The 56,602-nt window shown below is 63.5% G+C and carries 53 protein-coding genes (2 of these 53 cut by a window edge); 19 read left to right on the forward strand and 34 right to left on the reverse strand.

Annotated features, from left to right (window positions below):
* From LJX93_RS23500 to LJX93_RS23550, 11 genes are all read right to left on the reverse strand, one after another.
* Positions 1-2,675: the 5' portion of a type IV secretion protein DotO gene (locus LJX93_RS23500; RefSeq protein ID WP_095063837.1), read on the reverse strand. 388 nt of this gene lie to the left of the window's left edge; the window shows 2,675 of its 3,063 coding nt (coding positions 1-2,675); the start codon lies at positions 2,673-2,675; its stop codon lies beyond the left edge, outside the window.
* A gap of 63 nt (positions 2,676-2,738) precedes the next feature.
* Positions 2,739-3,485, reverse strand: a complete 747-nt coding sequence (locus LJX93_RS23505; protein WP_095063838.1) for an HNH endonuclease — start codon at positions 3,483-3,485, stop codon at positions 2,739-2,741.
* Positions 3,486-3,558: 73 nt separating this feature from the next.
* A complete protein-coding gene (locus tag LJX93_RS23510) occupies positions 3,559-3,939 on the reverse strand; it encodes a hypothetical protein (RefSeq protein WP_095063839.1) in 381 nt (126 codons plus the stop codon).
* A gap of 37 nt (positions 3,940-3,976) precedes the next feature.
* Positions 3,977-4,561 carry a type IV secretion protein DotIE gene (locus LJX93_RS23515; RefSeq protein WP_095063840.1) on the reverse strand — a complete coding sequence of 195 codons (585 nt, stop codon included), beginning with the start codon at positions 4,559-4,561 and terminating at the stop codon, positions 3,977-3,979.
* A 14-nt stretch (positions 4,562-4,575) separates the two neighbouring features.
* Complete coding sequence (locus LJX93_RS23520; protein WP_095063841.1) at positions 4,576-5,196, reverse strand: type IV secretion protein DotF; 621 nt, start codon at positions 5,194-5,196, stop codon at positions 4,576-4,578.
* Positions 5,197-5,206: 10 nt separating this feature from the next.
* The gene (locus LJX93_RS23525; RefSeq protein ID WP_095063842.1) at positions 5,207-6,649 is read right to left on the reverse strand and encodes a DotG/IcmE/VirB10 family protein; all 1,443 of its coding nucleotides are present in this window, start codon (positions 6,647-6,649) and stop codon (positions 5,207-5,209) included.
* Positions 6,646-7,665, reverse strand: a complete 1,020-nt coding sequence (locus tag LJX93_RS23530) for a DotH/IcmK family type IV secretion protein (protein ID WP_095063843.1) — start codon at positions 7,663-7,665, stop codon at positions 6,646-6,648. The genes LJX93_RS23525 and LJX93_RS23530 overlap by 4 nt, the downstream gene beginning before the upstream one ends.
* Positions 7,666-7,667: 2 nt before the next feature.
* Positions 7,668-8,432: a DotI/IcmL family type IV secretion protein gene (locus LJX93_RS23535; RefSeq protein WP_095063844.1), complete on the reverse strand. Its 765-nt coding sequence runs from the start codon at positions 8,430-8,432 to the stop codon at positions 7,668-7,670.
* Entirely contained in the window at positions 8,422-8,688 is a 267-nt protein-coding gene (locus tag LJX93_RS23540) for a hypothetical protein (protein WP_095063969.1), read from the reverse strand. Before LJX93_RS23540 ends, LJX93_RS23535 begins: the two co-directional genes overlap by 11 nt.
* A gap of 866 nt (positions 8,689-9,554) precedes the next feature.
* Positions 9,555-11,948 (reverse strand): TonB-dependent siderophore receptor, encoded by a 2,394-nt coding sequence (locus LJX93_RS23545; RefSeq protein WP_033701660.1) that lies wholly within the window; start codon positions 11,946-11,948, stop codon positions 9,555-9,557.
* 117 nt (positions 11,949-12,065) lie between these two features.
* Positions 12,066-13,613, reverse strand: a complete 1,548-nt coding sequence (locus tag LJX93_RS23550; protein WP_227696472.1) for an MFS transporter — start codon at positions 13,611-13,613, stop codon at positions 12,066-12,068.
* A gap of 176 nt (positions 13,614-13,789) precedes the next feature.
* On the opposite strand from LJX93_RS23550, the gene LJX93_RS23555 reads away from it, so the two are divergent.
* A complete protein-coding gene (locus LJX93_RS23555) occupies positions 13,790-14,653 on the forward strand; it encodes a LysR family transcriptional regulator (RefSeq protein ID WP_227696473.1) in 864 nt (287 codons plus the stop codon).
* 130 nt (positions 14,654-14,783) lie between these two features.
* On the opposite strand, the gene gabP is transcribed toward LJX93_RS23555, so the two are convergent.
* The 3 genes from gabP to LJX93_RS23570 form a co-directional block, all read right to left on the reverse strand.
* Entirely contained in the window at positions 14,784-16,175 is a 1,392-nt protein-coding gene (gabP, locus tag LJX93_RS23560; protein WP_033701666.1) for a GABA permease, read from the reverse strand.
* A gap of 379 nt (positions 16,176-16,554) precedes the next feature.
* Complete coding sequence (gene gudD / locus LJX93_RS23565) at positions 16,555-17,910, reverse strand: glucarate dehydratase (RefSeq protein WP_033701667.1); 1,356 nt, start codon at positions 17,908-17,910, stop codon at positions 16,555-16,557.
* Positions 17,911-17,929: 19 nt separating this feature from the next.
* Positions 17,930-19,282 carry an MFS transporter gene (locus tag LJX93_RS23570; RefSeq protein WP_033701668.1) on the reverse strand — a complete coding sequence of 451 codons (1,353 nt, stop codon included), beginning with the start codon at positions 19,280-19,282 and terminating at the stop codon, positions 17,930-17,932.
* Positions 19,283-19,538: 256 nt separating this feature from the next.
* Here LJX93_RS23570 and LJX93_RS23575 point away from each other — a divergent pair, with 256 nt between their 5' ends.
* Entirely contained in the window at positions 19,539-20,240 is a 702-nt protein-coding gene (locus tag LJX93_RS23575; RefSeq protein ID WP_033702574.1) for a FadR/GntR family transcriptional regulator, read from the forward strand.
* Positions 20,241-20,398: 158 nt separating this feature from the next.
* On the opposite strand, the gene LJX93_RS23580 is transcribed toward LJX93_RS23575, so the two are convergent.
* The 7 genes from LJX93_RS23580 to LJX93_RS23610 form a co-directional block, all read right to left on the reverse strand.
* Positions 20,399-21,160 carry an ABC transporter ATP-binding protein gene (locus tag LJX93_RS23580; protein ID WP_033701670.1) on the reverse strand — a complete coding sequence of 254 codons (762 nt, stop codon included), beginning with the start codon at positions 21,158-21,160 and terminating at the stop codon, positions 20,399-20,401.
* Positions 21,157-22,218: a FecCD family ABC transporter permease gene (locus tag LJX93_RS23585; protein WP_033701672.1), complete on the reverse strand. Its 1,062-nt coding sequence runs from the start codon at positions 22,216-22,218 to the stop codon at positions 21,157-21,159. Before LJX93_RS23585 ends, LJX93_RS23580 begins: the two co-directional genes overlap by 4 nt.
* Positions 22,215-23,318 (reverse strand): ABC transporter substrate-binding protein, encoded by a 1,104-nt coding sequence (locus LJX93_RS23590; protein WP_414004130.1) that lies wholly within the window; start codon positions 23,316-23,318, stop codon positions 22,215-22,217. The genes LJX93_RS23585 and LJX93_RS23590 overlap by 4 nt, the downstream gene beginning before the upstream one ends.
* A 132-nt stretch (positions 23,319-23,450) precedes the next feature.
* The gene (locus LJX93_RS23595; RefSeq protein ID WP_033701674.1) at positions 23,451-24,461 is read right to left on the reverse strand and encodes a zinc-dependent alcohol dehydrogenase family protein; all 1,011 of its coding nucleotides are present in this window, start codon (positions 24,459-24,461) and stop codon (positions 23,451-23,453) included.
* Positions 24,462-24,532: 71 nt separating this feature from the next.
* On the reverse strand, positions 24,533-25,123 hold the full coding sequence (locus LJX93_RS23600; RefSeq protein WP_095063849.1) for an HAD family hydrolase: 591 nt from the start codon (positions 25,121-25,123) through the stop codon (positions 24,533-24,535).
* Positions 25,120-25,989, reverse strand: a complete 870-nt coding sequence (tesB, locus tag LJX93_RS23605) for an acyl-CoA thioesterase II (protein ID WP_033701677.1) — start codon at positions 25,987-25,989, stop codon at positions 25,120-25,122. The genes LJX93_RS23600 and tesB overlap by 4 nt, the downstream gene beginning before the upstream one ends.
* A 95-nt stretch (positions 25,990-26,084) precedes the next feature.
* Complete coding sequence (locus tag LJX93_RS23610; RefSeq protein ID WP_033701678.1) at positions 26,085-26,654, reverse strand: GNAT family N-acetyltransferase; 570 nt, start codon at positions 26,652-26,654, stop codon at positions 26,085-26,087.
* Between the two features lie 180 nt (positions 26,655-26,834).
* Between LJX93_RS23610 and LJX93_RS23615 the strand changes: the two genes are divergently transcribed.
* Both LJX93_RS23615 and LJX93_RS23620 read left to right on the forward strand, forming a co-directional pair.
* Positions 26,835-27,749, forward strand: a complete 915-nt coding sequence (locus LJX93_RS23615; protein WP_227696474.1) for a histone deacetylase — start codon at positions 26,835-26,837, stop codon at positions 27,747-27,749.
* Positions 27,750-27,898: 149 nt separating this feature from the next.
* Positions 27,899-29,146 (forward strand): TIGR03862 family flavoprotein, encoded by a 1,248-nt coding sequence (locus LJX93_RS23620; RefSeq protein WP_156311393.1) that lies wholly within the window; start codon positions 27,899-27,901, stop codon positions 29,144-29,146.
* A 73-nt stretch (positions 29,147-29,219) separates the two neighbouring features.
* On the opposite strand, the gene LJX93_RS23625 is transcribed toward LJX93_RS23620, so the two are convergent.
* The 4 genes from LJX93_RS23625 to LJX93_RS23640 form a co-directional block, all read right to left on the reverse strand.
* Complete coding sequence (locus LJX93_RS23625) at positions 29,220-30,551, reverse strand: DEAD/DEAH box helicase (RefSeq protein ID WP_033701681.1); 1,332 nt, start codon at positions 30,549-30,551, stop codon at positions 29,220-29,222.
* Positions 30,552-30,606: 55 nt separating this feature from the next.
* Entirely contained in the window at positions 30,607-31,527 is a 921-nt protein-coding gene (yedA, locus tag LJX93_RS23630; RefSeq protein ID WP_156311377.1) for a drug/metabolite exporter YedA, read from the reverse strand.
* A gap of 391 nt (positions 31,528-31,918) precedes the next feature.
* On the reverse strand, positions 31,919-32,413 hold the full coding sequence (locus tag LJX93_RS23635) for an NYN domain-containing protein (protein ID WP_156311438.1): 495 nt from the start codon (positions 32,411-32,413) through the stop codon (positions 31,919-31,921).
* Between the two features lie 57 nt (positions 32,414-32,470).
* Positions 32,471-33,232: a DUF2076 domain-containing protein gene (locus LJX93_RS23640; protein ID WP_033701683.1), complete on the reverse strand. Its 762-nt coding sequence runs from the start codon at positions 33,230-33,232 to the stop codon at positions 32,471-32,473.
* Between the two features lie 167 nt (positions 33,233-33,399).
* On the opposite strand from LJX93_RS23640, the gene LJX93_RS23645 reads away from it, so the two are divergent.
* Both LJX93_RS23645 and LJX93_RS23650 read left to right on the forward strand, forming a co-directional pair.
* Positions 33,400-34,056, forward strand: coding sequence for a YciC family protein (locus LJX93_RS23645; RefSeq protein ID WP_047582415.1), 657 nt, complete (start codon positions 33,400-33,402; stop codon positions 34,054-34,056).
* Between the two features lie 107 nt (positions 34,057-34,163).
* Positions 34,164-34,748: a hypothetical protein gene (locus LJX93_RS23650; protein WP_227696475.1), complete on the forward strand. Its 585-nt coding sequence runs from the start codon at positions 34,164-34,166 to the stop codon at positions 34,746-34,748.
* A 6-nt stretch (positions 34,749-34,754) separates the two neighbouring features.
* On the opposite strand, the gene hrpB is transcribed toward LJX93_RS23650, so the two are convergent.
* Positions 34,755-37,280 carry an ATP-dependent helicase HrpB gene (gene hrpB, locus LJX93_RS23655; RefSeq protein WP_227696476.1) on the reverse strand — a complete coding sequence of 842 codons (2,526 nt, stop codon included), beginning with the start codon at positions 37,278-37,280 and terminating at the stop codon, positions 34,755-34,757.
* A 117-nt stretch (positions 37,281-37,397) separates the two neighbouring features.
* On the opposite strand from hrpB, the gene LJX93_RS23660 reads away from it, so the two are divergent.
* Complete coding sequence (locus LJX93_RS23660; RefSeq protein ID WP_047582423.1) at positions 37,398-37,817, forward strand: hypothetical protein; 420 nt, start codon at positions 37,398-37,400, stop codon at positions 37,815-37,817.
* A 25-nt stretch (positions 37,818-37,842) separates the two neighbouring features.
* Positions 37,843-38,712, forward strand: coding sequence for a cation diffusion facilitator family transporter (locus tag LJX93_RS23665; RefSeq protein WP_227696477.1), 870 nt, complete (start codon positions 37,843-37,845; stop codon positions 38,710-38,712).
* Between the two features lie 11 nt (positions 38,713-38,723).
* Here the strand turns inward: LJX93_RS23665 and LJX93_RS23670 are convergent, their stop codons facing one another.
* On the reverse strand, positions 38,724-39,551 hold the full coding sequence (locus LJX93_RS23670) for a DUF6515 family protein (RefSeq protein WP_047582409.1): 828 nt from the start codon (positions 39,549-39,551) through the stop codon (positions 38,724-38,726).
* Between the two features lie 397 nt (positions 39,552-39,948).
* Here LJX93_RS23670 and LJX93_RS23675 point away from each other — a divergent pair, with 397 nt between their 5' ends.
* Positions 39,949-40,425: an Lrp/AsnC family transcriptional regulator gene (locus tag LJX93_RS23675; protein WP_003249795.1), complete on the forward strand. Its 477-nt coding sequence runs from the start codon at positions 39,949-39,951 to the stop codon at positions 40,423-40,425.
* 53 nt (positions 40,426-40,478) lie between these two features.
* Entirely contained in the window at positions 40,479-40,682 is a 204-nt protein-coding gene (locus LJX93_RS23680) for a DUF2788 domain-containing protein (RefSeq protein WP_033701689.1), read from the forward strand.
* A gap of 54 nt (positions 40,683-40,736) precedes the next feature.
* On the opposite strand, the gene LJX93_RS23685 is transcribed toward LJX93_RS23680, so the two are convergent.
* The 4 genes from LJX93_RS23685 to LJX93_RS23700 form a co-directional block, all read right to left on the reverse strand.
* The gene (locus LJX93_RS23685) at positions 40,737-41,372 is read right to left on the reverse strand and encodes a pseudouridine synthase (RefSeq protein WP_095063855.1); all 636 of its coding nucleotides are present in this window, start codon (positions 41,370-41,372) and stop codon (positions 40,737-40,739) included.
* Positions 41,373-41,378: 6 nt separating this feature from the next.
* Positions 41,379-42,842 (reverse strand): AMP nucleosidase, encoded by a 1,464-nt coding sequence (gene amn / locus LJX93_RS23690; protein ID WP_033701693.1) that lies wholly within the window; start codon positions 42,840-42,842, stop codon positions 41,379-41,381.
* 71 nt (positions 42,843-42,913) lie between these two features.
* Positions 42,914-44,566 (reverse strand): acyl-CoA dehydrogenase family protein, encoded by a 1,653-nt coding sequence (locus LJX93_RS23695; RefSeq protein ID WP_186652652.1) that lies wholly within the window; start codon positions 44,564-44,566, stop codon positions 42,914-42,916.
* A 126-nt stretch (positions 44,567-44,692) separates the two neighbouring features.
* Positions 44,693-46,684 (reverse strand): sensor histidine kinase, encoded by a 1,992-nt coding sequence (locus LJX93_RS23700; RefSeq protein WP_047582396.1) that lies wholly within the window; start codon positions 46,682-46,684, stop codon positions 44,693-44,695.
* 265 nt (positions 46,685-46,949) lie between these two features.
* Between LJX93_RS23700 and LJX93_RS23705 the strand changes: the two genes are divergently transcribed.
* The 4 genes from LJX93_RS23705 to LJX93_RS23720 all read left to right on the forward strand — a co-directional run bounded on the left by LJX93_RS23705 (position 46,950) and on the right by LJX93_RS23720 (position 50,409).
* Positions 46,950-47,747 (forward strand): hydroxymethylpyrimidine/phosphomethylpyrimidine kinase, encoded by a 798-nt coding sequence (locus LJX93_RS23705; protein WP_033701697.1) that lies wholly within the window; start codon positions 46,950-46,952, stop codon positions 47,745-47,747.
* Positions 47,748-47,761: 14 nt separating this feature from the next.
* The gene (gene thiE, locus LJX93_RS23710) at positions 47,762-48,385 is read left to right on the forward strand and encodes a thiamine phosphate synthase (RefSeq protein ID WP_033701698.1); all 624 of its coding nucleotides are present in this window, start codon (positions 47,762-47,764) and stop codon (positions 48,383-48,385) included.
* A gap of 17 nt (positions 48,386-48,402) precedes the next feature.
* Positions 48,403-49,686: a glutamate-1-semialdehyde 2,1-aminomutase gene (gene hemL / locus LJX93_RS23715; protein ID WP_227696478.1), complete on the forward strand. Its 1,284-nt coding sequence runs from the start codon at positions 48,403-48,405 to the stop codon at positions 49,684-49,686.
* 177 nt (positions 49,687-49,863) lie between these two features.
* On the forward strand, positions 49,864-50,409 hold the full coding sequence (locus LJX93_RS23720) for a tetratricopeptide repeat protein (RefSeq protein WP_033701700.1): 546 nt from the start codon (positions 49,864-49,866) through the stop codon (positions 50,407-50,409).
* Positions 50,410-50,415: 6 nt separating this feature from the next.
* On the opposite strand, the gene LJX93_RS23725 is transcribed toward LJX93_RS23720, so the two are convergent.
* Positions 50,416-50,742 (reverse strand): DUF1820 family protein, encoded by a 327-nt coding sequence (locus LJX93_RS23725; protein ID WP_033702578.1) that lies wholly within the window; start codon positions 50,740-50,742, stop codon positions 50,416-50,418.
* A gap of 186 nt (positions 50,743-50,928) precedes the next feature.
* Between LJX93_RS23725 and LJX93_RS23730 the strand changes: the two genes are divergently transcribed.
* From LJX93_RS23730 to lnt, 4 genes are read left to right on the forward strand one after another with little or no spacing between them, the layout of a single operon-like run.
* On the forward strand, positions 50,929-51,927 hold the full coding sequence (locus LJX93_RS23730; RefSeq protein ID WP_033701701.1) for a PhoH family protein: 999 nt from the start codon (positions 50,929-50,931) through the stop codon (positions 51,925-51,927).
* Positions 51,920-52,393, forward strand: a complete 474-nt coding sequence (ybeY, locus tag LJX93_RS23735; protein ID WP_047582393.1) for an rRNA maturation RNase YbeY — start codon at positions 51,920-51,922, stop codon at positions 52,391-52,393. The genes LJX93_RS23730 and ybeY overlap by 8 nt, the downstream gene beginning before the upstream one ends.
* Before the next feature lie 26 nt (positions 52,394-52,419).
* Positions 52,420-53,259: an HlyC/CorC family transporter gene (locus LJX93_RS23740; RefSeq protein ID WP_033701704.1), complete on the forward strand. Its 840-nt coding sequence runs from the start codon at positions 52,420-52,422 to the stop codon at positions 53,257-53,259.
* 8 nt (positions 53,260-53,267) lie between these two features.
* Complete coding sequence (gene lnt, locus LJX93_RS23745; RefSeq protein WP_033701705.1) at positions 53,268-54,785, forward strand: apolipoprotein N-acyltransferase; 1,518 nt, start codon at positions 53,268-53,270, stop codon at positions 54,783-54,785.
* Between the two features lie 180 nt (positions 54,786-54,965).
* On the opposite strand, the gene LJX93_RS23750 is transcribed toward lnt, so the two are convergent.
* Both LJX93_RS23750 and LJX93_RS23755 read right to left on the reverse strand, forming a co-directional pair.
* A complete protein-coding gene (locus LJX93_RS23750) occupies positions 54,966-55,727 on the reverse strand; it encodes a YdcF family protein (protein WP_033701706.1) in 762 nt (253 codons plus the stop codon).
* A gap of 132 nt (positions 55,728-55,859) precedes the next feature.
* Positions 55,860-56,174 (reverse strand): hypothetical protein, encoded by a 315-nt coding sequence (locus LJX93_RS23755; protein WP_047582388.1) that lies wholly within the window; start codon positions 56,172-56,174, stop codon positions 55,860-55,862.
* Between the two features lie 227 nt (positions 56,175-56,401).
* On the opposite strand from LJX93_RS23755, the gene leuS reads away from it, so the two are divergent.
* Positions 56,402-56,602: the beginning of a leucine--tRNA ligase gene (leuS, locus tag LJX93_RS23760; RefSeq protein WP_033701708.1), read on the forward strand. Its footprint extends 2,406 nt past the window's final position; only the first 201 of its 2,607 coding nucleotides appear in the window; the start codon lies at positions 56,402-56,404; its stop codon lies off the right edge, out of view.

The raw sequence follows: 56,602 nt of genomic DNA on the forward strand, positions 1-56,602 counted from the left end.
TCGGTATCGGAAAGGCCAATGTTCTTGCGGAGCCAGTCGCGGGTTTCCTTGGTGCCCGAGTCGAGGATGAACGTGGCCGTGGCGATCTTGGTGAGCGGGCCGAAGTCCTCCATCAACTGGGAAGCCAGGATGATTTCCATGTTCCACTTTCGCGCCTCACGGCCGTCGGTCTGCATCTGTTCCTGAAGCCCGGAGTGGCCGCCCGTCTTGTGGAATTCGTCCATGCACATGACCTTGTATTCGTCTACCAGGTCGGCGACCAGACGCTCGTAGAACGGCAGGTACTTCTCGGTGAAGAAGGGGAAGTCCTCTTTCGAGAAGGCCACCTTTTTCATGAAGCACTGGCGAGCGATCATGTACATCAGTGCAGTCTGCTTCTTGGCCGAAGCAGAGCCCTGCAGCGCCACGTCCTGCAGGTCGAGGGCAACGATGCGGGCACTGCCCACGTCGAAGCGGGTGTGGTCGGAGAACACCGGGAAGTCGCCGACCGATTCGCGAATGCCAAGGATGAAGGCATCGACCAGGCTGCGCCCCACCTCACCAGAGCCTTCGTATTCGGCGCGAACCTCTTCGGTCGATGCCACCGCTACCAGATCATTGAGGGTCGGCACCGCATAGCGCTGGGTCACCTCGGCTTCGTACACCATGCCGGCGTCGAACATCGCATCGACCAGTTCCCAGTAGGTGGTGGCAGGAAGAATGCGGAAGCCCAGCTGCGCCACCGCCGTGTCCACCACGTCGTTGTGCCCGGGCTTGTAGGTCTCCGGGCTGGCCCGCTCGATCTTGTCGTCCTTGCGTCGGTAGGCCAGGTCGACCATGCGCCCCACAAAGTTGCTCATCCCTTCGTAAGGCTTTTCGCGCTCGGGCGGCGTCACCAGGATGGTCAGGAAGTTCTTGTTGAACTCACGGTCCTTTGGCAGTGGATAACGCTGGCCCAGCGGCGTATCAAGCGGGTTGATGCAGTCTTTTCTGGCGTTCTGCAAACGTTTGTACACCACCAGGTGATGAAGCCTGGGTGGCAGGTTGTCGCGAACAAGATCGCAGAAGCCGGACGAGGAAATCCCGATATCGGTAATGCCGATGTAGGGCAGGCCCGTCAGGCCCGGCATCAGGCAGGACTCGAAATGGTTGTTGTTCATCAACACCGATTTGCCCGAACCCGGCTTGCCGGCGATCAAGGTGATCCATGTGGTCTGCTGGGACGAGAAGCGCTGATACTTGAGGATCTTGCCATCCAGGCTACGGTAGATGGTCGACCCCTCCTGGAACGGCGACGCGGGCCGGGTCAGCGGCAGCATGGCCACCGCATCGCCCAGCGGCGCGGCCGCAGGGTCGCCGAGGTGCTTGGTGGTCAAGGCCAGGCAGTTGGACTGGAACGCCTGCATCGGGTTGCCGGTACGCTCGATGAATACCGGTTGCCCCCATGCCTCCAGGGTGCGCCACAGCTTCGATTTGCGCAGCGCAAGTTCCTTCACGCCTTTCTCGTCGGGGCTGGACCAGGTCATCGCGGCAATTTGCAGCTTTACCATGCACTCGCCGTCGCGCACACGCTCGCGCAGTTCTTTGGTGGCCAGGTTGATGTTGCGGTTCTGTTCGGAGGTGACCGAAAGCAGTTGGGCAAACAGGCTTTTCCAGGCCAGCACACTCATGCCATCGGAAGACAGCATGATCGACATGGAGTACGGCAAGGCCCTGGATACGCCGTTTTCCTGGGTTTCTGCACGGTTGAGGCTGTTGAACAGGGTATTGAAGTACTGCGGCTCTGCCGGCGGAATCGACATCAGCAAAGGCGCATACACCCGCGAGCCGACCCTAACGCTGGTGGGGTCTGGCAGCAGGCTTGTGCGCTGGCCACTGCCAATTTCGCCAGAGGTGACCATGATCTGACTGGGCAGCGTGGGGTACATGAACTCCGACTTGTCATTGCTGCGGTTGTTGGCCTTCCAGCGCATCGGGATTGCGCTGCCAGGAATGTAAGGCTTCCAGCTACGCGGAGTAATGTCGGGGTTCACCTTGGCACGGATTGCGCGAATCGCTTCGCTGACGTCGAGCACATCGGCCGAGCAGCCGAACTCGGGGGACGTCAGGTCTTCGGTAATCTTGGCGACGAAGGAAAGGTGGCGATCCTTGAGGTAGGAGATGGGGCGCAGCAGGTTCTGCGCCTCGGCGGTAGCGGGCCAGTCCGAGGCTTTTCTGAACTCGTTGGTGGCTTCGCGGGCCATCGTCTTTTCAGTCTGGTCAAGCAGCGCGGGCCGCGACCAGAACACCAGGTAGCATTCTTCGTCATACACATACTGCGCGTACTTTTTTACCCCTTCATTGATCAGGTGGCGTACGTTCAGGTTCAGCCGCTCGGCGGTAGCCGCCTGCTGCAAGGCGTTCTGCTCCAGCGGCGCGGTGGCATCCAGGTCACGGCTGAAGACAATCTGCAGGTGATGGCCGCGCACCTTGAAGTACACGGCAAGCGATGCTTCCAGCAAGCTCACGAGCCGTTCGAACTGTTCGCGACCCAGCACGCTCTTGGTGCCGTTGAAGCGCACGATGGAAGCCAGCGAACCGTCGTTGGCGACGATGGACTGCCCACCATCGACCGTCTCCAGATCGCAGTAGTCCTGCACGTCTGCTTTGAGCTGGCTCAGAACCGTCAGGATCACCGCCTCGAGTTTGTTAAACATGTCCTTGTTCTCCCTTGATAACGTTCTCAACGGCGAGGCTGATCAGCTCTGCGTTCGGGTGCATTAAGCAAAATGCTTGAATAGTTGGCCGGTCAATGCAGACCAACTGTCGGGCAAAAACAGCGCGCGGTTATGCGTTGCGTAGTATTCAAGTTGCCCGTCCTTGAATGCGCGTTTGGTGGGAAACAGGCGCAGCGGGGCCAGCCACTCACCACGCCTGGCGTATTCCTCATCACTGACCAGGTGCTTGCTGGCGAGTGTTTCTGCCACGCCAAGCACGGTGATCAGTTCACCGCCATACACTTCCTTGAGGGTGTCGCTGCCACGAAACTTGAACGCCGCCAGCAGGCTGGCCAGTTTCTCGTTGACGGCCACATCGCCCAGCAATTCGTTCACGTAAATACAACGGGCAATAAGGTTGATTTCGGTCTGCGTCAACTCCTGAACGGCCACGAAAAAGCCCGTGTTGTTCATGGCACACGCGCCCAGGTGATGCACCTGACGGCACAAGTTGCACGCAGTGACGAGATTCTCTTTGCTGCAATTTTCGGCATTGCCATCCAGCGCGTGAAGTTCCTGAAACTTGGCAGACTTGAAACCACAGAAGCGGCAGGTGTAATTGTCGCGCTGCCACACGGCCGTGCGAAGTTTGGCGTTCGCTTCACTCAGCAACGTGCGTTGGTCATCGTCGGAGCGCCAAAGCGGTCGACGCACACCAAATACCGGCTGGTTGGCAGTACGGCTGAGATAGCCACTTGCCAGGGTGGGGACATTGACGGCCTTGTTCTCAGGAGAGGGTTGTTCGCTCACGTCTGAAATCCCCGAAACGGTTATTGAGAATGCGGGGCATTGCGCCCCGCGCTACGGTAGGCGGCGCGCAGCCTTAGCCGACGGTGGTGTTGCGCATGATCCACATCACGGTACCGACACCCGCCATCAAGCCGCCGATGAACAGGCCGACGATGGCGGACAGTGGCTTTTCACGCTCGTCCTTGGAAGCTTTCCACAGGGTGTAAAGCGACATGGCCACGACCACGAAGCCACCAATCGACACCAGGGAGATCAGCAGCGTGGCACCGCCCTGGGCGGTGTCGTCGATGTTGGTCATGACATCGCTGGCCGTCTTGCCGCCAGAGGTATCCTGGGTCAGGTCGGTCTTGGTGATGGCGAATGCCGATGGCGCGGTCAGGGCGCCGACAGCAGCGGTAATTGCGCGAACTTTGGCCGAATCGTAAGCAGCTTTAAGGGTTTTGAGTGCTTTCATGAGTGACGCTCCTTGGGTTTCATAGTGCGTGAAGCCGTTACGACCACGGCGTGAAAAGTCCAACCAGATTGAATCCGATTGTGTTGTTGAGTACATCGCTGAACCATTTGAAGTTCCACGCCAAGATACCGCCAATAATCCACCCACTGGCAGTACCCAAGCCGGCTTGCGTTTGATTATTGTAATAACCGTTAACCGTCAACCAGCCTTTCACCATGGCAATGAAACCGACCACTTGCATGATGCCCAACAGGGCCAGCGTTGCCAGTTGTGCTTGCGCTTGCAACGTGCTCCCGGAAGAGGAATAAGACAGCATGCGCGAGTTGGCATAATCGCCTGTCAACGTGCGCGACATGATACCCATCCACTCCAGTGTGCCGATGGCCAGTAAAATCGAGCCAATGACCAATTGCACACACGCTGAACCGACGGAAAACCGCTGGCGCCCGGCAACATACTTCAATGCGTTGTCGTGGGTAACGCCCCAAATTTCCACCAACGCGGCAGAGGTCAGGTAAAGCCCGATAAGCGCGGCAATACCCTGGCACATCATGATCGCCGTCGGTATGACTTTACCGATGTTGACCATCACATCTACGAGATCGGCATATCCGGCTGCCATGTGTATTTCCCTATTTAAAGCGCGGGCGCGGTGACCACGATGCCACTGTTGCCATCCACCGCGAGTACATTCAGTTCACGCTGTACAGGCGGCAATCTTTCGCCGGCTTTTACGCTGTCTTCACGCTCGCCGCTCTTGACCCAGGCGCGGTGCCCGACAATCGCCTGCACCTTGTAGCCACTGGACTGCGGGATTGCATGGCCGCCTTTGGCAAGCCCTTGTGCCGGGGTGGCTACCGGGGCCTTGCGCGGCGGCTTGACGATGTCTACCCGCTGACGGCTCGCCTCGAAATAGTCCATGCGCTGGTTCAGCCCAGAGAGGGTGCTATCCAGCTGCTTGATCTGATTGAGCAGCAGCTGAGTATTGTGCTGGGATTCCTGACGCACGATCTTCAGCTGTTTCTCACTGTTCTGCTGGGCCTCGAGGGCGGCTTGCGCCTGCTCCTTGGACTTGGCCAACTCAATGCTCAGCACATCCATCCGCGGCTGTTGCGCAGCCTGCGCCTGGGCTGGCGTCATGCGCTTGGCTTTGGCGGGCGACGACGACACCTTCATCACCATCACGGCGATGAGGATGAGGGCCACGAAGCTGCCGGCAAAAACGCCTAAAAGTTTTCCGAACGACCAGTTCTTCATGTCGAACTCCTTATCGAGATTGATCGTGAACGTCTTGCAGGAAGAACAGGCCAAAGCCCTTGTTCGCAGGCGTCGCGTAAGTAGCAGGCCGGTTGAACCCACGGCGCACTTCCGAGGCGATGGAGGTACCCAGTTCGCCAACCGACATACCGATGACCTGCTTGGAGGAAGGCTCGGTGGTGGTCTGGGCCACTACGCCGCTCGGGCTGATGACCGTGGTGCCCGCCGTCTGCTGGTAGGCCCGGCCGTAACCGGACAGCAGCGAGGCAGCGCCCAGTGCGAAGTAGCGCTCCATGGTGTGGTGGTCCTTCGTCTCGGCAATGCCTTGCTTGGCATCGTCTTCGCGAAGCGCCACTGCACTGATACGCATGGTGGGGCGTGTGTCGTTTACCGGCGGCGCAAGAATGGTGAACTTGACGCGGATGTTGTCCGGCGCCTGCTCGATCTTGCCGATCAGTTTGGAGCCGTTCCACTTGCCGCCACGAATGGTTGCCAGGACATCGCCGCCGTCATCGGTGTTGACCTCGGCATCGAGCGTGGCATACATGATCGTGCCGGTCTTGATCAGCAATTCGCGGTCGGTATCGCCCACGGCCTCGATGGCGCTGGGGTCTTTCTTGTCCTTGGCGGTACGCGCCATAGCGCCCCCGTCGTCGGCCACAGCGCGCTCGGCCGGGTAGTAGCTGACCGTGCTGAAGCTGCTTTTTTCAGCAAACCCTTTGGCGCTTTCCGACTCGCCCATGAGCTGCTTGATCGACTTGAGCGTTTCGCTTTTCAGCTCGCTGACGTAGGCATCGCGCTCTTGGCGGGCCTTTTTCAGCTCTTCCTCCAGGCGCCGACGCTCCTGCTCCTCTACCTGGGCGTTGCCCGCACCACCTTGCTGGCGAGCCGCCAGCGCAGCGTTCGCCGCCTCTTCGCGGGGCGGTTGGCCGGCCCCGACATAGATCGGCGGCGGAGCACTGGTATCGTTGTAGGGTTGCCCAGGTACATTGAACTGCACCGCCTGATCGCGGGCGTAGTCCTTGCTGGTGGAGGCCACGATGTTGGGGTCGAAGCCCGGCTGATACGACATGCCGCGCTCGGCGGCCTGCTGAGCTTCCAGTGAGCTTCGCTGGTTGCGACGTTCGGCTTCGGCAGCCGAAATCGGATCGACCGACACTTCGGGCTGTGGCGCACGAGGCACATCGACCTTGGCTGTCTGGCCGACCGGCTCGTCCTTGGCGGTCATGCCGTTGTAGGCCAGCGCCCCCAACGCAACCACCACTATGCCGGCAGCAATCAGCGAGACCTTGCCAACACCCGAGCCGAACACGGCTTGCAGATTGCGCTGCATCTCGTTCGACTTGCGCGCCTTTTCCGACTTCCCGGCAGAGGCTTCGTCGCGATCGGCCACCAGGTGATCGTGCTCTTCATCAAAGCCTGCGTCACTGGGCGGTGTATTGTTCTCACTCATTGCAGATTCCCTTGCTCGATGAAGACGGTAACGGCTTGCCCACCGGTCGTGAACGTGACGCTGTTCTGCAAGCCGGCGTAGCGATACACGGCCACCCCAGTCGTGCTGCGCGCAGCGTTGGTGTACGCCGGGTACTGAGCGTCAGCCTTCGCTTTCACATACATGTTCTGGCGATAGCTCCAGGCCTCCACGCCATCCAACCCGGTCACCCTCAGGCGCAGCGCTTCCTTCGGCGGCACGCCATCGAGGAAGTAGGTCAGCGCATTGTCGATGCTTGGCATGTTCTGCAGGGCAACCGAGGCCGCAGCGTCAGGGTTGCGCCCTGGCACCTTGGCATCCACCCGCATGTCCACTTCCTCCTGGCCTGCGGCCAGAATCAGAATGATCGGGGTGGACAGGCCACGCAGGGTGACGGTCACGTTGCCGTAGGCAGCAGCAGTGGCTGGGTCCAGGGTCAGGATGTTGGTAGGCGTGACGCCGCCGCCCTGCCCCTGACCGCCTTGCGCACCGCGCTCGCGCCCATCGCTGAACAACTCACGGTTGATCGAGACGTTCTGGATCATCCACGGTTGCCCGGCATAGTCAGAGAACACGATCGATGATTGCTGGCCTTTGCTCAGGCGGACGATGGGCGGCGACACGCCCGGATCCAGGTTCAGTGCCAGGGTGCGAGTCACAGGCTTGGCCGGGCTGACGTAGGGCGTGGCTTTCTGTTTTTCACGATCGAGCCAGAGCTTTTTGACCAGCTCCAGTTGCGCAGGGGTCAGTTGCGAGTCCTGCACATCCTGAATGGTTTCGTTGACGACATCTTCCGGACGTGGGTAGACCACTTGAGCAGCGCTGGCTACTTGCCGACCGAGGCCGTTCATGGGCGGCAGGGGTGGCGCTTCATTGGCCTGCGCGGCATCGACTTGCCCGGCGCCATCGGCGGTAACGGGCGCGATTTGCGGCTCGTTGGCAAACGCAGGCATGACAATAGCGCTCGCAATCAACGATGCGATCAGATGCTTCTTCATGGTCACTTCCTTGAGATATACGGCGACAGCTGAACAGAATCGACGGCGATCCCTTTGGTGTTAGTGGCCGAAGCCGGAATCTGAACGATGGTGACAGCCGCCAGGAAGTCCTGGCGCGAGCGCGCCTGCTGGTCACCACCGACATAGAATTCGATGGCGACAGGCACCTGTACCAGCCAGTAGTTCTGACCTGTTGCGAGCACACCGCTTTCTTCGACCTGGGCAACTTGAGTCGCCATGGCACGCAATATCATCCGGCCCTTGAGCACGCGCTCCAGGTTCCCCGAGTCGTCCAGCGTCTTCAGGAAGGCCTTGCGCCCGTCATCCGTGTACCAGCGGGCACCGGCGGCATTGAGGTTGGAGCGGTAATTCACATAGTCGTAGGAATACGAATTGACGACGGCGTCTTTGGCGTACTCGGCCAAGGTCGCAGGGGTGACCCGTGGGTTGCTTTCAGTCGAGACTTCACAGATGGCGTGGTTATCCGTGGTCGGGATCCAGCGGTACTTCGGGTACCAGAAAACGACGGCGCCGATGGTCAAGCCGAATACGCATGTGAGTGCCAACAGTTGGCCCCAGACGCGCTTGTTACGGCGCTTGAGGTCGAGGCACTCCAGCTGCAGACGCTTGACTTCCCGGACGGTAGCCGCTGCCTCCCCGGGCGTTTCGTCCAGCGCCAGCTCCAGCAGCTTCTCTTCATCGGTGCCCCGACGAGCTTCCGGCCCATCGCCACTCGGGGTTCCGTGCTGGGTTTCCTTACTCGACATTCCGGATTTCCCCTGTCGTTCCGTCGTAAATGCAAATCGAGTCGGTTCCGTCATAGAACACGACGTTTTCAAAATTCGTTTGTGTCACGAGCCAGATGGCGGCGACCGCTACACAGGGGAGCAAGGCCATGCAGGCCCACTCACCGACATCTAGCAGCACGCAGAGCATTCGGTTGTAGCGGCGCAGCGCGCGTACATCCACGTCTTCGCTGGACCTGCTGCCCCATGATGTTGTCGTTGACTCGAGTTCATCCATATCTCGCTCCGTGAGCAGCATTTTCAGCCAAAACTTAGAAAGGTGCAACACCGAAATTTTGACAGATAGGGACAATCCTTGCAATCCGCGACGTATTTTTGCACGCCTCTGTTACCCCTTCATAAACCCTCATGCCATTTCTGGACCACCCGTCATGACGCCTTGACCATGGGAAAGACAGGGTTATTCATAGCTGCGCACTGCCGCTAAAAGGCAATAAATACCTGATTTCAAAGGGTTTTATTCATCGGCAAGACCATAAGGTGCCGCACCCCTTAGGCGAGGGGGCGCACCATCAGAACACCACTTTGAAAAATGCGTGGCAGGACTAATCTTTCGATCTATACAGCCTAGTCATTCATGAGCGTTCAGAATGCCGGGCAGGCGACCGAGCAGCGCTGGCGCAAGGGCCAGGCCGACAGGATGGCGGGCAGGGTGAACAGCAGATTTCGCAACATATCCTCCATGACAGGCCTGGATCGTGGTCCAGACCTCTCCATAAACCCTGTACGGACACAGGGTATTTCGCGTTTAGAGTGTGATCGTTCAAGGCTTGAAGTTCGCCCTCGACCCGGTCTGTCCATCCTGCTTTCAAGCGCGCCTGGGGCCGCTACGATGGACCCTGCCGAGGGTCGGACGGCGATTTTCCACTATCCATTCACCTTTATGCGATAGGGGCCTTTTGCCATCAACTTGCTTGATTGACCCCTAGCCACCGCGAACGTTGCGTCGCAGCCCAAATTTTCTGGCTTAAATTGTTGAACGAGCGGGTAAAAATAATTGCATTACGCCACCTCTGGGCAGCCTGGCTAGCGCATCAGGCCGCTTGCTGGCCCGCCGCGAGGCGGGCCTCACAAAAGCCCGCCTTACCAGTTGTAACTCAACTTGGCCGTGAACTCGCGCCCCGGGTTGTAGTAGTTCGCCGTGCCGGAACCCACCACATGCTGCTCATCAAACAGGTTGCTGACATTCAGGGCAAGGTCGGTGCCCTTGGCAATCCGGTAGTTCAAAGCCGCATCAAACAACGTGGTCCCATCGCTCTTCTTGGTATTGGCAGCATCCATGTAATACGCGCCAACATACCGCGCGCCCAGGCCGACGCTCACGTCCGTGTCAGGAATGCTGTAGTAGCTCCACAACGACGCCGAATGCTTCGGCGCGGTGGTAAATTCCTTACCCTTGAGCGACGAGCCGTCATACAACGCCCCGCGCAGCACTTCGGACTCCATATACGAATAAGCCCCGATCACGCTGATGTTCTGCGTCACTTGCGCCTTGGCTTCCAGATCAAGGCCGCGCACGCGGGACTCACCCACCGTCTGCTGCTCGATGATGCCGCTCGGTAGCACCACGGCGATGGTGACGTTTTCCTGGGTCAGGTCATAAATGGCAGCTGAGAACAACGCGTCCATGCCCATGGGCGAATACTTGATACCCACTTCGTACTGCCGGCCGGTCTGCGGGGTGACGCCGACCTGGGGCGGCGAGACCGATTCGACCATGCTCACATAGGTCGAAACCTCATCGTTGACGATGTAGGTCAGCGCACCGCGGTAAGAGGTTTCGGAGAAGTTGTCGCTTTCACTCCCCACCGCGCCGATGTACTCCTTGCTGGACAGCTCCATGGAGTCATTACGCACGCCCGCAGTGGCGATGACGCGGTCGTAGAACGACAGGTTCTGCTGCAGGAACACCGCCTTGGTCGTGGCGTCATTCTTTTTGCGGGTATAGGGCGTGATGCCGCCTGGCACACCGGTGAATACCGGGTTGGCGATGTCGATCGAAGGCGCCAGGCCATAGACGGAGCTTTGCTTGGTGGTCGAGTCCAGATATTCCACACCCACCAGGGTGCTGCTGTCGACGTGCTCGAACTGGGCATCGTACTGCAGCATCAGGTTGCCGTTGAGCTGGTCGGCGTCGCTGTCGGTACCAAACACGTAGCGTGGAATGGTGGTGCCAACGCGCGTCGGGCTATCGCTGAGGTAGGCGTAGCCAAAGTCATCGCTCAACTCGCTGTAACGCAGGTTGCTGCGCAGCACGAAGCCGTTGTCGAAGTCGTGGGTGATGTTGCCGCTGAGGCTGGTGCGCTCGACGTTGTGGAAGTTGTAGCTGGGCTCACCGTAAAAATCGCTGCGGTCGTATTCCTTGTCCAGCGGGTAACCACCGCTGTTCGGCGAACTGTCGGTCTTCAGGTAATCCAGAATCACGGTGGCCGAGGTGTAGTCGGTGGGCGCCCAGGTCAGGCCACCCATCACGAAGCGGTTGTCGTCCTGGGAATGGTCGTACTCGCGGTCGCTGTTCTGCATCTTGGCGGTGAAGCGGCCGGCCAGGGTTTTTTCGTCGTTCAGGGCATCGCCTACGTCGATGCCTGTTTCGGCATGGTCATAGGAGCCGTAGGTCACATAGCCTTGGCCAAACTGCTCGAAGCGCGGCTGTTTGGTCACGAAGTTTACCGAGCCGCCTGGGTCTGCCGGGCCAAACAGGGTGGAGTTGGCGCCGCGCAGAATCTCGATGCGCTCGTAGGCGAACGGGTCTTCACGCACGCCGCGCATCGAGCTCAAGGTCAGGCCATCGCGGTAGGTCGTGGCCTGGAAGCCGCGGATCTGGAAGTAGTCGTTGCGGTCGTCCGAGCCATAAAAGTCGCTGATGACGCCGGGGGTGTAGAGCAGCGCCTCTTCCGTGGTGCTGACACTGCGCTGCTCCATTTCCTTGCGGGTAACCACAGACACGGACGCAGGTGTGTTGAGGATGCTGGTGGCGACCTTGCCTCCCACCCAAAGCTCCTTGGCAACCACCGAGTCGGTGTCGTCGTCAGCACTGGCCTTGACCTTGGCATTGATGATGACCGGCGCAAGGCGATAGTCCTCGGTCGCACCCAGTTCGAGCGGGCCGGCAGGCTTTACTTGCGGGATCACCAGGTAGGCGTTCGGGCCTTGCTGCTGCGCCTGTAGCTCGGTGCCCTGCAACAACGACGACAGGGCTGCCGGTGTTTCAAGCGGGCCTTGTACGCCTTGGGACGTGCGGTCGGCGATGCTCTGCGCATCGTAGGAAAGGCTGACACCTGCCTGCCGCGCAAAGCGGTCAAGCGCCGGCGCCAGCGGGCCGGCAGGGATGCTCCACTGCTGCAGCTGGCTGTTGTGATCAGCGGGCGACGGTTGCGCAAGCGACGGCAATGCATAGCTGCTGACAACCAACCCCAGGAAGGCGCCGTGCAAGGCTCGATTCAAGGGGTGGCGCTGGGGAACCGGGGTCGAACTCATTTTCTCGCTCCGTGGAGTGCTGGCGGACTGGCCTGTATTCCGGCCTTCCCTACAAGCCGAACGAGAATGAGAAAACACCTCATTTATTTTCACAACATTGTGCAAAAGCCGCCGGCCCTATAACTGCCCGTCCGCCACCAGCGCATCCTGCAGGGAGGGCAGTGGCCGGCTCAGCAACGTGCCGACCAATACCGCGAACAGCAGCGCCGCCACACCTGCGGCCTGCAACACTGCCTCGAACCCACCCATGAACGCCTGGCGGGCCAAGGGGGCCACTGCCTCCCGCAAGCCGGGCTCAAGCACGGCCAACGCCGCCTGCAGGTCGCCCGCCGCAACCCGCGTGGCCATCGCGGCAACCTGGCCCAGATGCGCGGGCGCCACGGCGGCCATCGAGTCGTAGAGCAATTGCCCGCTACGGGTAGCCAGTACACCCCCAAGCACACCGATGGCCAGCACAATCGCGCCGAACCGCGTGGTGGTACTCAACCCCGAGGCCATGCCGGTGCGCTCACGCGGCACGCAGGCCATGATGTTCTTCTGCGTATCGCCATTGAGCAGGCCTGCGCCCGCGCCCAGCACCAGGCTGGCCAGGGCAAAGGCGGTGTAGCCGCCGTAGCCTGCGGCCCAAGCACACAGCAGGTTGCCCACCCCCACCAGCACCAGGCCAAGGGTAAACACCTGCGCCGGGCTCAAGTGCGCAGCCAGGCGCATGCCCAGCCGCGGGGTCAGCAACATGGCCACGGCAAATGGCAGCATGCCCGCACCGGCAGCCAGGGCCGACAGTTGCAGGCCGTTCTGCAGGTACAGCGGCAACAGGGTCATCATGACCTGGGCGCAGGCGGCGTAGGCGAACATGCCCAGCAAGGCACCGACGAAGCGCCCGCTGCGCATCAGCCGCAAGTCGATCATCGGCCGCGCCTGGCTGCGCTCGACCATGATGAACAGGCCGAACAGGAACGCGCTGATCAGCATCCGCCCCAGGGTCTGGGCGCTGCCCCAGCCGACCTGGTTGGCGTCGATCATTGCCCAGATCAGGTAACCCAGGCTGCCGGCGAACGTCAGGCTACCCCACGGGTCGAGGCGCGCTGCGGCGCTGTCGCGCGAGGGCTCGACGCTGCGCAGCACCATCACTGCCAGCACTACCACCAGCGGCAGGTTGATGTAGAAGATCCAGCGCCAGCCCAGGGTGCTGGCAATCACCCCGCCGAGCAGGGGTGCGAAGGTGATGGTGGCGCCCATGCAGGCGCCCCAGAAGGCCCAGGCGCTCAGGCGTTGCTGGGGTTCATGGAAGCGATGGCCGATGGCCGCGAGGGCCGCTGTCAGCAGCATGGCCGCGCCGATGCCCTTGGCGGCCCTGGCCAGGTCAAGGAACATCAGGGTGGGGGCGGCGCCACAGGCCAGCGACGCGGCGCCAAACACGGCCAGGCCGATAAGCAGCATGCGCCGCCGACCGAAGCGGTCGGCCAGGCTGCCTGCTGGCAGCAGGCACGCGGCGAAGGCCAGCAGATACGCGCTGACCACCCATTCGATGTCGGCAAACGAGCCGGACAAGTCACGGGCGATACTGGGCAGGCTGACGGCAACGATGTTGGTGTCGAGGATGATCAGCGCACAGACCAGCGAGGCGGTGAGCAAGGTGAAGCGCGGGGAAGCGGTGATGGGCATGGCAAGGCTCCAGAAGCGGGCTGGTTGTCATGGGGCCCCTTGCTGTGTCACCGGCAACTGCCGATACCTTTGCCGCCACGCCACCAGCCTTGTAGTGTTGTCTTCACCTTAACGCCGTCAGCCCCGAGGCTTGTTAGCCCCCAAGGCCCGCGTCATTAGCTTGCAGGTAACACCGCATGGAAATCCGCCATTTCCGCTACTTCCTCTGCGTCGCCCAACACGGCCATTTCACCCGGGCTGCGGAACAGCTGGGCATCGCTCCGCCCACCCTCAGCCGGCAGATCCAGGACATGGAACGCGAGCTGGGAGTACGCCTGTTCGAACGCAGCCAGCGCGAGGTCAACCTCACCGCCGCCGGCCAAGCCTTGCTGATCGAAGCCGAACAGACCGTACGCCAGTTCGACGCGGCGCAACTGGGTGCGCAGCGTGCGGGCCGAGGCGAGAGTGGCAGCATCGAATTGGGCTATGTGGCCTCTGCTGCCTATTCGGGCATGCTGCAGCGGCAAGTGATCGGCTTCAGCGAAAGCTACCCCGGCGTGCGCCTGAACATCCGCGAACTGCCCATGGCCGAGCTGCCCGACAGGGTCAGCGACGGCCTGCTCGACCTCGCCTACGTGCGCTCGCCCATGGAACTGCCTGACACGCTGCAAGCCATCGGCCTGCACCAGGAAGGTTTTGTCCTCGCCCTGCCCGCCAGCTCACGGATCAACGAGCTGCCACAGATCCCGGCGGCACGCCTGGCCGGTGAAACCTTCATTCTTCCCGAGCAGATTTCCGGCACGCTGGAAGTGGCGGCACAAGGGGGGTTTGTCCCGCGACTGGGCCCGCAACCCGGTAGCCTGGTGGCGGTGATCACGTTGGTGTCGTTGGGCCAGGGCATTGCCGTGGTGCCGGAGTCGGTGGTGCAGCGCATCAGCTTGGCGCAGGTGAATTACCGACGCATTGCCGATTGCCAGGCCAGTTCGTGGCTGAGCCTGATTCATCGGCGTTTCGAGAAGGCGCCGGCGGTGGTCAGGTATATCGAAAAGGTGCGCCGCTGATTGGCTGTTTGAAGGGTGGTGGGGCGTCAGTGTTCGCCTCGGCATTTTCAGCGCCTGTGAGATCGAGCGCCGCCCGCGCGGCGCTCGATCTATGCACCACTACAAAACCCCAGCCAGGCATTCGTCCCCGTCACCCCACCGACCGCGCCGCCACCACCTGCGCATGCCCCCGCGAAGTGACGATCCCCAAGAAGGAAATCACAATCGCCAAGCCCAGTGTCGAGCTCACTTCCACCCGGTGCTCAGGCGTGTACATCATCACCGCCAGCGCCGCCGCGATGAAGATGATCACGGCCCAGGTCAACCACGGGAACAGCCACATGCGGAACTTCAGCTCGGTGTTCTCGCGCTCCAGCCGGCGGCGCATGCGCAACTGGGAGATGGCGATGACCAGGTACACCAGCAAGGCGATGGCGCCGGAGCTGGCCAGCAGGAACTCGAACACGCCCTTGGGCGCGAAGTAATTGAGCACAGCAATGGCCGCGCCGATCAAGGTACTGCCGAACACCGCAGAGCGCGGCACGCCGACTTTCGAAGTTTTGTTCAGGAAGGCCGGTGCATCACCGCGCTTGGCCAGCGAATACATCATCCGCGAAGCAATGTAGATCGACGAGTTCATGCAGCTGGTCACCGCCACCAGCACCACCAGGTCGACCATGAAGGCCGCGTTGGGGATGTTCATGATCTCCAGCGCACGCTGGTAGGAGCCCACCACCGCCAGCTGTGGATCGTTCCACGGCACCACCGAGATGATCACGAAGATCGACAGGATGTAGAAGGTACTGATCCGCCAGATCACCGAACGCGTGGCCTTGGCGATGTTGCGTGAAGGGTCGCTGGACTCGGAGGCGGCGATGGTCACAGCCTCGGTACCAATGAAGCTGAACATCACGGTAATGAAGGCGCCGATGACCGCCGACCAGCCGTTGGGCGCGAAACCACCGTGCTCGGCGATCAACCCGCTCAACCCGCTGACTTCACGGTTTGGCAACCAGCCCATCAGCGCCGCGAAGCCCAGGCCGATGAAGCCAAGGATCGCCGTGACCTTGAGAATGGCGAACCAGAATTCGAACTCACCGTACTTGGCCACGCTGAACAAATTGGTGCCCGCCAGCAGCAGCACCGAGGCCAGGGCGAAGATCCAGCTGTCCACCTGCGGGAACCAGGCGTTCAGCACATGCCCCGCCGCCAGTGCCTCGATGGGGATCACCAACACCCAGAACCACCAGTACAACCAGCCGATGGTGTAGCCAGCCCAGCGGCCGATGGCCTGGTCAGCGTAGGTGGAGAACGATCCGGTGTCAGGGTGCGCTACGGCCATCTCGCCGAGCATGCGCATGACCAGTACCACCAAGGTACCGGCCACGAAGTAAGAAATTATGGTGGCTGGCCCGGCCGCAGCGATCGCGTGCCCGGAGCCTACGAAAAGTCCCGCACCGATGATGCCCGCGATGGACAACATCGTTACATGACGTGGCTTGAAACCTTGTGCAAGGTTGCCATCAGATCCCACGGTGTTCATTGATCTTGTTCTCTTTTTGCTGACACAAGGAAGGACGGGGGCAGGCGTAGGCGAACAATATCTCCTTGAGAGGCCATCGAAATGACACGTCGCTCACGCGCTGTTGTTGACCTTTTGCACGCTTTCTGAGCAACACATCAGTGGAATTCGGGGTTCATTTAAGCCCCGTAAGGCGTAGGAAAATTACACGAGAACGTCCCGCAGGTGTGCGATCACGACAACGCTTTTCCATTCCCGTCAGATGTCGCGATTGGCATGTCCAAACGCGCCATCCGGCCGTCTGGAGCTATCGTTTTTCATTTGGGTGTGTATCGGCCATGCATGAAAAAACCCGCTCCCAAGCGGGAGCGGGTTTATCGGGGTAACGAACCGCCGTGACTCAGCGCACCAGGCAAGGCCGCTTGTTGTCGAAGCGCCAGCCCGGTATCAGAAACTGCATCGCCACGCTGTCATCGCGCGCGCCGAGCCCCATGTTGCAGTAGCACTCATGCGCCTTGGCCAACTGGTCCTCATCGATCTCCACCCCTAGCCCCGGCCGCGCAGGCACGCGCACCTGGCCATCGACGATGCGCAGCGGCTCACGCGTCAGGCGTTGGCCGTCCTGCCAGATCCAGTGGGTATCGATGGCGGTGATCTCGCCCGGCGCCGCTGCGGCCACCTGAGTGAACATGGCCAGGGAGATATCGAAATGGTTGTTGGAGTGCGAGCCCCAGGTCAGCCCCCAGTCATGGCACATCTGCGCCACCCGTACCGAGCCCTGCAAGGTCCAGAAGTGCGGGTCGGCCAGGGGGATGTCCACAGATTGCAACTGGATCGCATGGCCCATCTGCCGCCAGTCGGTGGCGATCATGTTGGTGGCGGTGGGCAACCCAGTGGCGCGGCGGAACTCGGCCATCACCTCACGGCCCGAGTAACCGTTCTCGGCACCGCAAGGGTCTTCGGCATAGGCCAGCACGTCGTGCTTGTCACGGCACAGGGCGATGGCCTCTTTGAGTGACCAGGCGCCGTTCGGGTCGAGGGTGATGCGTGCATCGGGGAAGCGCTCGGCCAGGGCGGTCACCGCCTCCATTTCTTCCTCGCCGCGCAGTACGCCACCTTTGAGCTTGAAGTCGCTGAAGCCATAGCGCTGGCGGGCGGCTTCGGCCAGGCGCACGACGGCTTCGGGCGTCAGCGCCGGCTCATGGCGCAGGCGGAACCAGTCATTGTCAGCATCGGCCTCGGCGCGGTAGGCCAGGTCGGTCTGCTGGCGGTCGCCGATGTAGAACAAGTAACCCAGCATCTTCACCGCTTCACGTTGCTGCCCTTCACCCAGCAGTGCGGCCATGGGCACGTGCAAGTGCTGGCCGAGCAAGTCGAGCAAGGCCGACTCGACGGCGGTGACCGCATGCACGGCGATGCGCAGGTCGAAGGTCTGTAACCCGCGGCCGCCGGCATCGCGGTTGGCGAACGCCTGGCGCATGGCATTGAGCACGCGCTGGTAATGGCCAATGGGCTGACCGACTACCAGGTTGCGGGCGTCTTCCAGGGTCTGGCGGATCATCTCGCCACCCGGCACTTCGCCCAGGCCGGTGTTGCCCGCGCTGTCGCGCAGCACCACCACGTTGCGGGTGAAGTACGGGCCATGGGCGCCACTGAGGTTGAGCAGCATGCTGTCGTGGCCGGCCACTGGGATCACGCGCAGGTCGGTGACCACGGGGGTGGCGGAGTGCACGGCGGGTGTCGTCTGCATGTTCATGGTTTTTATCTCGCAGTCATCAGTGGGTCTGGCCCAGGGCCGAAGGTGCCTTGAGCTCATCGGAAGGGGCGCCCTTGGGGCGGGTGCGGACGAAGAACACGGCGATCGCCGCCAGCACCGACGTCACCGCCAAGGCGTACAGGCCGCCCTGGATCGAGCCGGTCTGTTGTTCGAGCAGGCCGAAGGTGGTGGGCGCGACGAAGCCGCCGAGGTTGCCGACCGAGTTGATCAGCGCGATCACGGCCGCCGCGATGCGCGCGTCCAGGTAGCCCTGGGGGATCGGCCAGAACAGTGACGAGGCCGACTTGAACCCGATGGCGGCAAAACAGATGGCGACGAAGGCGAACACTGGGCCACCGGTGGTGGACATGAACATGCCGATGGCGGCGATCACCAACGCGGCGGCCACCCAGGCCTGCTGGAACTTCCAGCGGCTGGAACCGGAAGCGAAGGCGTACATGGCCAGAATCGAGATCAGCCAGGGGATCGAGTTGAAAAAGCCGACTTGCAGGTCGCTGAGGTCGCCCATGCGCTTGATGATGCTCGGCAACCAGAAGGTCGCGGCATAGATGGTCAACTGGATGCAGAAGTAGATCAGGCAGAACAGCACGATCTGGCGATCCTTGAGCAGGCTCCAGGCAGAAAGCTTGACCGCGCCGACCGCCTCACGCTGACGTTGCTCGCTGTCGATGGCCTGCACCAGCGCCGCCTGCTCGGCCTGGCTCAACCACTTGGCATCCTGCGGCTTGGAGTCGAGCCAGAAGAACACGAAGAAGCACAGCGTCACCGACGCCATGCCTTCGATGAACAGCATCCACTGCCAGCCGTGCAAGCCCAGCCCCTGAATCTGCATCAACGCGCCGGCCAGCGGGCCGGAGATCAGCGAGGCCAGCGCCGAACCGCTGAGGAAGATGGCAATCGCCTTGCCGCGCTCGGCGCCTGGCAACCAGCGGGTGAAGTAGTAGATCACCCCGGGGAAGAACCCGGCCTCGGCAACGCCTAGCAGAAACCGCAGCACATAGAACTGGGTTTCGGTCTGGACGAAGGCCATGGCCGTGGCCACCAGCCCCCAAGTGAACATGATGCGGGTCAGCCACAGCCGAGCGCCGACACGCTGCAGCAGCATGTTGGAGGGCACTTCGAACAGTGCATAGCCGATGAAGAACAGCCCGGCGCCAAACCCATAGGCCGCCGCACTGATGCCCAGGTCGCTTTCAAGGTGGGGGCGGACGAAGCCGATGTTGACGCGGTCGAGGTAGTTGACGATGAACATGATGACGAACAGCGGCAGCACATGGCGTTTGACCTTGGCCACGGCGCTGGCCAGTGTGTCGCCGCCATTGCAGGCAGGCGGAGCGAGGGTGTCGTTCACTTTGCGGGTCTCCCACTAGTTGTTTTTATGCGGGTTGTCTGACATGACAGTGGGGAGAGCATAGGCTTCGCGAAGTTGTACGACAAGATCGATAAAGTCGCCAAAAAGGCAAAATACAAGCTGCCATAATGAGAAAATGCTGCGATCTTTCAAAAACAACTGCGCACAGCGCTGGCTTCAGTAGACTAAAAACCAGCAGAAATTAATTTTATGAATTAACTTGTCGTACAAGCCAACCGATAACACCGAGCCCACCATGGACACAGCACCCACCCGTGTTCGCGGCCACAGCCGCGCCCACGACCTGGTTTCCAGCCTGACCCAGCAGATTTTGCTGGGTACGTTCAAACCCGGCGACAAGTTGCCCTCGGAAAACACCCTGGTGCGCGAGCATGGGGTCAGCCGCACTGTGGTGCGCGAAGCCTTGTCGAAGTTGCAGGCCTCAGGGCTGGTGGAGCCCCGCCACGGTATCGGTACATTCGTGATCGAGCGCCAGCCCCAGGCAGGCCTGCGCGTTGGCGCAGAAAACGCCGCCAGCGTGCGCGACCTGCTGGAGCTGCGCATCGGCCTCGAAGGCCAGGCCGCCGCCCTCGCCGCGGTGCGCCGCAACGACGGGCACGTGGCACGCATGCGCCAGGCGCTGGACGACTATCAAGACCTGGCGGCCGCCGGCGACAGTTGCATCGAGGCTGACCGGCGCTTCCACCTGTTGATCGCCGAGGCCACCGGTAACCTGTATTTCAGCGAAATGATGGTGCAGCTTGGCAGCGGCCTGATCCCACGTAACCGCATGGCCCTGGCCGAACGTGCCGGGGCCAGGTTGGCCCGGCATGCGTACCTGGCCAACCTGGAGCATGAGGCGATTCTCAATGCCATCCGCCGCCAGGACCCAGATGCAGCGCGGGCGGCGATGTGCCTGCACCTGTCCAACAGCCGCGACAGATTGCTGCCCGAATGACCTTGTGGAAACCACCTTGCGGGCCTTTGTAGGAGCGGCCTTGCGTCGCGAAAGGGGTGCGCAGCGCCCCCGGCAATCTCTGCTGTGACATAGAACCTGGGGCTGCTGCGCACCCCTTTCGCGACGCAAGGCCGCTCCTACAAACCGCAGGCCGGGCGTCAGGCCAGCGCCCGATCCACCAACACCTGCAAGCGCCCCTGCGAGCACTGCTCGACCCGCGCCTCGACCCCATACACCTCGGCCAGCATCGCCGGTTTCAGCACATCCGCAGGCGCCCCACAGGCGACCACCCTGCCCTCGCGCAACACCACCAGGCAATCGGCCTGGCTGGCCGCCAGGTTGATGTCATGCAGCACCGCCACCGCCAGCAGCCGATGCGCCACTACCCGCTCACGCACCGCGCCCATCACCCGCAACTGGTAGTGCAGGTCCAGCGCACTGGTCGGCTCATCCAGCAGCAGTACCTGCGGATTGCGCGCCAGCAACTGCGCCAGCGCCACCAACTGCCGCTGGCCACCCGACAGGCTGTCGAGCGAGCGCTCGGCCAGGCCCTCGATGCCCAACTGCCGCAACGCCTCAAAGGCATGGCTGAGGAGGTCGTCACTGCCGCCGACACGCAACGCCGCAACGATGCTTTCCAGCACGCCCAAGGCAAGCCCCGGCGGCAGCTGTTGCGGCATGTAGGCCAGACGCCGGGCGCGCTCGGCAAAGCCCAGCCGCGTCACATCCTGGCCATCCAGGCGCAGTGTGCCCTGCATTCGCTCCAGCCCGGCCAAGGCCCGCAGCAGTGTGGACTTGCCCGCGCCGTTGGGGCCGACCAGCGCCACCAGGCTACCCGCCGGCAACGCAGGCAGCGTCACCCCATGCAGAATCTGCCGTGCGCCGTAGGCAACGCAAAGATGATCGATCGACAGGCTCACAGGCTTCTCCCCCGTCGAAACACCAGCACCACGAACACCGGCACACCCACCAAGGCCGTGACGATGCCCACCGGCACGATCACGCCAGGGAGCAGCAACTTGCTGGCGAGCGACGACAACGACAGCATCAGTGCGCCCACCAGCGCACTGGCCGGAAACAGAAACCGCTGGTCCTCACCCACCAGCAAACGCGCGATGTGCGGCCCGACCAGGCCGACGAAGCCAATGGTGCCGACAAACGCCACCGCAGTGGCCGACAACAGGCTGATGCGCAGCAACGAGGCCAGGCGCAGGCGCCGGGTGTCCACACCAAAGCTGCGCGCGCGGTCCTCGCCCATACGCAGCAAGGTCATCGCTGGCGCGGCGCGCAGCGAAAACGGCAGCAGCACCGCCAGCACCAGAGCCAGCAGGCCAAGCTTGTGCCAGTCGGCCCGCGCCAGGCTGCCCAAGGTCCAGAACACCAGTTGCTGCAGCACGTCTTCGGTGGCCAGCAATTGCAGCAGCGACACCAGCGCGTTGCAACTGAACACCAAGGCGATGCCAAACAGCACCAGGCTCTGCACACCGGCACCGCGCAGGCGCGACATCATCTGCAGCAGCACCACCGACAGGCAGGCGAAGGCAAACGCCATCACTGTCACCTGGGCGCTCGGCGCCAGCCAGGCAACCCCGAGCGGGTAGGCAATCGCCAGCGAAGCGCCCAGCGCAGCAGACGACGACACCCCCAGTGTGAAGGGGCTGGCCAGCGGGTTGTCGAGGATCGCCTGCATCTCGGCACCGGCCAGCGACAGCGCCGCCCCCACCAGTACCGCCATCAACGCGTACGGCAGGCGCACGTTCCAGATGATCACCCGCTCGGTGGCACTGAGCGTGGTCGGCTCGAAAATGCCCTGCAGCAAACGCCCCAGGCTCATGCCCGAGGCGCCACTGGCCAGGTCGCCCAGCACCGTCACCAGCAGCAACAGCGCCAGCCCCGCTACCAGCAACCCGCGCCGCCACAGCAGCCGGCGATAGTGCCAGGCGGCCAGTGCGGCGCCATCCTGAGCCAGTGCAGTCACTTGGCGTCGACCCAGTACTGGCCGTCCAGGCCGACCTTGAGCAGTTGGTTGATCTCGGCCAGGGTCGCCTGCGGGTCGAGGCCCTCGAAGCGCTCGGGGTGTACCCAGCGGGCCATGGCTTCGATGGCGAGGATGTTGAACGGCGAATTGTAGAAGTCATGCCACAGGCCATGCGCCTGGCCCGCCTGGATTGGCCGCAGTGGCGCGAATTCCGGCCGTGCGGTGATCTTGGCCAGGCTCTGGCGCGCGGTATCGAGCGACGCCCCAGCCCCCAGCAGCACGCCGGGTGCGCGGTTGCCGGTGGCGATATACACATCAGGGTCGGCCTGCAGCACGTATTCGACGCTCACATCGCCGAGCGCGCCCGGCACCACATCGGCACCAATATTATGCCCGCCCACGGCCTCGACCACGCTGCCCAGGCCGCTCTTGCCGGTGGTGTGCCCAGGCGCCTGCCAGACCCCGGCCAACAGTTCGAGGAAGACCTTGGGCCGCGCGTTGTCCGGCAGGCCGGCCACGCCCTCGGTCACCCGCTTCAGGTGGCGGTCATACAGGCTGAGGTATTGCTGGGCCCTGGCCTCGCGACCGAGCAGCGTGCCCAGCGCTTGCATGCTGACCCGGGTATTGCGGATGGGGTGTACACGAAAGTCGATGAACAGCACCGGTACGCCGGCTTTGGCCAGCAGGTCTGCCACCGGGCTGTGCTGGGTCGGGCCCTCGCCGGCAATGCTGAAGATCGCCAGGTCGGGCTTGAGCGCGAGAATCTGTTCAGCGCTGACGCTTTGCTCGGTGGCCTGGCCGATCAGCGGCAACTGGGTGATATGCGGGTACTTTTGCGCATACACCGCATAGGTGTGGGGGTCGAGCAGGCGCATGTCGTTCTGCCAACCCACCACGCGTTGGAAGGGGTTGTCGCGGTCGAGCAGTGCCAGGGCGAAGAACAACCGGCCCTCGCCGAGCACGATGCGCTGGGGCGCATGGTCGAGCTCGACCTTGCGCCCCAGCACATCGGTGGCTTGCACGGCACTGGCGGTCTGGATGAACGCCATCGACAACAGAAAAGGCAGCAAGCGCTGCCAGAGGCGGGGAAGTACGCACATGGGGGGCATCCTCTTCAAGAGAATCAGTCGCATCAGAAGCGGGGCATTCTAGCCAGCCGCCTGGTGCTACCCATGTGCGGGAATGTATCGGGTTGTAGGTCGCTCGTTACAAACGCCTTGTCGGCGCAGCAACTACCAGGTCAGGCAGATCTTGCCGAAATGCTTGTTGCTCTCCTGGTAGCGGAAGGCATCGACGATCTGCTCCAGCTCGAAGTGTTTGTCCACCACCGGCCGCAAGCCATTGGCATCGATCGCCCGCACCATTGCCTGCTGCTGAGCCCGGCTGCCGACCAGCACGCCCTGCAAGCGGATCTGCCGCACCAGCGCCTGCACCAGCGGCAACTGCCCTGCCACCCCGGTAAGGATACCGATCAACGACACATGCCCGCCGATACGCGCGGCAATCATCGATTGCTCCAGGGTCGCCGGGCCGCCGACTTCGATCACATGGTCGACACCGCGATTGCCGGTAAGCTCACGCACCTTCTCGCCCCAGGCCGGGGTGCTCTTGTAGTTGATCAGGTGGTCGGCGCCCAGGGCCTTGAGGCGCTCGAGCTTGGCATCGCTGGACGACGTGGCGATCACCGTCGCACCCGCCAGCTTGGCGAACTGCAAGGCGAATATCGACACCCCGCCCGTGCCCTGCACCAGCACGGTATCGCCGGGCTTGAGGTGGTCGTCGCTCATCAAGGCACGCCAGGCGGTAAGGCCTGCGGTGGTCAGCGTGGCCGCTTCGGCGTGGCTGTAACCCTTGGGCGCCAGGGTGAAGGACGTGGCACGCGCGGTGACCTGCGCACGGGCGTAGCCATCCAGGCCATCACCGGGCACCCGGGCAAACCCTTCGACATTGGCCTGGCCGTCGAGCCAGTCGGGGAAGAAGGTGCTGACAACATTGTCACCCACCTGGAATTCGCTGACGCCGGCCCCCACCGCCGTCACTTCACCGGCACCGTCGGCCATGGGGATGCGCCGCTCGCTCGGCCCCCACATGCCGCTGACCACGGCGAAGTCGTGGTAGTTGAGGGAACTGGCGTGCAAACGCACGGTGATTTCGCCGGCCTGTGGCGCAAGCGCCTCGCAGGTGCCGACCTGGACGTTGGCGTAGCCGCCGCCAGGTTGGACGTAGATGGCCTTGCTGCTCATGGCTGGGTCTCCATCAAGGGAAAAATTTCGGTTCAGCATAGCCCGCGCAGGCAGCTTGCCAACACCAACGATCAGCCGAGCATCACCCGCAACGCCCGGCAATCCGCCGCATGCCAATCGGTCAATTGCGGCCACGGGTTGTCCGGCAGGTTGACCAGTATGGTCCGTGCCCCGGCCGCGCGCCCGCAATCCAGGTCGAAGCGGTAGTCACCGACCATTACCAGCTCGCGGGGCGCCACGCCCCATGCCCCGGCAATTTTCAAAAGGCCGTCCGGGCTAGGCTTGGGCGCGGCCTCGTCACGGCCAAGAATATGCTCCACCGCGAAGCAGTCAGCCAGGCCGATGGCCTCTAGTGTGACATGCGCAAGCTCGCGGGCATTGCGGGTCAGGATCGCCAGCCGACAGCCGCGCTCGGCCAGCTCGCGCACCAGCTCCACCGCGCCCGTCGCTGCCGTCGAGGCCAGCGCCAGGTCGCGTTCATGCTCCAGCAGCCAGGCGTGCTTGGCCGCCGCTTGCGCCGCCGGCAACGCCGCCAGGTGGGTCAGGATGTCGTGCTCGGACGGGATCTCCAGCGCTTCGCGGATTGCCGCAAAATCGTGCACCGCCACGGTCAGGGTGCCGTCCATGTCGAACACCCAGTTACGCACTTCGCTCAGGTTCATGCCCAGTCCTTGCGATGACGAATGAGGCCTTCCTGGCACGACGATGCCACCAGCTGCCCGGCCTGGTTGAAGATACTGCCCCGGCAGAAGCCGCGGGCATTGCCGGCCCAAGGGCTGTCGGTGGCGTACAGCAACCACTCGTCTGCACGCAGGTTGCCATGGAACCACAGCGAATGATCGAGGCTGGCGATCTGCATGTCGCGCTGCCACACCGATTTGCCATGGGGCAGCAGCGCGGTGGTCAGCAGGCCGAAGTCAGAGGCATAGGCCAGCAGGTACTTGTGCAGCGCTGGCACGTCCGGCAGGTTGCCGTCGGCACGGAACCAGGCGTACTTCACCGGGTCACCCGGCTTGGGGTTGAACGGGTCGCGCTCTGTGACCGGGCGGATTTCGATCGGCTTGGCGCACAACACCTTGTCGCGGATGCGTTCGGGCAGGTGCTCGGCCATGGCACTGGCCAGTTCGACTTCGCTGGGCAGGTTTTCCGGGCCGACCACATCCGGCATCTGCGCCTGGTGCTCAAAGCCCTCTTCGTCGTACTGGAACGACGCGCTGCAGGTGAAGATGGTGTGGCCCTTCTGAATCGCGGTCACCCGCCGGGTGCTGAAGCTGCCACCGTCACGTACCCGGTCTACCGAATAGACCACCGGCAAGCTGGCATCGCCAGGGCGCAGGAAGTAGCCATGCAACGAATGCACGTGGCGCGCGTCCTCGACCGTCTGGCTGGCCGCCGACAATGACTGGCCCAGCACCTGCCCGCCGTACAGCTGGCGGAAGCCCAGGTCCTGGCTGCGTCCACGGAACAGGTTCTCCTCGATGGACTCGAGGCTCAACAGGTCGACCAGGTCGTCCAACACATGACTCATCGGGGGTTCTCCTAGCAAGGCATCACGGCTCTACAGCACTTTCATGAAGGCAAATGATACAGGGTTTGTCATTCGCACCGCGCATGGCCATCCATTCAGCCACGCAGGGTCTGCTCCCAGTGTGCACGGTCGATGCGGTACAGCACATGCGGGCGCAACGGGTGGCCGGCCGGCAGGCGCGGGTGTTCGAAACTGCCGCTCGGGTCTTGCAGCATGCCAACGGCCTGCATGACCTTTTGCGAGGGCAAGTTGCTCTCGCTAGTGAACGACACCACCTCATCCAGGCGCAATTGGGCGAAGGCACAACGCAGGCACGTCCAGGCGGCCTCGCTGGCAAAGCCCAGGCCCCAGTGGCGCCGCGCCAGGCGCCAGCCGATTTCCACTGCAGGCGCAAAGTCGGCATCGAAGCTGACGTGCAACAGCCCGGTCATGCCGATGAACGCGCCGCTGTCCTTGCGCTCCAGCGCCCACAGGCCGAACCCGTACTCATTGAAGTGGCCACGGATACGCCCGATCAGCGCAGCCGCCTCCAGGCGCGTCAGCGGCGCCGGGAAGTAGCGCATCACCTGAGGGTCGGCGCACAGCGCAGCGAACTCGCGCAGGTCGTCGTCATGCCATTGGCGCAGCACCAGCCGTGCGCTTTCCAGTTGGGGGATGGGGGTCATGGGGTGTGCTCCGGTTTTGCTGTCTTGCAGTTTACAGCGTAGGCGCGGGCGAAGGTTTAACCCAGTGAGATCGAGCGCCGCCCGCGCGGCGCTTCGCGGGGCAAGCCCGCTCCCACGGGCAATAGCACCAACCGCCCAAGAACTGGCAAGATCAACACTGGCCCCGATTGCGAACTCACCATGCCGTTGCCGCTGATCTACCACGATGACTACAGCCCGGCGTTCCCCGCCGACCACCGCTTCCCGATGGACAAGTTTCGCCTGCTGCGCGACCACCTGGTCGACAGCGGCCTGATCCGCGACCAGGACCTGTTGCGCCCGCAGATCTGCCCCAACGACATCCTGGCCCTGGCCCACGACCGCGGTTACATCGAGCGCTACATGAACGGCGACCTGTCCCGCGAGGACCAGCGCCGCCTCGGCCTGCCCTGGAGCGAGGCGCTGGCCCGGCGCACCGTGCGCGCCGTGGGCGGCTCGCTGCTGTGCGCCGAATTGGCCCTAGAGCACGGCATCGCCTGCCACCTGGCCGGCGGCACCCACCACGCCCATTACGATCACCCCGCCGGCTTCTGCATCTTCAACGACCTGGCCGTGATCAGCCGCTACCTGCTGGAGGCCGGGCGGGTGCACCGGGTGCTGATCTTCGACTGCGACGTGCACCAGGGCGACGGCACCGCGCGCATCCTCCAGGACACACCCGACGCGATCACCGTGTCCCTGCACTGTGAACAGAACTTCCCGGCCCGCAAGGCGCAGAGCGACTGGGACATCCCCCTGCCCCGCGGCATGGGCGACGCCGCCTACCTCAAGGTCGTGGACGATGCCCTCAACTACCTGCTGCCGCTGTACCAACCTGACCTGGTGCTGTACGACGCCGGCGTGGATGTGCACAAGGACGACGCCCTGGGCTACCTGCAACTGACCGACGAAGGCCTGGCGGCCCGCGACGAAAGGGTCATGCGCCATTGCCTGGGCCGCGATATCCCGGTGGTGGGGATGATCGGCGGTGGCTACAGCAAGGACCGCGCAGCCTTGGCGCGGCGCCATGGCATCCTCCATCACAGCGCGGCGAAGGTCATCAGTTGTTCACAATGACTGTGGAACCGCCTGTGGATAAGCTGCGCGAAAGCTGCTGCAGCCCTTTGCCTGCGTGCCCTGCAAAGATCTGATCATTTTTTGACCAGTGCTTCCGCAGGGCCGGCTGCGCTAGAATGCGCACTCTTTTCCACAGCCTGCCGCCGCCCATGCCCGATCTACGCCCTTCATCCCCTCCCCTTGTCGCCGTCATCGGTGGCGGCCCCGCCGGCCTGATGGCCGCCGAAGCGCTGGCCCAGGCGGGCTTGGCGGTCGAGGTGTTCGATGCCATGCCCTCGGTAGGCCGCAAGTTCCTGCTGGCCGGTGTCGGCGGCATGAACATCACCCATTCCGAGCCCTACCCCGCTTTCGTCGCGCGCTACGCCGAACGCCAGGGCGAGATCGACGCCCTGCTGCGCAGCTTCGATGCCCAAGCCCTGCGCCAGTGGATTCACGGCCTGGGTATCGAAACCTTCGTCGGCACCTCGGGCAGGGTATTCCCTCGCGACATGAAAGCCGCCCCGCTGCTGCGCGCCTGGCTCAAGCGCCTGCGCGACAGCGGCGTAGTTATCCACACCCGCCATCGCTGGCTGGGCTGGCATGACGATGGCAGCCTGCGGATCGCTTATCCACAGGGTGAACGACGGGTGAAAGCGGCAGCCGTGGTGCTTGCGCTGGGTGGGGGCAGTTGGGCGCGCCTGGGTTCAGACGGTGCGTGGCAACCACTGCTGGCTGAGCGGGCTGTGGATATCTCGCCCTTGCAGCCGAGCAACTGTGGGTTTGAAGTCGAAGGCTGGAGCACCTTGCTCAAGGACAAGTTTGCCGGCGCACCGCTGAAGAACATTGCCCTCAGCGTGCCGGGCAGCCTGCCGCGCAAGGGCGAGTTCATTCTCACTGCGCAAGGGGTCGAAGGCAGCCTGGTGTACGCCTGGTCGGCGCTAGTGCGCGAGGCCATCAACCGCGAGGGCCGCGGGGTGCTGCTGCTGGATCTGTTGCCAGACCGGCCTGTGGATAAAATTGCTGAAGCGTTGGCCAGGCCGCGTGGTTCACGCTCGATGGCCAAGCACCTGCACAGCCAGCTGGGTATCGACGGGGTCAAGGCAGGCTTGTTGCGGGAGTTGACGGACCAGGCGACCTTCGCCGATCCGCAAGCGCTGGCTTGGGCGATCAAGGCGTTGCCGATTACCTTGGTGCGCGCCAGGCCGCTGGATGAAGCGATCAGCAGTGCCGGTGGGGTGCGCTTCGAGGGGCTGGATGCGGGGTTGATGGTCAAGGCGCTGCCGGGGGTGTTCTGTGCCGGCGAGATGCTGGACTGGGAGGCGCCGACGGGGGGTTATCTGCTGACGGCGTGCTTTGCCAGTGGGTTGCGGGCCGGGCGGGCAGCTGCGGATTGGGTGGCGGGCTTGTTCCACGAATAGAGGCACGCAGTGCCTGGCACCGGCTTCGCCGGTGTTCGCGGGGCAAGCCCGCGCCCACAGAGCCGCCGCTAGCTCAAGGCTTACGCTTACGCGGTCCGCCATTGAAGCTAGGCACCTTACGCACCGCTTTAACAGCTGGCGCCGGGCTAGCCGCCTCGGCACTGTCCATCCAGCGCCCCAGGCCACGCTTGGCGCTGTTCTCTTTCGGCTTCTTGGCCTTCTTCGGCTTCTTGATCACCTGCCCACTGGCATCGGTCATCGGCACCCGGTGTTCAGGGATGAAGTCCGGCTCTTCGTGCCGCGGCAAAGTCTGGCGAATCAGCGTTTCGATCGACGCCAGCATCTGCACTTCGTCGGCACACACCAGCGAAATCGCCTCACCTTTGTTGCCAGCACGCCCCGTGCGGCCGATACGGTGCACGTAATCCTCGGCGACAATCGGCAGGTCGAGGTTGACCACCAGCGGCAGATCGTCGATGTCCAGCCCGCGTGCGGCCACATCGGTTGCCACCAATACCTGGATCTCACGCGCCTTGAAGGTATCCAGGGCACGCTGGCGCGTCGCTTGCGGGCGGTCGCCATGGATGCCATCGGCGTTGATACCTTCGCTGAGCAAGCGCTCTACCAACTGGTCGACACCGTTGCGGGTCTTGGCGAACACCAGCACCTGGCTCCAGCGCTGCTTGCGCAGCAAGTGGCAGAACAGGTCGGCCTTGCGCTTCTTGTCCACAGGCACCAGCCACTGCTTGACGGTGGAGGCGGCGGCGTTGCGCGGGCTGACTTCGATGCTCAGCGGGTCGTTCAGGGCCAGGCCGGCGAGCACCCGGATCTGGTCCGAGAAGGTCGCGGAAAACAGCAACGTCTGGCGCTTGCGCGGCAGCGCGGCGTACACCGACTGCAGCTCTTCGGCAAAGCCCAGGTCGAGCATGCGGTCGGCTTCGTCAAGCACCAGGGTCTGCACCTGGTTGAACTTCACGGCGTTCTGGCGGAACAGGTCGAGCAAGCGACCTGGGGTTGCCACCAGCAGGTCGACGCCACGGCGCAGGCGCATCATCTGCGGGTTGATACTGACGCCGCCGTACACCGCATAGGTGCTCAGCGGCAGGTTCTCGGCATATTCGCGCACGTTGTTGTGCACCTGCTCGGCCAGCTCGCGGGTGGGTACCAGCACCAGCGCGCGGATCGAGTTGCTGGCAACCTTCTCACCTTCCAGCGCCAGGCGCTGCAGCACCGGCAGGGCGAAGCCTGCGGTCTTGCCGGTGCCGGTCTGGGCTGCGGCCATCAGGTCGCGGCCGGCCAGCACGGCAGGGATGGCCTGGGCCTGGACCGGGGTCGGGGTGGTGTAGTCCAGCTGCTGCAGGGTACGCAGCAAGGGTTCGATCAGGCCGAGTTTGGCGAAATTCATGGCAATACCGTCAGGGGGTTCAGCGAAGGCGGCAAGTTTACCGCAACACCCCCGCTTACTTGCAGATTTCGCCCTTCAGCGGTTGCGCAGGTTGTGGTGCCTTGCGCCACTGCGGCAGGCCAATCAGCACCACTGCGCCAATGATGACTGCCATGGCCACGCATTCTTCGGCGCCGATCTGCTCACCGGCGAAGACGATACCCAACAGCACCGCCACCGCCGGGTTGACGTAGGCATAGCTGGTCGCGGCTGCCGGGCGTACATGCTTGAGCAAGTACATGTAGGCACTGAACGCGAGGATCGAGCCGAAGAACACCAGGTAGGCCAGCGCGCCCCAACCGGCGGCGGTCGGCATCTGGGTCATGCGCTCGCCCGACACCACGCTGCCCAGCAGCAACACTGCCCCGCCCACCAGCATTTCGGCGGCACTGGCCATCGGCCCCTGGGGCAACGGCAAGCTCTTGCTCCACACCGAACCGAATGCCCACGACGCCGCCGCAAACAGAATCAGTGCTGCGCCAACCGGGCTTGCCTGCAAGTTCGAGCCGAGGTTGAGCAGGCCGATACCGACCAGCCCAAGGCCGATGCCCGCCCACTCGAGCCGCGAATTACGGTGACCGAACAGCAAGCCGAACACCAGGGTGAACAGTGGCACCGTCGCCACCGCCAGCGCCGCCACGCCTGAGGCGACACCGGCGTGCTCGGCCACGGTCACACCGCCATTGCCGCAGCTGAGCAGCAGAAAGCCGATTGCCCCCGCCGCCCGCCATTGCGGCCAGGTCGGCGCCGGCACACCCCGCCAGCGCAGGAAGCCGTACAGCAAGCCCCCGGCGATCAGAAAGCGCACCCCCGCCATGAGCATCGGTGGCCAGGACTCGACGCCAATGCGAATGAACAGATAGGTGGACCCCCAGACCAGATACAGGGCCATAAAGGCGCCGATAAGCAGCAGCGGGAAGCGACGGGAGGCAGGCATGGCAAGGTTACTCAAAATCCGTTTACGGGTGGCTTAGTTTAGAAAGGCCACCGAGCATTAATAAGTTACAAAACCAGAATAAATGAGCGGCACACTTGGTGGGGGGAGCGAGTTTGACGGTAGGTTTTCAGCGCCTGTGAGATCGAGCGCCGCCCGCGCGGCGCTTCGCGGGGCAAGCCCGCTCCCACATCTATTTCGGGCCAGTGATGCCTGATGCATTGGCGCGCGCCCTTTTAGTGCCCGCCTCAATATCGAGTCGACAAACAAGGCGGTCGCGCGCTGGTACTGGTTTTCATTGGCCCGAAATAGATGTAGGAGCGGGCTTGCCCCGCGAAGCGCCGCGCGGGCGGCGCTCGATCTTATGGGCGCTGAAGATGTAATGGCGAACCCCTCAATGACGCAACAACAACCGCCCCTCAATAGGCACATACCGGCTCGCAGCGCGGATCAGTGACATCGCAGTAAGCCCGGGCACGCCATACACCACCGCTTCAGCACCGTGACGCTGGATGACCCGCTCCAGCAACAGGTCGAAGTCACCATCACCCGAGGCCAGCACCACCTGGTCCACGCGGCTGGCCGCATCGATCACATCCAGGGTGATGCCCACATCCCAGTCACCTTTGGCCGAGCCATCGCTGCGCTGGATGAACGGTTTCAGGCGTACCTCGAAACCCAGGTTGCGCAAAATTTGCTGAAACTGCTGCTGCTTGCTGTCACCGCGGTCGATGGCATAGGCCACGGCCTCGACGATCTGCCCTTCACGGCTGACCTCGGCCCACAGCGCGGCGTAGTTGAAATGACAACCGTGCGCCTGGCGCACGGTGTAGTAGAGGTTCTGCACGTCGGCGAACAACGCGATCTTTTTCACCTGGAACCCCTTCATCTGATGGAATTCGGGGCTGCCCTGCAGCCCCAAAATGCCAGCAGTATGCCAGACCCGTCAGACGTAGGAATCGTCGTCGGAGAAGAAGCCCCCATCATCACTGCCATAATCGGTATCGGCGTAACCGCCCTGGTCATTGCCCCAGCCGCCGTTGTCGGCCACTTGCTGCTGCCCGCCCTGGTCATTCCAGCCACCGCTGTCGCTGGCAGGGGTCGGTTCTTCCTTGATCACCTCGGCCACTTCCTCAGGCTGCGAGTTGTGGTTGAACAGGCTGCTGATACCTTGCGCCAGCAATACCCCGCCTGCCACACCGGCAGCAGTCTGCATCGCGCCACCCAGGAAGCTGCTGGCGCCACCCCGCGCCGGGGCTGCGCCGAAGCCTTGCTGCTGTTGCTGCGCAGGCTGCTGGTTAAAGCCCGGCGCAGACGGTTCACGCCAGCCACCGCCGGCAGAAACAGGCGCCGAAGGCCGCTGCGGTTGCACCGCCGGTGGCGCACTGCGCCCGCCCGAACCAAAGATGCTCGACAGAAAACCACCGCCGCTGTTGCTCGGGGCGTTGCTACCCGCACGGCTGGCTTCGGCTTGGGCGCGGGCCTGCTTGAGCTCCGCTTCAAGTTGCTTGTTCTGCTCGTCCAGGCGCTTGAGCGCAGCTTCCTGAACCAGGATCGCCTGGGCCATGTAATACGGCGCCGCCGGCTGCTGACGCAGGTGTTCCTCGATGCACGCCTGGGCCTGGGCATCGCGGGGCTGGCTTGGGTCTTCAGCTTGCTTGATGCGGCCGAACAGGCTATCGATCAGGGTTTGTTCTTCAGTGTTCATGAGGCGACCTCGTGGGGAAGCGGGACAACGGACAGCGTCAAAGATGGGGGGTGCAGGCATGGGATTCAATCACCACGGCGGTGAAACTTTTTTCAGCAAGTGACAGCTGCGCGCCCGCTTTGGGCTAAAGTTAGGCCCCTGCTTTTACTGCCATGCGATGTTGACCGATGAATCCGCTGAGCGTTCTGCGCGACTCCCTGTACTTCTTCCGCCGCCACCTGCCAAACATTCTCCAGCTGTGCCTGCCGCTGGTGGTGCTTGAAGCCTTGCTCACCCAGCTGCTGTACCGGCAGTTGGGCGACCAGGCGTCGCCGGCTTACGGCATGCTGGTCAGCCTGCTGTTCTACCCGTTGTACAGCGCGGCGCTGATCCTTTATCTCGACACCCGCAGCAACGGCCAGGACATCGCCAAGCGCGACCTGTTCGCCCGCGCCCTGCAACTGTGGCCGCAACTGGCCCTGCTGATTCTGATCAGCTCACTGCTGATCATGGCGGGCCTGGCGCTGTTCATCTTCCCGGGCGTGTGGATCATGATCAACCTGGTGTTCGCCGAATACCTGCTGGTGCTGCGTGGCCTGCCGGTGGTGCAGGCGATGCGCGAAAGCGCGCGGATGACCACCGGCCACTTCATGCGCATCATGATCTGCGTGCTGGGCGTGCTGGCGCCGATCTGGCTGATCGACGGGCTGTTGCTGATGGCCTTCCCGGAGCCAGCCCCCGGCATGGAACTGGCCATGGACAGCCTGAGCGGCTTCTTGCAGCTGTTCAGTACTGTGGTGCTGTACCGCCTGTTCACGTTGCTGGAGGCGGATAGCGGCGCCTGACGCCCGTGACCTTGCACAAGGCGTGCGCCGTGGAAGACCTGCACGCTGCCAGCATGGTCCCGTATCAGTGAACGTGGCGGCTCGCGACCTTAAGACACGGAGCCGCCATGATCACTTCCACAGCCGATTGCCGTTGGGCAGCAAGCGATAGCCATTGGGCAGAAAGTGCCGAGATATTCCTCGGCACTCTGCAGGCCCTCGATCCGGCAACCACTCTCGAAAGCCTTCCGCGCGAGATGCCCAAATCCGTCTACCTCAGCCTGTTCAAAGACGCTGATCAGCAGGTGATCAGCGGCCAAAGTGATTGGCTGATTGCAGGCCATCAGAAGCCTGCCAGCGTGTTTCGTTTTCTGTTTCACTCGAAAGAACCCGATCGCCTGCATTTCATGATCACCGGCAGCGGAGCGGACCACGAGAAGAAGATGGGGGTCAGCCGCAACGGCTACCTTGGGCTATACCAGTACGCCAGCGTGTCCGCCCCCTTCAAGTTCGAACCCCTGTACTGGAGCGACGACAGCTTGATATGCCGTTGGCGTGATCATCAAGGGCATACGGTGCGGCTCGACCACGACCAGACCGTGGCCGATCCTTTCTTTTCTTACCTGCGAGTCTTGGAGGGCAAAGAAACCATCTTCCTCCTCACGCGGGTTTGCAACGGACGCCCTGTGCAGGCACCGAGTAATTCCGCCTGAAACCCATCAGGTACCCCGAGGCTTGGCCCGCGCCGTGGCTTCGGCCACCAGCGGGTCATCCGGCCAGTAGTGCTTGGGGTAGCGGCCCTTGAGGTCCTTCTTCACCTCGGCATAGGTCGTGCGCCAGAAGTTGGCCAGGTCCTGGGTCACCTGCACCGGCCGGCGTGCCGGTGACAGCAGGTGCAGCTTGACCTGCTGACGCCCCTGGGCAATGCGTGGGGTATCTGCCAGGCCGAACAGCTCCTGCAAACGCACGGCGAGAATGGGCGGGTATTCACTGTAGTCCAGGCGGATGTTCGAGCCAGACGGCACGGCCAGATGCGCCGGCGCCCACTCATCCAGACGCTGCGGCAACGGCCATGGCAGCAGGTTGCGCAGGATCGACGACAGGTCCAGCGCGGCAAAATGGCTCAAGCGCGAGACCTTGCCCAGGTAGGGTTGCAGCCAATCTTCCAGGCTGGCCAGCAGCGCTTCGTCGCCCAGATCAGGCCACTCGCTCTGCCCGTTCTTCTCCAGGTCCAGCTGGCGCAGCAAGGCCACCCGCGCCTGCCACTGGCGCAACTCTGGCGTCCAGGTCAGCAGGTTCAGGCCTTTGCGCCGTACCAGGCCGAGCAGCGCCTTGGCGCGGGCTTCATCGTCCAGGCCAGGCAACGGTTCGCGGCTGAGCACCAGCTCGCCGACCTTGGTCTGGCGTTCGGCACGCAGCACCTGTTCGCGCTCGTCCCAGTCGAGCAGGTCGACACGCTCGACCTGCTCGGCCAGCACACCGTCGAGCAGCGCCGGGTCGAACTCGGCGGCCAGGTAGATGCGTTCCTCACGCTGGCCCTGACGGCTGCCCAGGTCGGCAATCACCAGCCACGGGCACTTCATCAAGGCATCGACCTCGGCGAACAATGCCGCGCGGCCATTGGCCAGGCGGTACTCGGCGCCGCCTTCGCGTCGCTGCTGGGCGACCCGGTCGGGGTAGGCCAGCGCCAGCAACGCGCCCAACCAGCGTGGATGGTCGGGGTCGGCGACGCCCGCACCCACCTTGCCGCGCAGCAGCCCACGGTACTGGCGGGCCAGCTGCCGCGCACGCTGCACACCGCTCTGCCCGCCTCGGGATGCTTTGCTTTCACCACTGACCAGCGCCAGCCGGCTGTGCAGGTCGGCGCCGCCGCCACGCTGGATATCACGCTCGCCCAGCAAGGCCGCAACATCACAGGCCATGGTGGCCAGCCCCAGGTCCTGGCCGCGCAGCAGCAAGTGAGCGATGCGCGGATGGGCCGGCAGTTCGGCCATCGCCTGGCCGTGCTCGCTCAAGTTGTCGCGGCTGCCGGCCTTGAACGCGTTGAGCCGTGCCAGCAGGTCCTGGGCCTGGGAGAACGCCGCCGCTGGTGGCTGGTCCAGCCAGCGCAACTGATCGGGGGTGACGCCCCAGCGGGCCAGTTGCAAGGCCAGCCCCGCAAGGTCGGCCTGGAGTATTTCTGCGCTGCCATGGGCGGCCAGCTGGTCATGCTGGGCCTCGGACCACAGCCGGAAGCACACCCCCGGTTCCAGGCGCCCGGCACGGCCGGCGCGCTGGGTGGCACTGGCGCGGGAGATGCGCTGGGTATCGAGCCGCGTCATGCCGCTGCCGGGGTCGAAGCGCGGCACTCGCGCCAGGCCTGCGTCCACCACCACGCGCACGCCGTCGATGGTCAGGCTGGTTTCCGCGATGTTGGTGGCCAACACCACCTTGCGCATACCGCTGGGCGCGGGGTCGATGGCCGCGCGCTGCGCGTTCAGGTCGAGTTCGCCATGCAGCGGGCACAGCAGGATACCCGGGCGGTCAGCCAATGCTTCCTGAAGGTGCTGATGCACCCGGCGAATCTCCGCCTGGCCAGGCAGAAACACCAGTACGCTGCCTGGCTGCTCCGCCAGGGCCTGCAGGACACACTCGACGACCCGTGGCTCGACGAATTCACCAGGCTGGTAGGGCCGCCCCCAGCGGATATCCACCGGGTGCATGCGCCCTTCACTGCTGACCACCGGCGCGTCGTCGAGTAGCCGCGACAGGCGCTCGCCTTCCAGGGTCGCCGACATCAGCAAGATCTTCAGCGGCTCGTCACGCAGCAACTCGCGGCCATTGAGGCTCAGCGCCAGCGCCAGGTCGGCGTCCAGGCTGCGTTCGTGAAATTCATCGAAGATCAGCAACCCCACGCCCTCCAGCCCTGGGTCGGCCTGCAGCCGGCGGGTGAGGATACCCTCGGTGACCACTTCAATACGGGTCCTGGGCCCGACCTTGCTGTCCAGGCGGATGCGGTAGCCGACGGTTTCCCCGACCTTTTCCCCCAGCTCGCTGGCCAGCCTTTCGGCGGCCGCGCGGGCCGCCAGGCGGCGCGGTTCGAGCATCACGATGGTCTGCCCGGCCAGCCACGGCGCGTCCAGCAACGCCAGGGGCACGCGGGTGGTCTTGCCAGCGCCGGGCGGCGCTTCGAGCACGGCTTCGTCGCGGTTTTCCAATGCCTGGCGCAAGGCGGGCAACACGGTATCGATCGGTAATGAAATCATGGTGGTCCTCGAACAGTCGGGCGAGTATAACGGCGAACCCAGCCTGCTCTATCATGGTCTTAGCTTCAGGTGCTGGCGCTTCGCTTGCCCCTGCTGAATACCTTTTCGGAGATTTACATGCGTATCCCATCCCGTGTCATCGGCGGCGCCCTCATCGTCACCTTGCTGACCCAGCTGACGGCCTGCGGCACGCTGTTCTACCCAGACCGTCGCGGGCAGATCGACGGCAAGATCGACCCCGTGGTAGCCGCCATGGACGCCATCGGCATCCTGTTCTACGTGATCCCCGGGCTGATCGCCTTCGGCATCGACTTCGCCACCGGCGCCATCTACTACCCCGGCGGGCGCACCGCCCAGGTCGCCCCGGAAAAACTGCGCGAAGCGGTAAGCCCCGATGGCAAGGTCGACAACCTCAAGCTGCAGGCCATCCTCGAAAGCGAGCTGGGCCAGCGCCTGCCGCTGAACGACCCGCGCCTGATCCAGCAGCGTGGCAGCGTCGAGCAACTGGCGGCCTACCAGCGGGTACCGGCTGCCTGAACCACACAAGGACATCGCCCACAGCATGATCACCCCGGCTGAACACCAGCGCCTGCTGCGCCTGGCCACCCGCGCCTCACTGGCGGTGGCCAGCATCCTGGTGCTGAGCAAGGCACTGGCCTGGTGGCTGAGCGGCTCGGTCAGCTTGCTGGCCGGGCTGACCGATTCGGCACTGGACGCCGTGGCCTCGTTTCTCAACCTGCTCGCCGTGCATTACGCCTTGCGCCCGGCCGATGACGACCACCGGTTCGGCCACGGTAAGGCCGAGGCCCTGGCCGGCATGGCGCAGGCGCTGTTTATCGGGGTCAGCGCGGTGTTGATCGGGGTGCAGGCGGTCGAACGCCTGCAAACGCCACAACCGTTGGGCGACACCACGGGCGGCATCGCGGTGATGCTGCTTTCGCTGGTGCTGACCATTGCCCTACTGGCGTTGCAGCACAAGGTCATTCGCCTGACCGGCTCTACGGCGGTGCGCGCCGACTCACTGCACTACCGCTCCGACCTGCTGCTCAATGGCAGCATCTTGCTTGCCCTGTTGCTGACGCAGTTTGGCTGGTCGCAACTGGACGCCCTGTTCGGGCTGGGCATTGCCTTCTACATTCTCTGGAGCGCCCTGCAAATCGCGCGGGAAAGCACCGCCATCCTGATGGACAAGGCGCTGCCCGGCGAGGTTGGCGAGCAGATGGCCGCCCTGGTGCTGGCCATCCCCGGGGTGAAAGGGGTGCATGACCTGCGCACGCGGGTATCGGGCAACCAGTGGTTCGTGCAGTTGCACCTGGAGTTGCCTGGGGAGCTGGCGCTGCATGAGGCGCACGGCTTGTGCGTGGAGGCATCGAAGGTGATCCGCCAGCGTTATCCACAGGCGGATGTGATGGTGCACGCGGACCCGGTGTAGGCGCGTCAGCTTCAGTTGATGCTGTAACCACGCCCACTGAAACAGGCCCCCAGCGCACGCCGGTAGGTGTCTGTGACATTGCCCGGTGGCGCATAAACCGCCGTGGCCGGATCAAACCCAGACTGGCTCACCGCCCAACGATGGCATTGGTAGCGGTCCTGCTCCTGCTGCTCCTGCCCCTGGCCATTCATCGGATAGGCCACCACGTCGTAACCGTTGCCAGCCGGCACAGGCGCCGGCGCCACCCCCGGCGGGTTGACCACCACGTACTCGCGGCTGTCCGCCAGGTACTGGTAATAGGTATCGGCAACCAGGAAGAACAACGCCCCGCCCAACCATACCTCGCGGGCATACGACGGCAAGTATTCCACCCTTACCCCATAGGGCGGCGCCACGACGATGTAACTGCCGCCATGCGGCCGGTACCAGTAGCCGCCCGAGTAGAAGTAGTCCTGCCCGCGGTAGGGCACCTTCCAGTAGCGGTCAGGGAAGCGGTCGATGCTTTGCCCTGGCCGATACTGCGGCCCCGGCCCCCAGCCATTGCCATGCCCGTCCGGGCGCCCCTGCCAGTCACCGCCCGGCCGCTGCCCAGGCCCACCGGCCTGCCAGTGACGGTTATCGCCATTGCGCCGAGGGATGTCCTGGTAATAGCCCTCGCGCGGCGGCTGCGTCTGGCGCACTTCGTCGCGCGAGTTGAGCGGGGAGCGGCCCGCAGGGGCGCCATTGGGGTCGCCGCCATGCCCACCGTGCGCCTCATCCGGGCCTTGGGCCAAGGCGCCCAGACTGACGCTCAACGCAACCAAACCAACACCTGCCAACTGCCAGATGCGCGACTTCATGGTGTTCCTCTCGGTAAAAAATGACTGCAGCCGCTGCCAGTCTACCGCGCCGGCCACAGCGGCAAGTTAAAATCGCGGACATGAAAAAAGGGAGGCCGAGGGGCCTCCCTTTGGGAATTGTCGTCCGTGCTCGGCACTTGTGGCGCCGGCTCACCTCACGCCGTCTTCTGGACGGTGTGTAGCCCGGGGGCCTGGCGGATCCTGTTGGATGGCTGGCCGCGACCGCCCGCCTAGGGCGCGTCGCCGTGGACTGTTGTCCGGGCAGTGATTCTGTTGATAAAGATACCGAACCGAAGGTGACAGAGGATTGCGAAGATTGCTCAGATAAATAGCACTTGCGCAATTTTTCATCGCGGATTGATAATTCACCGCAATCGGAACAGAAAAGGCATATTCCATGAGCAAACTTGACCGCTACGACCTGAGCATCCTTGCCGAATTGCAGCGCGATGCGCGCATTTCCAACCAGGAGCTGGCCGAACGCATCGGCTTGTCACCTTCGCCGTGCTCGCGTCGGGTCAAGCAGCTGGAGGACGACGGCTACATTTCGCGTCAGGTTGCCCTGCTCGACCGCAAGAAGCTCGGCCTGAGCCTGACCGCCTATGTGCTGATCGGCATGGACCGCCACACCCCGGAGCGCTTCGAAACCTTCGAGGCCGCCATCCGCAACTTGCCGCAGGTGCTCGAATGCAGCCTGGTCACCGGTATGGACGCCGACTACCAGCTCAAAGTGGTGGTGCCAGACATGGACCATTACCAGAAATTGCTACTAGGCAGCCTGACCCGCATCGAAGGCGTCACCAGCGTGCGTTCGAGCTTCGTGCTCAACCAGGTGCTGGCCAGTACCGAACTGCCCTTGACGCACCTGCGTTGAATACCCGGGCGCCCGGCGTATGATCGAGCGTTCAGACTGCCTGGAGAACACAGATGGATCCCGCCGTATTCGAAGAATGGATGATGATCATCCTGGTCACCGTGCTGATCGGTTTCATGGGTTTCATCGTCTGGGACCTGGCGAAAAAGTCCAAGGCCGGGCGGTTTGGCACGATGATCCTGTTCTTCGTGCTGGGGCTGGGGGTGCTGGCCTTCATCATCAAAAGCGTGGTGGTGGCATTCCTGGAAGGCGTGTAGGCGCGCGACGCTTTACCTTGCGTAGCGAATGGGCCGCAAAGCGGCCCCCTGCACCTACCTCGACAGCTTCGCTGCAACTTCCCGCCAGCACCCCTGCTCCAGCCCATCCAGCGCCCAGTCACCAATGCGCACCCGCACCAGGCGCAATGTCGGTAACCCTACCGCCGCCGTCATCCGCCGCACCTGGCGGTTACGCCCCTCGCGAATCACCAGCTCCAGCCAACTGGTCGGCACGCTCTTGCGAAAGCGCACCGGCGGGTTGCGTGGCCACAGCTCGGGCTCATCCAGGCGCCGTGCTTCAGCCGGCAAGGTCGGCCCATCATTGAGTTCAACGCCTTCGCGCAGGCGTTGCAGTTGCTCGTCGCTCGCCTCGCCTTCCACCTGCACCCAATAGGTCTTGGCCAGTTTGTGCTTGGGGTCGGCGATGCGCGCCTGCAGGCCACCATCGTTGGTCAGCAGCAGCAAGCCTTCGCTGTCACGGTCCAGCCGCCCGGCCGGGTACACTCCGGGGATGTCGATGAAGTCCTTGAGGGTCGCGCGCCCTTGGCCATCACTGAACTGGGTCAGCACGTCGAACGGCTTGTTGAACAGGATCAGGCGTGGCTCGGCCGGCGGCGCCTTGGGCTGGCGACGCTGGTCGGCAGGCCGCGCCTGGGGGCGGCGCGGCTTGGAACGGGGTGGCAGGGGCATGGATCCTCAGCGGAACGGCGGCTCATCGAAGCTACGCAGTTTACGCGAGTGCAGCGAATTGAGCTCGGTACGCAGCAGATCCAGCGCAGCAATGCCGATCTTCAAGTGCTGGCTGACCGCGCGGTTGTAAAACGCGTTGGCCGACCCCGGCAGCTTGATCTCACTGTGCAGAGGTTTGTCGGACACACACAGCAAGGTGCCGTACGGCACACGCAGCCGGTAGCCCTGGGCGGCAATGGTGCCACTCTCCATGTCCACGGCCACCGCACGTGACAGGTTGATCAATGGCCGCTCCTGGGCCCAGCGCAGTTCCCAGTTACGGTCGTCGTAGGTCAGCACGGTGCCGGTGCGCAGGCGTTTCTTCAGCTCTTCGCCACGCTCACCGGTCACCTGTGCAGCCGCCTCCTGCAAGGCCAGTTGCACCTCGGCCAGGGCCGGGATGGGAATGTTCGGCGGCACCACGCGGTCGAGGATACCGTCGCGCCGCATATAGGCGTGCGCTAGCACATAGTCACCGATGGTCTGCGACTGGCGCAGGCCGCCGCAGTGGCCGATCATCAGCCAGCAGTGCGGGCGCAGCACGGCCAGGTGGTCGGTGATGTTCTTGGCATTGGAAGGGCCGACGCCGATGTTGACCAGGGTGACCCCGTCGCCGTCGCCCGCAATCAGGTGATAGGCCGGCATCTGGTAACGGTGCCAGACCACGCTGGCCACCAGGGCCTGGGTCTCGCCATGGTCCATGCCCTTTTCGATCACCACATTGCCCGGCAACACCATGCGCACGAAGCGCGGGTCTTCACGCAACTGCTCCAGGCCATGGCTGATGAACTGGTCGACATAACGGTGGTAGTTGGTCAGCAAGATCCACGGCTGCACGTGGCGCCAGTCGCTGCCGGTGTAATGCACCAGCCGGCGCAGCGAGAAGTCCACGCGCGCGGCATCGAACAAGGCCAACGGCAGGGTTTCGGTGCTGTCCCAGTCGTACAGGCCATCGGCGATATTGTCGGTGGCTGCCGACAGGTCGGTGCTGGGGAACACCCGCGCCAGCTGCGCCGCGGTGATACCGCTGCCGGCCAGTTCGTCGCCCTGGTCGACCACGTAGGGGTAAGGGATGTTCTGCTCGCTGACGCCGACTTCAACCGTCACGGTGTAGTCGTGCATGAGGGGACGCAACTGCTCCAGCAAATAGCCGCGGAAGGCGGCCGGCTGGGTGACGGTGACGCTATAGGTACCGGCTACCTGCACCTTGGCGTAAGCACGCGTGGTGGCCGCGACTTCACCTTGGCTGTAGTAGGTCAGGCGCAGCGCCGGGTAACGGAACAGCCCGCGTTCCTCGGCGTCTGGTTCGGTTCGGTCCTTGAGGTATTGCTTGAGGGCCTGGCTGAGGGCACCGGTGGCCTGAGCATGCAGGGCCGCCAGACGGTCGACGGCCTGTTCTGGGGTATCAACGACTACAAAAGCGTGGCTCACACTGTGCTTCCTGTCTGGACATGCATGTGGACCATCTTGCCTGCCTTCGAGGGTAAATACACCCCCATTGATCAGTGTTGCCAGGCTGGCGTAGCCCTGGCCACCAGCGCGTGCACATCCACACCCCGCGGCAACGCCCCATAGGCCCGGCCGCCACCGGCCAGGCGGCTACCGATGAAGGCATCGCTGACCACCGCATTGCCCGCTTCCAGCAGCAGTTTGGCCTGCAGTGCCAGGGCAATGTCCTCGGTCAACTGACGGGCGCGATACTGGATGTCGGCGGTGTCGGCGAACGCCCCCTTGAGGTTGCCGATGTGCGCGGCCAGCCGAGGGTCGCCATGGCCGTCCCCCAGTTCTGCGAACAGCGCATCGAGCACCCCGGGTTCCTTGGACAAGGCCCGCAGTACATCCAGGCACTGCACATTGCCCGAGCCTTCCCAGGTCGAGTTGACCGGCGCCTCACGGTACAACCGTGGCAGGATGCTGTCTTCGACATACCCGGCGCCGCCCAGGCATTCGGCGGCTTCATTGATCATGGCCGGCGCACGCTTGCAGATCCAGTACTTGCCCACCGCCGTGACCAGCCGGGCAAAATGCGCCTGCTGCGGGTCATCGAGCTGTTCCAGCGCCTGCCCCATGCGCAGGCTCAGGGCCAGCGCCGCCTCGCTTTCCAGCGCCAGGTCGGCCAGCACGTTCTGCATCAGCGGCTGCTCGTTCAGCACCCGGCCGCCGACCTTGCGATACGCGCAATGATGGGCCGCCTGGGTCAAGGCCTGGCGCATCAAGGCACTGGAGCCGACCATGCAGTCGAAACGGGTCATGGCGACCATTTCGATGATGGTCGGTACCCCGCGCCCTTCTTCGCCGACCATCCACGCCAGGGCGCCACGAAACTCCACTTCGCTGGAGGCATTGGAGCTGTTGCCGAGCTTGTTTTTCAACCGCTGGATATAGAACTGGTTGCGGTTGTCATCCGGGCGATGGCGTGGCAACAGGAAGCAGCTCAGGCCTTTTTCGGTCTGGGCCAGGGTCAGGAAGGCGTCGCACATGGGCGCCGAGCAAAACCACTTGTGGCCGACCAGTTCATAGGCCTGGCCCGGCCCAGGCGCACCCACAGGATAAGCGCGCGTGGTGTTGGCCCGCACATCGGTGCCGCCCTGTTTCTCGGTCATGGCCATGCCAAGGGTGACCCCCGCCTTGTGCCGGTCCCCGACATTGCGCGGGTCGTATTCACGCGCCAGGACTTTGGGCAGCCAGTACTCGGCCAGCTCAGGCTGCAGCCTGAGCGCCGGCACCGCGGCAAACGTCATCGTCAGCGGGCAGCCGGTACCGGCTTCGGCCTGGGTGTGCAGGTAGGTCATCGAAGCCCGCGCCACATGGGCACCGGGGCGCGGCTCGGCCCAGGGCAATGAGGGCAGGCCATGTTCGACCGCGGTGCGCATCAGTTCGTGATAGGCCGGGTGAAACTCGACCAGGTCGATACGATGGCCATAGCGGTCGTGGCTGCTGAACTCCGGCTTGTGCGCGTTGGCCAGGAAGCCCGCGCGCATCAGCGGGCCGCCGGCCAAGGCACCGTAGGCATCGACCCGCGACTCGGCCCAGCCGGCGCCAAAGCGCCGCGACCATTCCTGCAATGGCAGGTCGAGGCGGTACAGGTTGGCGCCATCAAGCGACGGCGGCTGGTTGGTGACTTCGTGGGTTTCAGCGTACTGGTGCAGGTTCATCGGGAGCTCCTGGAGCCGGGCATGCTTGAAAGGACCAGTGAAGCACTCCCTGGGGGTCAGTCAAAGTGACAAAAATGACTAATCGGGATGGCAATTGGTTCTGGCCTTACAGGGGCTCGCCATGTTTCAAAGCGAAAGCCGCGTACCCTGCGTATGTACTGATGGCACCTGCACCTGACAAATAGCCACACTCAAACTCAGCTCAAAGCGGCTCCCCAACCCCCGTGTCGAGTCATGCGACAACGTCGCCCCCAACAACTCGCCCATCTGCCGGCAAATCGACAAGCCAATCCCCAGCCCGCCATAACGCCGGGTCATGGAACCATCGAGCTGATAAAAACGCTGATAAAGAGCCGCCTGGTCAAGATCATCAAAGCCGATACCACTGTCGCTGACCGTGAAGGTGAGCGCCAGGTTGTCCGGCCCCAGGTGTCGACCGCGCACTTGCAGCATGACCCCGCCCTGATGGGTGAACTTCAGGCCGTTGTCGAGCAGGCAACCCAGGCAGCGGCTGAGTTTTTGCGCATCACCCAGCAGCGCATCCGGCAGCTCGGCGGGGATGTCCAGGCTCAGGTACAACCCTTTGCCCAGCGCCTGGCCGGCATGCGCGGCACGCAGGCCCTGCAGCAGGTTGCGCAAACTGAACGGCGCAGGCTGCGCACGCAGGCGACCACCTTGCAATTCGGAAAGGGTGAGGATGTCGTCGACCATGTCCATCATGCCCTGCGCCGAACCTGCCGCCGTGCGATGGTACTGGGCCATCTCGGCGTCCATCGGCAGCGTGTGCATCAGCTCCAGCGAACCGATCACACCATTCATCGGTGTGCGCAGCTCATGGGTCACGCTGGCCAGGAACTCGTCCTTCATGCGGTTGCTCCGGGCCAGTTCAAGGTTCAGTTGCTCCAGCGTTCGCCCGGTTTCACGCAAGGTTTGCGCCTGCTGCTCGCGCAGGCTGTTGATACGGTCGGCCAGCGCCAGTGACAGCAGCGCCACTTCCAGGGCCGAACCCAACTGGCTGGCATACATGGTGATGAACAGGTTCGGCAGGTAACCCAGCACCATCAAGGTGTTGACCAGCCCGCCCAGCAAAAACGCCGACCAGGCGATGATGAACCAGCGCGCTACCCGCAAGCCGCGCGACCAGGCATACACACCGGCAGTAAAGATGCTGACCGTAAACAGCAGCGCCAGCACCGTGGCCATGCGCAGGGCGATGCCATACGGCATGCTCACGGCCAGCACCATCACCACCGCGCCACCGAGCATCAACAGTTGCAGCAACCGGTCGAAGCCTCGGCTGATCGTGCCCAGTTGCAGAAAATGCCGCGCAAACTGGCAGCCAAACAAGCCGGCGGCGCCAATGAACAGCGGTGTCGAAGCATTCGCCCACCAGGGGCTGTCCGGCCAGAAGTAGGCGACCCCCGCACCGTTCACCGAGACCTGGTAAAGGCCGAACGACGCAATATAGAGGATGTAATAGAGGTAGCTGACATCCCGCACGCTGAGGTAGATGAACAGGTTGTACACCAGCATCACCAGCAGCACGCCGTAGATCATGCCCAACACGTACAGGCGAGTCGGCTGGTCCTCCATATAGGCTTCGGCGGACCATAACGCCAGCGGTGCCTGCACCGACCCCTGGCTGTGCAGGCGCAGGTAGACGGTAAGCGCCTGGCCAGGGCGCAGTGGCAACTCGAACAGGTAGTTGTTCTGCCGGATCTGCCGGCTGGCGTAGGGCAAGGCGTCGCCCGTGCGCTGGGCCAGGCGGTAGGCGCCGGCACTGTCGGGCAGGTACAGCTCAAGGTGGTCCAAGGGTGGGTAGGCCAGTTCCAGCAGCCATTCACGGGGCGAGGCAGTGGCCGATGCCAGGTAGTGCAAGTCGATCTTCAGCCAGAACACCGATGTGGAGTAACCGGCGTTCAACACCGGCTCGTGGTGGGCGCGAAACCGCTTGGCGAACGCAGGCGCACTGACCTCGGCGATGCTGGCGCTGCCATCATGGTCCTCGAAGACCTGCATGGCCTGGCCCAACGGAAGGTGGCGGGTGGCATCGTCGAATTCGACCGCCCCGGCCAGCACAGGCAACAAGCCCAGAAGCACAATCAGCAAATAGCGCATACAGCCCCAGCATGGCCTGTCCGGTCGCGTCGCGGTTGCCTCCCATCCGTTTGAGACGACGTAATCCGGCAGAACCCGTTTGTCGAGTTATCCGAGCACTCTAGCATAGCTTTCCCACCTGGCAATCGACCACCTGCAATCACGATAAAACAGCTCTAAATCAATACTTTCAGAAGATTCACACAAATAAATCTGACCACTCGATCAACAAAACCCGTTTGTAGGACGATCCCCACAAATAGGTTTGGTGGTAAGCTCGCCGCCCATGAATACCTACAGCTCCCGCCCCGTTGTCCTCTGTCTCTCCGGCCACGACCCCAGTGGCGGCGCCGGCTTGCAGGCAGATATCGAAGCCCTGATCGCCCAAGGCTGTCACGCCGCACCTGCGGTGACCGCCCTGACCGTCCAGGATACCGTCAACGTTTCCGACTTCCGCGTACTCGACCGCGAGTGGGTGCTGGCCCAGGCCAACGCCGTGCTGGCCGACTCCACGGTGGCCGCCGTCAAGCTGGGCATGCTGGGTTCGATCGACATGGTCGACACCGTCGCCGAACTGCTGGCTGCCCACCCGCACCTGCCGTTGGTCTGCGACCCGGTGCTGCGTGCCGGCGGCGGTGGCCGCCTGGGCAAGGACGAGGTCGGCTATGCCGTGCGCGAGCGCCTGCTGCCGCTGGCGACCATCGCCACGCCCAACCTGCCGGAAGCGCGCATTCTGGCCGAACTGCCGGAAGGCACGGCTGACGAGTGTGCCGAGAAACTGTTGCCGTTCTGTAGACACCTGCTGATTACCGGCGGTCACGGCGACGAAGACGAAATCCACAACCGCCTGTACAGCCGCGACGGCCAGCCCCATACCTGGACCTGCCAGCGCCTGCCTGGCAGCTATCATGGCTCGGGCTGCACCCTGGCCAGTGCCCTGGCTGGCCGACTGGCCCTCGGCGAACAGCTGCAAAGCGCTGTACGCAGCGCCCTGGACTACACCTGGCGGACCCTGCGTGACGCCGAGCAACTGGGCCGCGGCCAGTTCGTACCACGCCGTCTGCCCCTGGACTTCTGCTCCTGATACGAGGCTTTCAGATGAAGCTACGCGGTCTGTATGCAATCACCGACAGCCAGCTGCTCGCCGGCCGTTTCCTGTCTCATGTCGAAGCGGCGCTGGAGGGCGGCGTGTGCCTGCTGCAGTACCGCGACAAGAGTGACGACGCGGCCCGCCGCCTGCGTGAAGCCGAAGCACTGATGCGCCTGTGCGAGCGCTACGATACCCAACTGATCATCAACGATGATGCCGAACTGGCCGCCCGCCTGGGCGTGGGTGTACACCTGGGCCAGACCGACGGCCCACTCACCCCGGCCCGCGCCCTGCTCGGTCGCAACGCCATCATCGGCTCGACCTGCCACGCCCAGCTCGACCTGGCCCGGCAGGCCGCCAGCGAAGGCGCCAGCTACGTGGCCTTCGGGCGGTTTTTCAACTCCGTGACCAAGCCGGGCGCGCCGGCCGCCAGCCTCGACCTGCTGGAGCAGGCCCGCGCCCAGGTCAAGCTGCCGATCGCCGTGATCGGCGGCGTCACCCTCGACAACGCTGCCCCGTTGGTCGCCCATGGCGCCGACCTGCTGGCAGTGATCCACGGCTTGTTTGGTACCGATAGCGCGCAGGAAGTCACCCGCCGCGCCCGTGCCTTCAATGCCCTGTTCGCTTCCTGATTTCGAGAGAAGATCCCATGTCCCGTTCCGAATCCCTGTTCGCCCAAGCCCAGAAGCACATCCCGGGCGGCGTCAACTCGCCGGTCCGCGCGTTCAAGAGCGTTGGCGGCACGCCCCTGTTCTTCAAGCATGCCGAAGGCGCTTATGTCGTTGACGAAGATGACAAGCGCTACGTCGACTACGTCGGCTCCTGGGGCCCGATGATCCTCGGCCACGGCCACCCTGAAGTACTCGACGCGGTGCGTAACCAGCTGCAGCACGGCCTGTCCTATGGCGCACCGACGGCCATGGAGACCGAGATGGCCGACCTGGTCTGCTCGCTCGTGCCATCGATGGAGATGGTGCGCATGGTCAGCTCCGGCACCGAAGCCACCATGAGCGCCATCCGCCTGGCCCGTGGCTACACCGGCCGCGACGCCATCATCAAGTTCGAAGGCTGCTACCACGGCCACTCCGACAGCCTGCTGGTCAAGGCAGGCTCGGGCCTGCTGACCCAAGGCGTGCCAAGCTCGGCGGGCGTACCGGCGGACTTCGCCAAACACACCCTGACCCTGCCGTTCAACGACATTGCCGCGGTCGAGAAGACCCTGGCCGACGTCGGCCAGACCGTGGCCTGCATCATCGTCGAGCCGGTCGCCGGCAACATGAACTGCGTACCGCCCGCGCCAGGCTTCCTCGAAGGCCTGCGTGAGCAGTGCGACAAGCACGGTGTAGTGTTGATCTTCGACGAAGTGATGACCGGCTTCCGCGTCTCGCTGGGCGGCGCCCAAGGTCACTATGGCATCACCCCTGACCTGTCGACCTTCGGCAAGATCGTCGGCGGCGGCATGCCCGTCGGCTGCTTCGGCGGCAAGCGCGAGATCATGGGCTGCATCGCCCCGCTCGGCCCGGTCTACCAGGCCGGCACCCTGTCGGGCAACCCGCTGGCCATGGCCGCCGGCCTGACCACGCTGAAGCTGATCAGCCGCCCTGGGTTCCACGCCGAGCTGACCGTCTTCACCAGCCGCATGCTCGACGGCCTGCAGCAACGCGCCGATGCCGCTGGCGTGCCGTTCGTCACCACGCAGGCGGGTGCCATGTTCGGCCTGTACTTCAGTGGCGCCGACGACATCGTCACCTTCGACGACGTGATGGCCAGCGATGCAGACCGCTTCAAGCGCTTCTTCCACCTGATGCTCGAAGGTGGCGTGTACCTGGCGCCGAGTGCGTTCGAGGCCGGCTTCACCTCCATCGCCCACGGTGACAAAGAGCTGCAGATCACCCTGGATGCGGCTGAGCGAGCGTTCGCGAAACTCAAGTAAGTGGCGTTGCCTGCACCCACCAGACGGCGGGTGCAGGCGCAAAAAAGCCCGAGACAATCAGCCAACTCCCCCACCCATGCAGAAATTCGAGTAAAACTTTGTAAGGTTGGCGTTGCTTATCCCATAATGTGCCACCAGAGACATTGGCCGCAGCTTTGCAGAGGTAAGTCGATCCCCATGAACCGCACCGGCCGCGCCCTGACCCTGGGCTGCCTGTTGCTTCTTCAGCCCCTGCTGGCCCTGGCGGAGGGCGGTAACTCGTTGCTGATTCCAGCGACGGGCCGCTGCACCCTGAATGTTCAGCCAGAAGACCTCGCCAATGCCCTCAAGGCTTGCGAGCAGACGGCGACGACGGGGGATGCCCAGGCGCAGTTCGAACTGGGCGAGTACTACTACACCCAGACGCCAAAAGACCTGAACAAGGCGCTGAACTGGTTCCAGAAGGCCTCGCTGCAAGGCCACGCCCAGGCTCAATATCGCCTTGGCGCCATGTTCTACCGGGGCGAAGGGGTCAAGGCCAACAACGTGCAGGCCTACATTCTGCTGAAAATGGCGGCAGTCAACGGTGCTGAGGATGCGCTGGACATGGCCGACGAAGTCACCGAACAGATGCCCCGCGACGAACTGGAGCATGCCACCCAGGTGCTCGGCCAGATCTTCCGCAAGTACCTGCTCGAACTGCAGAACGCCGAAGGCCGTACGCCGTTCTCGCCACTGCCCTGAACCGCCCTACTTCTCCGGCATCGGCATGGGGAACGGCATCACGTTGCCGCCGCCCTTGGCTTCGCTGATCTTCGCCGTGCCCAGGCGCTCGACCTCATCGATGCGCACGATCGAATGCATCGGCACAAAGCTGCGGATCACACCTTCGAACTGGCTCTTGAGTTTTTCCTCGCTGGGGTCGACCACCACCTGGGTGCGCTCGCCGAAGACGAACTCTTCGATTTCCAGAAAGCCCCACAGGTCGCTCTGGAAGATCTGCTTGGCATACATCTCGAAGACCTGCCCCTGGTTGAGGAAGATCACTTTATAGATGGCGGGTTCGCGTTTGCTCATGTTTGGCGGGATAACCCATGTGTAGGAAAAGGCGCGCATCATAGCAGTGCCGGCCGCTTCGCAGGCAAGCCCACGATGGGCCGGTACAGGCCGCAAGACCCTTGATCGTTTCAGTGCTTTCGCCACTGCCATTCAAGGGTTATTCTTGAGCTCACATCCATTGCCGTCGGGCGGCTAAAAACGACCTTGAACGCACCCATAGAACCCCATCGTTTCATCCTCGAACCTTTCGAGGCCCACCGTTTCGCCAACTTGTGCGGCCAGTTCGACGAGCACCTGCGCCTGATCGAACAACGCTTGGCCATCGAGATCCGCAACCGCGGCAATCAGTTCGAACTGATCGGCGAACCCAAGACCACTTCCGCTGCTGAACAGCTGCTGCGCCGCCTCTATCGCGAGGCCAAGGCCACTGACCTGTCGCCGGAAACCGTCCATCTGTACCTGCAGGAGTCGACCGTCGAGAACATCGACAACCCGGCGGTCAACGAGGTCAGCGTCTCGTTGCGCACGCGCAAGGGCAATATTCGCCCGCGCGGCGTCAACCAGCAGCGCTACGTCAAGGAAATCCTGGCCAACGACATCAACTTCGGCGTTGGCCCGGCCGGTACTGGCAAGACTTACCTGGCCGTGGCCTGCGCCGTGGATGCCCTGGAGCGCGAACAGGTGCGCCGCATCCTGCTCGTGCGCCCGGCGGTCGAGGCGGGCGAGAAGCTCGGCTTCCTGCCCGGCGACCTGGCACAGAAGATCGACCCGTACCTGCGCCCGCTGTATGACGCGCTCTACGAAATGCTGGGCTTCGAGCACGTGGCCAAGCTGATCGAGCGCCAAGTGATCGAGATCGCCCCGCTGGCCTACATGCGTGGCCGCACCCTGAACAACAGCTTCATCATCCTCGACGAGAGCCAGAACACCACGCTTGAGCAGATGAAGATGTTCCTTACCCGCATCGGCTTCGGCTCGACTGCGGTGATCACCGGTGACATCACCCAGGTCGACCTGCCGCGTGGCACCAAGTCGGGCCTGGCGCATGTGATCGACGTGCTCAGGGACGTTCCGGGTATCAGCTTTACCCATTTCCAACCCAAAGATGTGGTTCGTCACCCACTGGTGCAACGCATCGTCGAGGCCTACGACCGCTTCGAAGGCCGTCAGGCCCAGCTAGAGGCACCCGGCAAAGATGCTTGAACTCGACCTGCAACGGGCCACGGACGCCGCCGCCCCTGATGATGCCGCCTTCCGTCGCTGGTGCGAGCTGGCCCTTCGCCAGCGCACAGCCGACTCGGAAATGACCATTCGCCTGGTCGATGAAACCGAAGGCCGCGAGCTGAACCACACCTACCGGCACAAGGACTACGCGACCAACGTGTTGTCGTTCCCCGCCGACGTGCCCGATGACCTGCTCGATATCCCATTGCTGGGCGACCTGGTGATCTGCGTGGCGGTGGTCGAGCGCGAAGCCGCCGAACAGGGCAAGGCCCTGGAGGCGCATTGGGCGCACCTGGTAATCCACGGCTGCCTGCATCTGCTCGGTTACGACCACATCGACGATGAAGAAGCCGAGGAAATGGAAGCCCTGGAACGAGAATTGCTGGCAGAACTGGGCCACCCGGACCCCTATGCCGACGACGAAACCGATTCAATCACACACTGACACTGCAAGGATCACGAGTAACCGCCATGAGCGAAGATCGATCGAGCAACGGGCAAAAGTCCTGGTTGGGTAAACTGACCCAGGCTTTTGCCCATGAGCCGAAAAACCGCCAGGAGCTCCTAGAGCTGCTGCGCGAAGCCCATCAGAACAAGCTGCTCGACAGCGAAGCGCTGACCATCGTCGAAGGCGCCATCCAGGTCGCTGACCTGCAGGTGCGCGACATCATGGTGCCGCGCTCGCAAATGATCAGCATCAAGGCCAGCCAGTCGCCTCGCGAGTTCCTGCCGGCGGTGATCGACGCCGCGCACTCGCGCTACCCGGTGATCGGCGAAAGCCACGACGATGTGCTGGGCATCCTGCTCGCCAAGGACCTGCTGCCGCTGATCCTCAAAGAGAACGGCGACAGTTTCAACATCAAGGACCTGCTGCGCCCGGCTACCTTCGTGCCCGAGTCCAAGCGCCTGAACGTGCTGTTGCGCGAGTTCCGTGCCAACCATAACCACATGGCCGTGGTCATCGACGAATACGGCGGTGTGGCGGGCCTGGTGACCATCGAAGACGTACTGGAACAGATCGTCGGCGACATCGAAGACGAGCATGACGTCGAGGAAGACAGCTACATCAAGCCGCTGCCCAGCGGCGACTTCCTGGTCAAGGCACTGACGCCGATCGAGAACTTCAACGAGTTCTTCGACAGCAGCTTCTCCGATGACGAATTCGACACCGTTGGCGGCCTGGTGATGAGCGCGTTCGGGCACCTGCCCAAGCGCAACGAAACCACCGAGATCGGCGCCTACAAGTTCCGCATTCTCAATGCCGACAGCCGGCGGGTACACTTGCTGCGCCTGACACCGATCACCCGCTAAGGACAATCATGCGTTGGATCACCCGCCCCGGCTGGCCCGGTAACCTGCTGGCCATGGCGGCCGGCGCTTCCACCCTCCTGGCCCTGGCGCCATTCGACATCTGGCCGCTGGCCCTTTTGTCCATCGCCCTGCTCTACCTTGGCCTGCGCGAGCTCAGCCCGCGCCAGGCCATGGGCCGTGGCTGGTGTTTCGGTTTCGGCCTGTACGGCGCCGGCACCTGGTGGATCTACGTCAGCATGACCACCTACGGCGGCGCCTCGCCGCTGCTGGCGATCCTGCTGCTGTTGGCGTTCTTCGCCGCCCTGGCCTGGTTCTTCGCCCTGCCCGCGTGGCTGTGGGCGCGCTGGCTGCGGCGCAATGAGGCGCCACTGGCTGATGCCTTGTGCTTCGCGGCCCTGTGGCTGCTGCAGGAGGCCTTCCGCGGCTGGTTCCTCACCGGCTTCCCTTGGCTTTATGCCGGCTACAGCCAGCTCGACGGCCCGCTGGCGGGCCTTGCGCCGCTGGGGGGTGTATGGCTGATCTCGTTCACCCTGGCGCTTAGCGCCGCGTTGCTGTGCAACTTGCCCCGCCTGCGTGCCCGGCCCTCGTTCCTGGCCGTCGCCGGCGTGCTGCTGCTGGCCCCCTGGCTACTGGGCATGGCACTCAAGGGCCACGCCTGGACCAAGCCTGTCGGCGAGCCGCTGAAGGTGGCCGCCATCCAAGGCAACGTCGCGCAGGACCTGAAGTGGGACCCGGCCCACATCGACGCCCAGCTGGCGCTGTACCGTGACATGAGCTTCACCTCAAAGCCGGTAGACCTGCTGATCTGGCCCGAAACTGCGGTACCGGTGCTCAAGGACCAGGCCCAGGGCTACATCGACGTGATGGGGCGCTTTGCCGCCGAGCGCCATTCGGCGCTGATCACCGGCGTGCCGGTGCGTGAGGTGGTGCACCACCAACGCCGCTACTACAACGGCATCACCGTAACCGGTGAAGGTGACGGCACTTACCTCAAGCAGAAGCTGGTGCCCTTCGGCGAGTACGTGCCCTTGCAGGACATGCTGCGCGGCGTGATCGAGTTCTTCAACCTGCCGATGTCGGACTTCGCCCGGGGCCCGGAAGACCAGCCGTTGCTGCAGGCCAAGGGTTACCAGATCGCACCGTACATCTGCTATGAAGTGGTCTACCCCGAGTTTGCCGCCAGCCTGGCAGCGCGCAGCGACCTGCTGCTGACGATCAGCAACGACACCTGGTTCGGCACCTCGATCGGCCCGCTGCAGCACCTGCAGATGGCACAGATGCGCGCACTGGAAGCCGGCCGCTGGATGATCCGCGCCACCAACAACGGTGTGACCGCGCTGATCGACCCGTTTGGGCGCATTACCACACAGATCCCACAGTTCCAGCCGGCGGTGCTGTATGGCGAGGTGGTGCCGATGCAGCAGCTGACGCCTTATCTGCAGTGGCGTTCGTGGCCGCTGGCGATTGTCTGTGTGCTGTTGCTCGGGTGGGCGTTGCTGGCAGGGCGGATTGCCAAGACTGTTTGACTGCGCCCTCCTTAATGACCGGCGCAGTCTTTGTAGGAGCGGCCTTGCCGGGGCGCCGGACCGGTCGGAAAGGGCTGCGTAGCGGCCCCAGCGATCTTTTTTGCGCCACAGAACCTGGGGCTGCTACGCACCCCTTTCGCGACGCAAGGCCGCTCCTACAAAGACCGAGCAGCTCCGAGATCAGTAGAACAACCGATACCCCACCAACCCCACCGCTTCATTAAACAACTGCCCGCTCTGCCACATCGCCCGGCTTTCCGGCAGCAACCCGGCAAACGGGCGAGCATGCTCGCGCCCGAGGAAGCCCATCGGTGCCGGCACCACGTCGAACCCTGCCTGCTCGAAGCTCCAGCGCGAACGCTGCATATGCCAGGCCTGCGTCACCACGACCACCCGGCGAATACCCAGCGGCTGCAGAATGTCTGCCGAGAACCGGGCATTTTCCCAGGTGGTGCGGCTGGCCTGCTCTTGCCATTTCACCTCAACCGCAAAATCCTCACGCAAGCGATCGGCCATCAACCGCGCTTCACTGGGCGGTGTGCCATAGTGCAAGCCACCACTGGTCAGCACCGGCAAACCCGAGGCCTTGGCCAGCCGTGCGGCAAAGCGCATGCGCTCAAGGGCCGTTGCGGTGGGCTGGTCATCGCCACCCCAGGCCGGGTCACCGCGCTCGCGCCCTGCGCCCAGCACGACAATGGCATCCGCCCTGCCCGCAAGGCCCGCCCATTCGCTGACCGCCAGCGGCGGCTCGGTCTCCAGCAGGCGCGCCGATTCCTGCACGGCAAGCGGCAGGCTCATCAGCCACAAACTGCCAAGGCCCACGGCGAAGCACAGCCCGGCCAGCCGTGGGCGCCGCTTGCGCAGCCACCACGCCGCCAACAGCAGCAGCAAGAGGACGCCAGGCGGCATCAGCCATTGTTTGATGAAGAATCGGATCGGCATCGGCCACACCTCCATGGAAGGCGTGCAGCCTAAGAGGATCGACGCCGGGCAACAAGTGTGCGGCCGGCGACGATCGTGAGAAGTGTAGTGAAGAACCGGCGCGCGATGGCCTGCGGCTGGCGTCCTGAACGGCTAACGATGTGGCAGCGTCCTGGATCTCGCCGTGCTGGCGGGGCGTTTCTTGTCCTTGAGCCAGATGATCTTGGCTGATGTCGGCTCCGCTTGCGGGTAACTGCCGGCACAGGCATTTTGGCGCTCCGGGAGGGTGTCCAGGTACGCCTTGATCACTTCGAACTCTGCGTGGCTAAGGCCACGCAACTCCAGCTCGGCTGGCATCTCGTCGCGCAATCTCACCGATGTCCTGGCAACTTCCAGCGCCAGGCCAAGGCGGTCGATCAGGCGTTCGTAAAGCTCCGGTTTGATTGCGGGTAGCTGCGTCTCTCCCATCCGTTCACCTCATTGAAGGTCAGAATATCTCCCCCCACATCTGAGCTTAGCGTCACTCTAAAAAGCAGCCGTTTGCCGCGACCAGCGGCCATTAGCAATCAAGGTTTCCCACGATGCGCGGCGCTGCTGTATGCTACGGCGTTCACTCTAAACGACACCGGAGTACCGGTTGCAGCGAGGTTCCGCTGCCTGGAACAAGGTCTCTTCTCTCTCAGCCAAAAGTAGCCATGCACGAACAATACACGCCCCGTGATATCGAAGCCGCCGCCCAGAACTTCTGGGACGAGCAACAATCGTTCGCTGTTACCGAACAGCCAGGCAAAGACACTTACTATTGCCTATCGATGTTCCCGTACCCGAGCGGCAAGCTACACATGGGCCACGTGCGCAACTACACCATCGGTGACGTGATTGCCCGCTACCAGCGC

The organism is Pseudomonas sp. HN2-3 (genome assembly GCF_020691745.1).
Taxonomy (GTDB): Bacteria; Pseudomonadota; Gammaproteobacteria; order Pseudomonadales; family Pseudomonadaceae; genus Aquipseudomonas; species Aquipseudomonas capeferrum.

Coding starts and splice junctions, on each gene's coding strand:
- LJX93_RS23720 (WP_033701700.1), top strand. CDS start 49,864: ATGAACCGCACCGGCCGCGCCCTGACCCTGGGCTGCCTGTTGCTTCTT.
- LJX93_RS23520 (WP_095063841.1), bottom strand. CDS start 5,196: ATGAAGAACTGGTCGTTCGGAAAACTTTTAGGCGTTTTTGCCGGCAGC.
- LJX93_RS23675 (WP_003249795.1), top strand. CDS start 39,949: ATGAGCAAACTTGACCGCTACGACCTGAGCATCCTTGCCGAATTGCAG.
- LJX93_RS23640 (WP_033701683.1), bottom strand. CDS start 33,232: ATGAACACTGAAGAACAAACCCTGATCGATAGCCTGTTCGGCCGCATC.
- LJX93_RS23705 (WP_033701697.1), top strand. CDS start 46,950: ATGAATACCTACAGCTCCCGCCCCGTTGTCCTCTGTCTCTCCGGCCAC.
- LJX93_RS23615 (WP_227696474.1), top strand. CDS start 26,835: ATGCCGTTGCCGCTGATCTACCACGATGACTACAGCCCGGCGTTCCCC.
- LJX93_RS23590 (WP_414004130.1), bottom strand. CDS start 23,318: ATGTGCGTACTTCCCCGCCTCTGGCAGCGCTTGCTGCCTTTTCTGTTG.
- LJX93_RS23645 (WP_047582415.1), top strand. CDS start 33,400: ATGAATCCGCTGAGCGTTCTGCGCGACTCCCTGTACTTCTTCCGCCGC.
- gudD (WP_033701667.1), bottom strand. CDS start 17,910: ATGAACATGCAGACGACACCCGCCGTGCACTCCGCCACCCCCGTGGTC.
- LJX93_RS23575 (WP_033702574.1), top strand. CDS start 19,539: ATGGACACAGCACCCACCCGTGTTCGCGGCCACAGCCGCGCCCACGAC.
- yedA (WP_156311377.1), bottom strand. CDS start 31,527: ATGCCTGCCTCCCGTCGCTTCCCGCTGCTGCTTATCGGCGCCTTTATG.
- LJX93_RS23680 (WP_033701689.1), top strand. CDS start 40,479: ATGGATCCCGCCGTATTCGAAGAATGGATGATGATCATCCTGGTCACC.
- LJX93_RS23610 (WP_033701678.1), bottom strand. CDS start 26,654: ATGACCCCCATCCCCCAACTGGAAAGCGCACGGCTGGTGCTGCGCCAA.
- lnt (WP_033701705.1), top strand. CDS start 53,268: ATGCGTTGGATCACCCGCCCCGGCTGGCCCGGTAACCTGCTGGCCATG.
- LJX93_RS23700 (WP_047582396.1), bottom strand. CDS start 46,684: ATGCGCTATTTGCTGATTGTGCTTCTGGGCTTGTTGCCTGTGCTGGCC.
- LJX93_RS23535 (WP_095063844.1), bottom strand. CDS start 8,432: ATGTCGAGTAAGGAAACCCAGCACGGAACCCCGAGTGGCGATGGGCCG.
- LJX93_RS23665 (WP_227696477.1), top strand. CDS start 37,843: ATGATCACCCCGGCTGAACACCAGCGCCTGCTGCGCCTGGCCACCCGC.
- LJX93_RS23755 (WP_047582388.1), bottom strand. CDS start 56,174: ATGGGAGAGACGCAGCTACCCGCAATCAAACCGGAGCTTTACGAACGC.
- LJX93_RS23530 (WP_095063843.1), bottom strand. CDS start 7,665: ATGAAGAAGCATCTGATCGCATCGTTGATTGCGAGCGCTATTGTCATG.
- LJX93_RS23670 (WP_047582409.1), bottom strand. CDS start 39,551: ATGAAGTCGCGCATCTGGCAGTTGGCAGGTGTTGGTTTGGTTGCGTTG.
- LJX93_RS23650 (WP_227696475.1), top strand. CDS start 34,164: ATGATCACTTCCACAGCCGATTGCCGTTGGGCAGCAAGCGATAGCCAT.
- LJX93_RS23525 (WP_095063842.1), bottom strand. CDS start 6,649: ATGAGTGAGAACAATACACCGCCCAGTGACGCAGGCTTTGATGAAGAG.
- LJX93_RS23635 (WP_156311438.1), bottom strand. CDS start 32,413: ATGAAGGGGTTCCAGGTGAAAAAGATCGCGTTGTTCGCCGACGTGCAG.
- LJX93_RS23595 (WP_033701674.1), bottom strand. CDS start 24,461: ATGAGCAGCAAGGCCATCTACGTCCAACCTGGCGGCGGCTACGCCAAC.
- LJX93_RS23625 (WP_033701681.1), bottom strand. CDS start 30,551: ATGAATTTCGCCAAACTCGGCCTGATCGAACCCTTGCTGCGTACCCTG.
- LJX93_RS23540 (WP_095063969.1), bottom strand. CDS start 8,688: ATGGATGAACTCGAGTCAACGACAACATCATGGGGCAGCAGGTCCAGC.
- LJX93_RS23725 (WP_033702578.1), bottom strand. CDS start 50,742: ATGAGCAAACGCGAACCCGCCATCTATAAAGTGATCTTCCTCAACCAG.
- LJX93_RS23515 (WP_095063840.1), bottom strand. CDS start 4,561: ATGGCAGCCGGATATGCCGATCTCGTAGATGTGATGGTCAACATCGGT.
- LJX93_RS23550 (WP_227696472.1), bottom strand. CDS start 13,613: ATGCCCATCACCGCTTCCCCGCGCTTCACCTTGCTCACCGCCTCGCTG.
- hrpB (WP_227696476.1), bottom strand. CDS start 37,280: ATGATTTCATTACCGATCGATACCGTGTTGCCCGCCTTGCGCCAGGCA.
- LJX93_RS23740 (WP_033701704.1), top strand. CDS start 52,420: ATGAGCGAAGATCGATCGAGCAACGGGCAAAAGTCCTGGTTGGGTAAA.
- LJX93_RS23695 (WP_186652652.1), bottom strand. CDS start 44,566: ATGAACCTGCACCAGTACGCTGAAACCCACGAAGTCACCAACCAGCCG.
- thiE (WP_033701698.1), top strand. CDS start 47,762: ATGAAGCTACGCGGTCTGTATGCAATCACCGACAGCCAGCTGCTCGCC.
- LJX93_RS23750 (WP_033701706.1), bottom strand. CDS start 55,727: ATGCCGATCCGATTCTTCATCAAACAATGGCTGATGCCGCCTGGCGTC.
- LJX93_RS23660 (WP_047582423.1), top strand. CDS start 37,398: ATGCGTATCCCATCCCGTGTCATCGGCGGCGCCCTCATCGTCACCTTG.
- LJX93_RS23545 (WP_033701660.1), bottom strand. CDS start 11,948: ATGAGTTCGACCCCGGTTCCCCAGCGCCACCCCTTGAATCGAGCCTTG.
- ybeY (WP_047582393.1), top strand. CDS start 51,920: ATGCTTGAACTCGACCTGCAACGGGCCACGGACGCCGCCGCCCCTGAT.
- gabP (WP_033701666.1), bottom strand. CDS start 16,175: ATGAACACCGTGGGATCTGATGGCAACCTTGCACAAGGTTTCAAGCCA.
- LJX93_RS23600 (WP_095063849.1), bottom strand. CDS start 25,123: ATGAACCTGAGCGAAGTGCGTAACTGGGTGTTCGACATGGACGGCACC.
- LJX93_RS23510 (WP_095063839.1), bottom strand. CDS start 3,939: ATGAAAGCACTCAAAACCCTTAAAGCTGCTTACGATTCGGCCAAAGTT.
- LJX93_RS23555 (WP_227696473.1), top strand. CDS start 13,790: ATGGAAATCCGCCATTTCCGCTACTTCCTCTGCGTCGCCCAACACGGC.
- hemL (WP_227696478.1), top strand. CDS start 48,403: ATGTCCCGTTCCGAATCCCTGTTCGCCCAAGCCCAGAAGCACATCCCG.
- LJX93_RS23685 (WP_095063855.1), bottom strand. CDS start 41,372: ATGCCCCTGCCACCCCGTTCCAAGCCGCGCCGCCCCCAGGCGCGGCCT.
- LJX93_RS23620 (WP_156311393.1), top strand. CDS start 27,899: ATGCCCGATCTACGCCCTTCATCCCCTCCCCTTGTCGCCGTCATCGGT.
- tesB (WP_033701677.1), bottom strand. CDS start 25,989: ATGAGTCATGTGTTGGACGACCTGGTCGACCTGTTGAGCCTCGAGTCC.